Annotated in this window: 54 protein-coding genes (1 of these 54 running past the window's edge); 25 read left to right on the top strand and 29 right to left on the bottom strand. The window is 60.1% G+C overall.

What is annotated here, in order from left to right:
• A protein-coding gene (gene uvrB, locus ACP15V_RS12655; protein ID WP_424944064.1) for an excinuclease ABC subunit UvrB crosses the window boundary here: on the bottom strand, positions 1 to 1547 show its 5' portion. The gene continues 637 nt to the left of window position 1, outside the view; 1547 of the gene's 2184 nt are visible here — the first part of the coding sequence; it begins with the start codon at positions 1545 to 1547; the stop codon falls past the left edge of the window.
• A gap of 648 nt (positions 1548 to 2195) precedes the next feature.
• Between uvrB and ACP15V_RS12650 the strand changes: the two genes are divergently transcribed.
• Entirely contained in the window at positions 2196 to 2507 is a 312-nt protein-coding gene (locus ACP15V_RS12650; RefSeq protein ID WP_424944063.1) for an ETC complex I subunit, read from the top strand.
• Positions 2508 to 2815: 308 nt separating this feature from the next.
• Here the strand turns inward: ACP15V_RS12650 and ACP15V_RS12645 are convergent, their stop codons facing one another.
• Positions 2816 to 3580: an alpha/beta fold hydrolase gene (locus tag ACP15V_RS12645; protein ID WP_424944062.1), complete on the bottom strand. Its 765-nt coding sequence runs from the start codon at positions 3578 to 3580 to the stop codon at positions 2816 to 2818.
• Between the two features lie 100 nt (positions 3581 to 3680).
• Between ACP15V_RS12645 and ACP15V_RS12640 the strand changes: the two genes are divergently transcribed.
• The gene (locus ACP15V_RS12640; protein WP_424944061.1) at positions 3681 to 4043 is read left to right on the top strand and encodes a hypothetical protein; all 363 of its coding nucleotides are present in this window, start codon (positions 3681 to 3683) and stop codon (positions 4041 to 4043) included.
• On the opposite strand, the gene ACP15V_RS12635 is transcribed toward ACP15V_RS12640, so the two are convergent.
• Positions 3982 to 4869 (bottom strand): DUF817 domain-containing protein, encoded by an 888-nt coding sequence (locus ACP15V_RS12635; protein WP_424944060.1) that lies wholly within the window; start codon positions 4867 to 4869, stop codon positions 3982 to 3984. The two genes, ACP15V_RS12640 and ACP15V_RS12635, sit on opposite strands and share 62 nt — an antisense overlap.
• A gap of 126 nt (positions 4870 to 4995) precedes the next feature.
• Between ACP15V_RS12635 and ACP15V_RS12630 the strand changes: the two genes are divergently transcribed.
• Positions 4996 to 5895: a hypothetical protein gene (locus tag ACP15V_RS12630; protein ID WP_424944059.1), complete on the top strand. Its 900-nt coding sequence runs from the start codon at positions 4996 to 4998 to the stop codon at positions 5893 to 5895.
• Positions 5896 to 6271: 376 nt separating this feature from the next.
• On the opposite strand, the gene ACP15V_RS12625 is transcribed toward ACP15V_RS12630, so the two are convergent.
• Positions 6272 to 6754, bottom strand: a complete 483-nt coding sequence (locus ACP15V_RS12625) for a hypothetical protein (RefSeq protein WP_424944058.1) — start codon at positions 6752 to 6754, stop codon at positions 6272 to 6274.
• A gap of 313 nt (positions 6755 to 7067) precedes the next feature.
• Entirely contained in the window at positions 7068 to 8360 is a 1293-nt protein-coding gene (glyA, locus tag ACP15V_RS12620; RefSeq protein ID WP_424944057.1) for a serine hydroxymethyltransferase, read from the bottom strand.
• A gap of 179 nt (positions 8361 to 8539) precedes the next feature.
• On the opposite strand from glyA, the gene ACP15V_RS12615 reads away from it, so the two are divergent.
• Both ACP15V_RS12615 and ACP15V_RS12610 read left to right on the top strand, forming a co-directional pair.
• Positions 8540 to 9301, top strand: coding sequence for an NAD kinase (locus ACP15V_RS12615; RefSeq protein WP_424944056.1), 762 nt, complete (start codon positions 8540 to 8542; stop codon positions 9299 to 9301).
• Positions 9302 to 9517: 216 nt separating this feature from the next.
• Positions 9518 to 10351 carry a DMT family transporter gene (locus ACP15V_RS12610; RefSeq protein ID WP_424944055.1) on the top strand — a complete coding sequence of 278 codons (834 nt, stop codon included), beginning with the start codon at positions 9518 to 9520 and terminating at the stop codon, positions 10349 to 10351.
• A 28-nt stretch (positions 10352 to 10379) separates the two neighbouring features.
• On the opposite strand, the gene ACP15V_RS12605 is transcribed toward ACP15V_RS12610, so the two are convergent.
• From ACP15V_RS12605 to ACP15V_RS12595, 3 genes are all read right to left on the bottom strand, one after another.
• Entirely contained in the window at positions 10380 to 11933 is a 1554-nt protein-coding gene (locus ACP15V_RS12605; RefSeq protein ID WP_424944054.1) for a sigma-54-dependent transcriptional regulator, read from the bottom strand.
• A gap of 139 nt (positions 11934 to 12072) precedes the next feature.
• Positions 12073 to 13965 carry a propionyl-CoA synthetase gene (locus ACP15V_RS12600; RefSeq protein WP_424944053.1) on the bottom strand — a complete coding sequence of 631 codons (1893 nt, stop codon included), beginning with the start codon at positions 13963 to 13965 and terminating at the stop codon, positions 12073 to 12075.
• 313 nt (positions 13966 to 14278) lie between these two features.
• On the bottom strand, positions 14279 to 16552 hold the full coding sequence (locus tag ACP15V_RS12595; RefSeq protein ID WP_424944052.1) for an NADP-dependent malic enzyme: 2274 nt from the start codon (positions 16550 to 16552) through the stop codon (positions 14279 to 14281).
• 249 nt (positions 16553 to 16801) lie between these two features.
• On the opposite strand from ACP15V_RS12595, the gene cdd reads away from it, so the two are divergent.
• From cdd to ACP15V_RS12570, 5 genes are all read left to right on the top strand, one after another.
• Positions 16802 to 17194, top strand: coding sequence for a cytidine deaminase (gene cdd / locus ACP15V_RS12590; RefSeq protein ID WP_424944051.1), 393 nt, complete (start codon positions 16802 to 16804; stop codon positions 17192 to 17194).
• The gene (locus ACP15V_RS12585) at positions 17191 to 18405 is read left to right on the top strand and encodes a phosphopentomutase (protein ID WP_424944050.1); all 1215 of its coding nucleotides are present in this window, start codon (positions 17191 to 17193) and stop codon (positions 18403 to 18405) included. The genes cdd and ACP15V_RS12585 overlap by 4 nt, the downstream gene beginning before the upstream one ends.
• Positions 18402 to 19394 (top strand): adenosine deaminase, encoded by a 993-nt coding sequence (locus ACP15V_RS12580; protein WP_424944049.1) that lies wholly within the window; start codon positions 18402 to 18404, stop codon positions 19392 to 19394. Before ACP15V_RS12585 ends, ACP15V_RS12580 begins: the two co-directional genes overlap by 4 nt.
• Entirely contained in the window at positions 19387 to 20019 is a 633-nt protein-coding gene (upp, locus tag ACP15V_RS12575; protein ID WP_424944048.1) for a uracil phosphoribosyltransferase, read from the top strand. Before ACP15V_RS12580 ends, upp begins: the two co-directional genes overlap by 8 nt.
• A gap of 227 nt (positions 20020 to 20246) precedes the next feature.
• Positions 20247 to 21362: a hypothetical protein gene (locus tag ACP15V_RS12570; protein WP_424944047.1), complete on the top strand. Its 1116-nt coding sequence runs from the start codon at positions 20247 to 20249 to the stop codon at positions 21360 to 21362.
• A 78-nt stretch (positions 21363 to 21440) separates the two neighbouring features.
• On the opposite strand, the gene ACP15V_RS12565 is transcribed toward ACP15V_RS12570, so the two are convergent.
• The 6 genes from ACP15V_RS12565 to ACP15V_RS12540 all read right to left on the bottom strand — a co-directional run bounded on the left by ACP15V_RS12565 (position 21441) and on the right by ACP15V_RS12540 (position 26676).
• Positions 21441 to 22457: a hypothetical protein gene (locus ACP15V_RS12565; RefSeq protein ID WP_424944046.1), complete on the bottom strand. Its 1017-nt coding sequence runs from the start codon at positions 22455 to 22457 to the stop codon at positions 21441 to 21443.
• Between the two features lie 171 nt (positions 22458 to 22628).
• Positions 22629 to 23483: a ferredoxin--NADP reductase gene (locus ACP15V_RS12560; RefSeq protein ID WP_424944045.1), complete on the bottom strand. Its 855-nt coding sequence runs from the start codon at positions 23481 to 23483 to the stop codon at positions 22629 to 22631.
• Positions 23484 to 23555: 72 nt separating this feature from the next.
• Positions 23556 to 23972: a DUF934 domain-containing protein gene (locus tag ACP15V_RS12555; RefSeq protein WP_424944044.1), complete on the bottom strand. Its 417-nt coding sequence runs from the start codon at positions 23970 to 23972 to the stop codon at positions 23556 to 23558.
• Positions 23969 to 24709: a phosphoadenylyl-sulfate reductase gene (locus ACP15V_RS12550; RefSeq protein ID WP_424944043.1), complete on the bottom strand. Its 741-nt coding sequence runs from the start codon at positions 24707 to 24709 to the stop codon at positions 23969 to 23971. The genes ACP15V_RS12555 and ACP15V_RS12550 overlap by 4 nt, the downstream gene beginning before the upstream one ends.
• Positions 24699 to 26363: a nitrite/sulfite reductase gene (locus ACP15V_RS12545; protein WP_424944042.1), complete on the bottom strand. Its 1665-nt coding sequence runs from the start codon at positions 26361 to 26363 to the stop codon at positions 24699 to 24701. Before ACP15V_RS12545 ends, ACP15V_RS12550 begins: the two co-directional genes overlap by 11 nt.
• Positions 26356 to 26676, bottom strand: a complete 321-nt coding sequence (locus tag ACP15V_RS12540; RefSeq protein WP_424944041.1) for a DUF2849 domain-containing protein — start codon at positions 26674 to 26676, stop codon at positions 26356 to 26358. The genes ACP15V_RS12545 and ACP15V_RS12540 overlap by 8 nt, the downstream gene beginning before the upstream one ends.
• A 140-nt stretch (positions 26677 to 26816) precedes the next feature.
• On the opposite strand from ACP15V_RS12540, the gene ACP15V_RS12535 reads away from it, so the two are divergent.
• From ACP15V_RS12535 to ACP15V_RS12525, 3 genes are all read left to right on the top strand, one after another.
• Positions 26817 to 27278: an Lrp/AsnC family transcriptional regulator gene (locus ACP15V_RS12535; protein WP_424944040.1), complete on the top strand. Its 462-nt coding sequence runs from the start codon at positions 26817 to 26819 to the stop codon at positions 27276 to 27278.
• A gap of 358 nt (positions 27279 to 27636) precedes the next feature.
• Complete coding sequence (locus tag ACP15V_RS12530) at positions 27637 to 29325, top strand: sensor histidine kinase (protein ID WP_424944039.1); 1689 nt, start codon at positions 27637 to 27639, stop codon at positions 29323 to 29325.
• Positions 29322 to 30560, top strand: a complete 1239-nt coding sequence (locus ACP15V_RS12525) for a sigma-54-dependent transcriptional regulator (RefSeq protein ID WP_424944038.1) — start codon at positions 29322 to 29324, stop codon at positions 30558 to 30560. The genes ACP15V_RS12530 and ACP15V_RS12525 overlap by 4 nt, the downstream gene beginning before the upstream one ends.
• Positions 30561 to 30569: 9 nt before the next feature.
• Here ACP15V_RS12525 and ACP15V_RS12520 read toward each other — a convergent pair whose 3' ends face one another.
• Positions 30570 to 31139 carry a hypothetical protein gene (locus tag ACP15V_RS12520; RefSeq protein ID WP_424944037.1) on the bottom strand — a complete coding sequence of 190 codons (570 nt, stop codon included), beginning with the start codon at positions 31137 to 31139 and terminating at the stop codon, positions 30570 to 30572.
• A gap of 322 nt (positions 31140 to 31461) precedes the next feature.
• On the opposite strand from ACP15V_RS12520, the gene ACP15V_RS12515 reads away from it, so the two are divergent.
• The 3 genes from ACP15V_RS12515 (at position 31462) to ACP15V_RS12505 (ending at position 34716) form a co-directional block, all read left to right on the top strand.
• On the top strand, positions 31462 to 32463 hold the full coding sequence (locus ACP15V_RS12515; RefSeq protein WP_424944036.1) for a DctP family TRAP transporter solute-binding subunit: 1002 nt from the start codon (positions 31462 to 31464) through the stop codon (positions 32461 to 32463).
• 174 nt (positions 32464 to 32637) lie between these two features.
• Complete coding sequence (locus tag ACP15V_RS12510) at positions 32638 to 33321, top strand: TRAP transporter small permease (protein ID WP_424944035.1); 684 nt, start codon at positions 32638 to 32640, stop codon at positions 33319 to 33321.
• A 3-nt stretch (positions 33322 to 33324) separates the two neighbouring features.
• Positions 33325 to 34716, top strand: a complete 1392-nt coding sequence (locus ACP15V_RS12505; protein WP_424944034.1) for a TRAP transporter large permease — start codon at positions 33325 to 33327, stop codon at positions 34714 to 34716.
• A gap of 281 nt (positions 34717 to 34997) precedes the next feature.
• On the opposite strand, the gene ACP15V_RS12500 is transcribed toward ACP15V_RS12505, so the two are convergent.
• From ACP15V_RS12500 to ACP15V_RS12475, 6 genes are all read right to left on the bottom strand, one after another.
• Positions 34998 to 35186: a YgaP family membrane protein gene (locus ACP15V_RS12500; protein WP_424944033.1), complete on the bottom strand. Its 189-nt coding sequence runs from the start codon at positions 35184 to 35186 to the stop codon at positions 34998 to 35000.
• Between the two features lie 90 nt (positions 35187 to 35276).
• Complete coding sequence (locus ACP15V_RS12495) at positions 35277 to 35951, bottom strand: Crp/Fnr family transcriptional regulator (RefSeq protein ID WP_424944032.1); 675 nt, start codon at positions 35949 to 35951, stop codon at positions 35277 to 35279.
• A gap of 197 nt (positions 35952 to 36148) precedes the next feature.
• Entirely contained in the window at positions 36149 to 37021 is an 873-nt protein-coding gene (gene mmsB / locus ACP15V_RS12490; protein WP_424944031.1) for a 3-hydroxyisobutyrate dehydrogenase, read from the bottom strand.
• An 11-nt stretch (positions 37022 to 37032) separates the two neighbouring features.
• A complete protein-coding gene (locus ACP15V_RS12485; protein WP_424944030.1) occupies positions 37033 to 38061 on the bottom strand; it encodes a 3-hydroxyisobutyryl-CoA hydrolase in 1029 nt (342 codons plus the stop codon).
• The gene (locus ACP15V_RS12480) at positions 38061 to 39212 is read right to left on the bottom strand and encodes an acyl-CoA dehydrogenase family protein (protein WP_424944029.1); all 1152 of its coding nucleotides are present in this window, start codon (positions 39210 to 39212) and stop codon (positions 38061 to 38063) included. The genes ACP15V_RS12485 and ACP15V_RS12480 overlap by 1 nt, the downstream gene beginning before the upstream one ends.
• A gap of 327 nt (positions 39213 to 39539) precedes the next feature.
• Positions 39540 to 40673 (bottom strand): carboxylate-amine ligase, encoded by a 1134-nt coding sequence (locus tag ACP15V_RS12475; protein ID WP_424944028.1) that lies wholly within the window; start codon positions 40671 to 40673, stop codon positions 39540 to 39542.
• Here ACP15V_RS12475 and ACP15V_RS12470 point away from each other — a divergent pair, their 5' ends adjacent.
• A complete protein-coding gene (locus ACP15V_RS12470) occupies positions 40674 to 40880 on the top strand; it encodes a hypothetical protein (RefSeq protein WP_424944027.1) in 207 nt (68 codons plus the stop codon).
• Positions 40881 to 40952: 72 nt separating this feature from the next.
• Entirely contained in the window at positions 40953 to 41390 is a 438-nt protein-coding gene (locus ACP15V_RS12465; protein WP_424944026.1) for a hypothetical protein, read from the top strand.
• A gap of 94 nt (positions 41391 to 41484) precedes the next feature.
• On the opposite strand, the gene ACP15V_RS12460 is transcribed toward ACP15V_RS12465, so the two are convergent.
• Positions 41485 to 41973: a hypothetical protein gene (locus ACP15V_RS12460; RefSeq protein WP_424944025.1), complete on the bottom strand. Its 489-nt coding sequence runs from the start codon at positions 41971 to 41973 to the stop codon at positions 41485 to 41487.
• A 438-nt stretch (positions 41974 to 42411) separates the two neighbouring features.
• Positions 42412 to 43911: a CoA-acylating methylmalonate-semialdehyde dehydrogenase gene (locus ACP15V_RS12455; RefSeq protein WP_424944024.1), complete on the bottom strand. Its 1500-nt coding sequence runs from the start codon at positions 43909 to 43911 to the stop codon at positions 42412 to 42414.
• A 229-nt stretch (positions 43912 to 44140) separates the two neighbouring features.
• Between ACP15V_RS12455 and ACP15V_RS12450 the strand changes: the two genes are divergently transcribed.
• The 4 genes from ACP15V_RS12450 to ACP15V_RS12435 all read left to right on the top strand — a co-directional run bounded on the left by ACP15V_RS12450 (position 44141) and on the right by ACP15V_RS12435 (position 46987).
• Positions 44141 to 45034 carry a LysR family transcriptional regulator gene (locus ACP15V_RS12450; RefSeq protein WP_424944023.1) on the top strand — a complete coding sequence of 298 codons (894 nt, stop codon included), beginning with the start codon at positions 44141 to 44143 and terminating at the stop codon, positions 45032 to 45034.
• 123 nt (positions 45035 to 45157) lie between these two features.
• Positions 45158 to 45592, top strand: a complete 435-nt coding sequence (locus ACP15V_RS12445; RefSeq protein WP_424944022.1) for a CBS domain-containing protein — start codon at positions 45158 to 45160, stop codon at positions 45590 to 45592.
• A 205-nt stretch (positions 45593 to 45797) separates the two neighbouring features.
• Positions 45798 to 46289 carry a pantetheine-phosphate adenylyltransferase gene (gene coaD, locus ACP15V_RS12440; RefSeq protein WP_424944021.1) on the top strand — a complete coding sequence of 164 codons (492 nt, stop codon included), beginning with the start codon at positions 45798 to 45800 and terminating at the stop codon, positions 46287 to 46289.
• A 32-nt stretch (positions 46290 to 46321) separates the two neighbouring features.
• The gene (locus ACP15V_RS12435; protein ID WP_424944020.1) at positions 46322 to 46987 is read left to right on the top strand and encodes a hypothetical protein; all 666 of its coding nucleotides are present in this window, start codon (positions 46322 to 46324) and stop codon (positions 46985 to 46987) included.
• Between the two features lie 56 nt (positions 46988 to 47043).
• Here ACP15V_RS12435 and gap (ACP15V_RS12430) read toward each other — a convergent pair whose 3' ends face one another.
• From gap (ACP15V_RS12430) to gap (ACP15V_RS12415), 4 genes are all read right to left on the bottom strand, one after another.
• Positions 47044 to 48042, bottom strand: a complete 999-nt coding sequence (gene gap, locus ACP15V_RS12430) for a type I glyceraldehyde-3-phosphate dehydrogenase (RefSeq protein ID WP_424944019.1) — start codon at positions 48040 to 48042, stop codon at positions 47044 to 47046.
• Positions 48043 to 48179: 137 nt separating this feature from the next.
• Positions 48180 to 48323, bottom strand: coding sequence for a hypothetical protein (locus ACP15V_RS12425; RefSeq protein WP_424944018.1), 144 nt, complete (start codon positions 48321 to 48323; stop codon positions 48180 to 48182).
• Between the two features lie 99 nt (positions 48324 to 48422).
• On the bottom strand, positions 48423 to 49037 hold the full coding sequence (locus tag ACP15V_RS12420) for a hypothetical protein (protein ID WP_424944017.1): 615 nt from the start codon (positions 49035 to 49037) through the stop codon (positions 48423 to 48425).
• A gap of 106 nt (positions 49038 to 49143) precedes the next feature.
• Positions 49144 to 50142, bottom strand: a complete 999-nt coding sequence (gap, locus tag ACP15V_RS12415) for a type I glyceraldehyde-3-phosphate dehydrogenase (protein ID WP_424944016.1) — start codon at positions 50140 to 50142, stop codon at positions 49144 to 49146.
• Positions 50143 to 50445: 303 nt separating this feature from the next.
• On the opposite strand from gap (ACP15V_RS12415), the gene ACP15V_RS12410 reads away from it, so the two are divergent.
• A complete protein-coding gene (locus ACP15V_RS12410; RefSeq protein WP_424944015.1) occupies positions 50446 to 51408 on the top strand; it encodes a DUF808 domain-containing protein in 963 nt (320 codons plus the stop codon).
• Between the two features lie 325 nt (positions 51409 to 51733).
• Here ACP15V_RS12410 and ACP15V_RS12405 read toward each other — a convergent pair whose 3' ends face one another.
• The gene (locus ACP15V_RS12405) at positions 51734 to 52603 is read right to left on the bottom strand and encodes a DMT family transporter (RefSeq protein WP_424944014.1); all 870 of its coding nucleotides are present in this window, start codon (positions 52601 to 52603) and stop codon (positions 51734 to 51736) included.
• Between the two features lie 267 nt (positions 52604 to 52870).
• Complete coding sequence (tkt, locus tag ACP15V_RS12400; RefSeq protein ID WP_424944013.1) at positions 52871 to 54895, bottom strand: transketolase; 2025 nt, start codon at positions 54893 to 54895, stop codon at positions 52871 to 52873.
• A gap of 344 nt (positions 54896 to 55239) precedes the next feature.
• Here tkt and ACP15V_RS12395 point away from each other — a divergent pair, with 344 nt between their 5' ends.
• Both ACP15V_RS12395 and ACP15V_RS12390 read left to right on the top strand, forming a co-directional pair.
• Entirely contained in the window at positions 55240 to 55746 is a 507-nt protein-coding gene (locus ACP15V_RS12395) for a hypothetical protein (RefSeq protein ID WP_424944012.1), read from the top strand.
• On the top strand, positions 55739 to 56122 hold the full coding sequence (locus ACP15V_RS12390) for a cell division protein ZapA (RefSeq protein WP_424944011.1): 384 nt from the start codon (positions 55739 to 55741) through the stop codon (positions 56120 to 56122). Before ACP15V_RS12395 ends, ACP15V_RS12390 begins: the two co-directional genes overlap by 8 nt.
• The last annotated feature ends 50 nt before the right edge of the window (positions 56123 to 56172 follow it).

The raw sequence follows: 56172 nt of genomic DNA, 5'->3' as shown, positions 1-56172 counted from the left end.
AGGATTTCAATGCGTTCCAGCGTATCGATGTCCGAATGCATATAGCGCACGCGAATGCCCTGTTCATGCAGATACTCGGTCAGATCCTCGGCCATGCGCTTGGTCAGTGTGGTGACCAGCGTGCGCATCCCCTTGGCGGACACTTTGCGCACTTCGTCCAGCAGATCATCGACTTGCATTTCCACCGGGCGGATCTCGACCTGAGGATCCAACAGCCCGGTGGGGCGGATGATCTGTTCGGCAAAGACCCCGCCGGTTTGTTCCATTTCCCAGTTCGAGGGCGTGGCGGAAACAAACACCGATTGGGGCCGCATCGCATCCCATTCCTCAAATTTCAGAGGGCGGTTGTCCATGCAGCTGGGCAGGCGGAAGCCATGTTCAGCCAGGGTGGATTTGCGGCGAAAGTCACCTTTGAACATGCCGCCGATCTGCGGCACTGAGACATGGCTTTCATCGGCAAACACAATCGCATTGTCCGGGATGTATTCAAACAGCGTGGGGGGCGGTTCGCCCGGCGCGCGACCAGTCAGATAGCGCGAATAGTTCTCGATCCCGGAACAGAACCCGGCGGCCTCCAGCATCTCAATATCAAACTTGGTGCGCTGCTCCAGCCGCTGCGCTTCCAAAAGCTTGCCCTCGGCCTCAAACTTCGCCAGCTGCACCGCCAGTTCCTGTTTGATATTGGTGATCGCCTGTTTGAGCGTCGGCGTGGGCGTCACGTAATGCGAGTTCGCATAGACGCGCACCTTTTCCAACGTGTCGGTTTTGGCCCCGGTCAGCGTGTCAAATTCGGTAATGCTTTCAAGCTCTTCACCGAAGAACGACAGGCGCCAGCCGCGGTCTTCGAGGTGCGAGGGCCAGATTTCCAGACTGTCGCCGCGCACCCGGAACGACCCACGGTGAAAGGCGTTGTCATTGCGTTTATATTGCTGCGCCACCAGATCGCGCATCATCATGCGCTGGTCATATTCCTCGCCCACCGTGATGTCTTGCGTCATCGCAGTATAGGTTTCGGGCGACCCGATGCCATAGATGCACGACACGGACGCCACGATGATCACGTCATCACGTTCCAACAGCGCACGGGTGGCCGAATGGCGCATCCGGTCAATCTGTTCGTTGATCTGGCTTTCCTTCTCGATGAAGGTGTCGGACCGGGGCACATAGGCTTCGGGCTGGTAATAGTCATAATAGCTGACGAAATATTCGACCGAGTTTTCCGGAAAGAACCCTTTCATCTCGCCATATAATTGCGCGGCCAGGGTCTTGTTGGGCGCCAGGATGATTGCCGGGCGCTGGGTTTCCTCGATGATCTTGGCCATGGTGAAGGTCTTGCCGGTGCCGGTCGCGCCCAAGAGCACCTGATCGCGTTCCCCCGCTTCGATCCCGCCTTTCAGCTCGGCAATGGCCGTGGGCTGGTCGCCTGCGGGCTGAAAGGGCGAATGCATCACAAACCGCTTGCCGCCTTCCAGCTTCGGCCGCGCCGTTGGGGCCAGGGTCGGGTTGGTCAGCGGGCTATGAGGTGTGTTGACGGGTGCCTGGGACATTTGCGAATCCTCCGCCCCCAAAGATGACCCCTTTTTGTTCTTGTTCAAGGGGGCTGGGGGGGACTGGTGACAAAAAGCGGAGGGCACGCGCCAAAAAAGCGGTGGGTTCACGCAAAAACCGATCAGATGAAAAGGAGAGAGGTCTCCCCCAAAATGGCGAGTTGTTAAAATTCTATGGATCAGGCGATCCTGCAGATGGTTGGACCCTTTTGGACGGACTCTCAACTTTGGGCGTACTCTCAACCAAGAGTGGTTTGTCTAGATTGCGTATTGCGCGGCTGGCTTTTTGCTGGCCGCGCTTAACGCCTTTTTAATCCTTTGAAAACGTAAAGAAATTACTAACGCAAAAAGCGAAAAAAATTGCAAAAAACTCAACTAAAAGTGTTTTTGCCCCTTGCCAAGGGCTCAACTTAGCGCTTAGTCTGATCATGCAAGCAGCAGAACGGTCTGCCGGCGACAACGATACACCCACCCCACCCCTCGCTCCCTCGTTGTTGCCGGCAGCCACTCTTGCCCCCCACCGAAAAGCCAAATCGTGAACAGGTGAAGGGAATTGGTGCGCCGTGTTGCGCCAATCCTTTGCAATTGCGGCTTGAAATGCACGTCCCGTTTGGGGATAAGAAGGCGCACAGTTTCAGGAGGACAGCCATGCGCGCCCGTATCTATCAACCTGCCCGCAACGCCATGTCTTCGGGGCTTGGCAAAACCAAGGTCTGGGTTCTGGAATATGCGCCGGATGCACCGCGTGAGATTGATCCGCTGATGGGCTGGACCGGGTCGGATGACACGCAAAGCCAGGTGAAGCTGAAGTTCGACACCAAAGAAGCCGCGCTGGATTTTGCCAAGGACAACGGTATTGACGCCGTGGTGCACGAGCCGCAGAAACGCGCGCCGAATGTGCGCCCGGGCGGCTATGGCGAGAACTTTGCCACCAATCGTCGCGGGCCGTGGACACACTGATCCCCGGATGCGTTAAGCCCTGCATATGTGACGACATGACAGCGCCTTCCGGTTCGGGAGGCGTTTTTGTTTGAACGTTGGCGTGTCTGGAAAGAGGGGAGCGAGGCTCTGCCTCGCGCTCCGAGGTATTTGGGGCAAGAGGAAAAGAGAAGATCCAGTCCGGGCCTGCGGCATGAGACGCGGGCCGGCTGTCGATTAAAGCGTTTCGGGATACACTTGAGACACATGTTTGCGCCGAAACGCCCATGACATTGATATCTCTTACGGCGTTTCGGTGTTCCCCTGTGTCAGGTTAAAACCGAAACGCTTTAGGACGGCGCAGACAGAAACAGACCGGCGGCGGCCTCAAATTCGCGCGGTTTTTCGGCGTGCAGCCAATGGCCGGCACCGGGGATCTTGGCCTGGCGGGCATTTGGAAACAGCGCCTTGATCAGCGGGCGATGCTCGGGGCGCACGTAATCCGACGCGGCCCCGGCCAAAAACAGGGTGGGGCCGTCAAAGGATCCGGTCACATCGGGGAAGCCCACGATCTTGTCCATCTCGGCCTGCAGCACATCAAGATTGAGCCGCCACGCCTTGCCCGCCACATCGAGCGATTGCAGCAGGAAGGCGCGCACTGACGGGTCGTCGACCGTATCGGACAGCAACTGGTCCGCGTCGGATCGCAGCGCAACCTGTGACAGGTCCAACCCGCGCATCGCCTCGATCAATGGGGTCTGGCTGTGGCCGTACCCCACGGGCGCAATATCCGCGACAATCAACCGGCGCAGCATTTCGGGATGGCTCAGCGCCAGCACCATCGCCGCCTTGCCACCCATCGAATGGCCAATCACATCAGCCTGTCCGCCAATGGCCCCAATCACCTCGGCCAGATCCGCGGCCAGGTCGGCATATTCATGGCTGTCTGACCAGGGGCTGCCCCCGTGGTTGCGCATGTCCACCGTGACCACGCGGCGCGATTTGGCCAGGCGTTTTGCGATCACCCCCCAGTTGCGGCCTGATCCAAACAGGCCATGGGCAATCAGGATGGGCGGGTGGGCGGTGTCATCGCCAAATGTCTGCATATTCAACATAGCCGACAGTTACCGCAGCGGGCTTGTGGGATGAACCCCCAAAGCGTAGGGTGCGCGCGGGTATTCAGGGCCGCTTGTGGCCAGGGAAAGAGATTTGAGCATGGATCTGCACATGCAAACCGCGCGTCTGGCGCAGATGATGGAAGAACGGCTGGACATTCGGGGGGCGGATTTCGCCACCAAGATCCGTCGCGCGGGCCGCCTGTTGCCACGCCATGTGCGCCGCGAGGCTGCGCTTTTGATCTCGGCCCTGCCAATGATGGACCACCCGCATCTGTCGCGCCAGGTCGAGGTGGAGCGTCTGGCCCGTGCGGTCAAGATCGTTGAAGATCATCTGTTGGATGTGGACCCCTGGGACCGGCGCATAGGCATTGTGGTGAACTGGGCCGCCGGGCTGGCCTTCAGCCTGCTTCTGGTCGCGGGTCTGTGTCTGTGGCTTCTGCACTGGCAGGGGTTTCTATAGGGCGCGCGCCGCCCAGGGCCTGCCGATAGACCAGCGTGACCGTGGCGAAGCTCACGTAAAGAAGCAGATACCAGCTGCCCATTTTCGCCAGCGACGCCCAATCGATCGCCTTGGTGCCCGCATAAACCCAAGTGCCCGACCGCGTGCCGACATTTTCCGCGATCCACAGGAAAAAGCTTGAGAAAAACGCGGCGAGCGGCAGGGGCATCCAGTAAAACCGACCGATGCGAAACCAGATCCGGGTGCGGATGAACAAGATCACCGTCAGCCCCATCAGCACCCACCGCATGTCCCAGATCCAGTGATGGGTGAAGAAGTTCAGGTAAATCGCAGCGGCCAGCGCAAAATGCGCCCAAAGCGGCGGGAAGGGCGTGAACCGCATGTCAAAAATTCGAATGACCCGCGCCATATAGCTGCCGACGCTGGCATACATGAAACCGGAGAAGAGCGGCACGCCCATGAATTTGAGTAGCCCCGGTTCCGGGTAGGCCCAGCTGCCCATCTGGATCTTGAAGATCTCCATGATCGTGCCGGTGAGGTGGAAGAGCAGGATCACCCGCGCCTCGGCCCAGCTTTCGAGTTTCAGCCAGAGGAAGCCGGCCTGCAGCACCACGGCGTAAATGACCAAAGCGTCATAACGGGCCAGCGCCCAATCCGGCTGCCAGATCGCCTTGGAAAGCATAATGCCGATCAGCATCAGCCCGCCAAACAGCGCCGCCCAGCCCTGTTTCAAGACAAACATCACAAACTCCGCGACGCCATAAGGCAGGCGCGCGCGCATCCACTGGCCAAGGGAACGTTCCGTGTCGCGGGTGGTGTGGATCATTTGGGCGCTCTCGTGGATCTGGCCTGAATAAGATTGAAGTTTCCCGTTTGTTTTCGTAGGTCTTAGATCAAAAGAAAACCCTTCAGGCGATTTTTTCAGAGAAACCGATTAAAAGAAGACTGAGCGATGATTAGCAGACATCTGGAAAAGCGCGGGCTTTATCTGCACCTTGGCGCACATCGCACCGGCACTGGCAGTTTCCAAGAGTTTCTCAGCATGAATGCCGGGCGATTGGACGATCACGGCGTGAATGTGGCCGTGTCAAACCGGGATGGAAATCTGAACAGTGGCCTAAAACTGCGCCTGCCGGACAAACGTCATTTCCGCAAAAATAACTTGGATCAACACCGGGTCTGGCTGGATGAGCAGATTGAAGACAACAGTCTTGATCGCAGACGGGTGTCCCTGGTGTCGGAAGAAAACCTGCCCGGAACAATCAACACGTTGATGTCGCCTGACATCTACCCGATTGTCGACAAGCGGTTGAAATTCTTTGCCAGCAGGCAGACAAAACCGATCCGCAAGGTGCTGTTTGTGGTGCGAAGCTATGACAGTTTCTTCGAATCCGTTTTCCGCAAGCGGGTCGAGTTTCGGGCCATTGATCCCTTCCATCACTATCGTGATGACATGATGACCATGAACCGGGGATGGGTTGATGTCATTCAGGATATTCGCGACGCCACCAAAGTTGACAACGTGCAAGTGCTGCGTTTCGAGGACCGGCCGGGGTATCTGAAATTGTTGCACACTCTGTTTCCGGCTTTGCCCCATGATGGCTGGCTGGGCCCCCAGGGGCTTCGCAATGTCAGTGCCTCAAACGCCGCCTGCCGCGAGATCCAGCGGGCGTTCCACAATGGCGAAGAACTCTCTCGGGCCCAGATCGAAGACATCAAGGCACGATATGCGGATGACACGGACGCAGAGCCGGTCGCGGCCTTTTCCGATGCAGATCGGGCGGAACTGCAAGACCGCTATGCCGAAGATGTTCAGACAATCCGCAACTTGCCGTTTGTCACCTTTTCATAAGCTTGTTTTCTTAAGCTTGGGGGACGGATCCGGTCCGACCTGCGCCGGCTTAGAACGCCCACCCTGGCAGGCGCGCGCGCATTCATTGGCCGAGGGAATTTTCTGTGTCGCGGGTTGAGGATGAAGGCGTGTTCATCCCTTTGGAGTAGCCCGAAAATAGGGGTGGCAAAAGAGGGTACTCGCGCCACAGGTTCGAGGTGCGGATCAGCGAACCGGGGGGCGAGGTGGCGCGTCCATGCGCGCGCGGGAAGCGCGATCGTCGCGAAAGGTGCGGGCCGGTCATGTTGGGACACAGACCGGCCCGCCGCGTGACATCCCTTGGCTGCGATGACAGCGAAGGGATCACACTTAGGGCTTGGCGCAGAGGTGGCGCGGATCAGTTGCGGCCTTTGCCGCCGCCATTTCCACCACCGTTGCCGCCGCCTTTGCCGCCGCCATTTCCGCCGCCGTTACCGCCGCCGCGCTCGCCGTTGTCCCGGTCGTGGCCTTTGCCCGGGTTGTCTTCGTCAAACCCGTCCGGATCGTTGCCGTGGCCGTTGTCGAGGTCTTCGTATTCCACCTCGCTGCTCGCCCCTTCGACGACGTTGCCGTCATCATCCATAACGTTGCCATCTGCGTCCACGGCGTTGCCGCCATCAATCAACTCGCTGACACTCAGCACGCCATCATCATTGGCGTCATTGCGAAACAAACCATCTGCGCCCCGCTTGCCAAACGTGGCTTCGGCTTCTGCATAGTCAATGACCTTGTCCCCGTTTGCGTCAAGGTCCCCGTTTGCGTCAAGGTCCCCGTTTGCGTCAAGATCGCTGAAGCTGGCCGAGGCCTGTTGGGCGGTGGCGGACCCGGCTGCCAAAACCATCGCAATCGCGCTTGCGGTGAAAAGACCTTTTTACTGCATGTGTCATGCTCCTGTTTTGTTGCATCGAGTGTTTAAAGCCAAACTGCGCCCTGTGTTCCAGCTTTTTCCAGGGTCGGCGGGGCCATGCCGGATCTTGCGGCCGCATCGGCAGAATGCTGCGCGCAGGTGGGCGGGACGCACGACAGCACAGGGTGAGGCCCCCAACCGGGCGGGCACCGCGCAAAATAAAGCCCCACCATCTGGCGGGGCTTTTTTGTGTCTCGCTGACGGAGTTTTGCAAAACTCCGCTCCCTTTTCTTTAAAAGAAAAGGGCTTACAGGTTCGGATAGAGCGGGAAGCGGGCGCAGAGGTCGGCGACCTTGCCGCGCACAGCCTCTTCCACGGCCTCATTCCCGTCCGCACCATTGGCGGCCAGACCGTCGACCACTTCGATGATCAGATCCCCGATCTCGCGGAACTCGGCCTCGCCAAAGCCACGGGTGGTGCCCGCCGGCGTGCCCAGGCGGATGCCCGAGGTCACAGTGGGTTTTTCCGGGTCAAACGGGATGCCGTTTTTGTTGGTGGTGATATGCGCACGGCCAAGGGCCGCGTCCACGATGTCGCCGGTCACGCCTTTCGGGCGCAGATCGACCAGCATCAGGTGGGTGTCGGTGCCGCCCGACACAATGTCGAGGCCGCCTTTGACCAGCTGATCGGCCAGCGCCACGGCGTTTGCGCGCACCTGTTTCTGATAGGCTTTGAATTCGGGCTTCAGCGCCTCGCCAAAGGCCGCGGCCTTACCGGCGATCACATGCATCAGCGGACCGCCCTGAATGCCCGGGAAGATGGCCGAGTTCACTTTCTTGGCGATATCCGCGTCATTGGTCACGATCATCCCACCGCGCGGACCGCGCAGGGTCTTGTGGGTGGTGGTGGTGGCCACATGGGCGTGCGGGAAGGGCGAGGGGTGTTCGCCCGCCGCAATCAGGCCAGCGATATGGGCCATGTCGACCATCAGGTAGGCGCCAACCGAATCTGCAATCTCGCGGAACTTGGCGAAATCAATCTGGCGCGGAATGGCCGAGCCACCGGCAATGATCAGGGCGGGTTTATGTTCACTCGCCAGCGCCTGGATCTGGTCATAATCGATCAGGCTGTCCTCGCGGCGCACACCGTAATGCACGGCGTTGAACCACTTGCCCGACTGGTTCGGACGTGCGCCATGGGTCAGGTGGCCACCGGCCGACAGGTCCATGCCCAAAATGGTGTCGCCCGGCTTGATCAGCGCCTGGAACACACCCTGGTTCGCCTGCGAGCCCGAGTTCGGCTGCACGTTGGCAAATTCACAGCCAAACAGTTCCTTCGCGCGGTCAATCGCCAGGTTCTCGGCCACGTCCACATACTGGCACCCGCCATAATAGCGACGCCCCGGATAGCCTTCGGCGTATTTGTTGGTCAGAACGCTGCCCTGCGCTTCCATCACCGCGGCGGACACGATGTTCTCGGATGCGATCAGTTCGATCTCGTCGCGCTGACGGCCCAGCTCGTTGGTGATCGCGCCCCACAGCTCCGGGTCGCGGGTGGCAAGGGCCTCTGTGAAAAAGCCGGTGTCACGGGTATCAGTCATGCGCGTTCATCCTCCGATGCAAGACTTGGGTGATTAACTTGTGTTGCGTATTTCCTATCGGAAACAAACCGGGGGGCAAGGGGCAGAATGCGACCTAGAACCGGAAAGACGCGCCATGTCTGGCACTTTCGCGAAACTTGTGGTTCTTTCGGAAACGAGGGACAGGAAGGGAAACCCCAATGAGCCAGAGAATCGCTTTCCTCGCCAGCGAGGCCCAGGTCGCGCAGGTCGCACATGAGGAATTGGTGGCCCGCTACGGCCAAACCGCGCCGGACAAGGCGGATGTGATCGTGGCGCTGGGCGGCGACGGGTTCATGTTGCAGACCTTACATGACACCCAGGATCTGGCCGCGCCGGTCTACGGTATGAATTGCGGCACGGTTGGCTTTCTGATGAACGAATATAACCCCGACGGGCTGGTGGATCGGCTGATCGCGGCGGAAGAAGAGGTGATCAACCCGCTGATCATGACCGCGGTGGATGCGGGCGGGCAGACCCACAAGGCGCTGGCGATCAACGAGGTCAGCCTGCTGCGCGCCGGTCCGCAGGCGGCGAAATTGCAGATCAGCGTGGATGGTCGGGTGCGGCTGGATGAACTGGTCTGTGACGGCGCGCTTTTGTGCACCCCCGCAGGCTCCACCGCCTATAACTACTCGGCGCACGGGCCGATCCTGCCGATTGGCTCTGACGTGCTGGCGCTCACCGCGATGGCCGCCTTCCGCCCCCGGCGCTGGCGCGGGGCACTGTTGCCGAAAGGGGCGACCGTGCGGTTCGACGTGTTGCAGGCGGACAAACGCCCGGTGATGGCGGATGCGGACAGTCGTCAGGTGGAAAATGTGATCTCGGTCGAAATCCGGTCCGCGGGTGACATCAAACATCGCATCCTGTTTGACCCCGGTCACGGGTTGGAAGAACGCCTGATCCGCGAACAATTTGTCTGACCCGACCCCCGGGGGCACGCGCCGCGCGTCGCGACCCCCGACGGTTTGGGCGTCAAAAACTTTAAACTTTCGCGTTTTCAAGGCGGAAAACTTACAAGTTTCTGCGCGCAGGGCTTTGAAGACTTACAAGTTTCGCACATTCGCGTGATCCCGCACGGTTCCCGCTTGGCCGGGGCAGGACGACACGACATGAAGGGGAAGGACTCCGGAGATCTCATGCGCCTTTTTGCCCTCACCGCCGTGACCATGTTGGCCTTTGCCGCCAATTCGATCCTGAACCGCGCCGCGATTGCCGAGGCGGCTATGGATCCGGTAATCTTTGCGCTGATCAGGGTGCTGTCAGGTGCCGTGGTGCTTGCCGCACTGGTGGCGTTGCGCGGGGTGTTCAAAGCTCAACCTATTGATATTTATGCGGTATTGGGGTTGGTGGCCTATCTGCTTGGCTTCTCTTTTGCCTATCAGGATATGGATGCCGGGCTGGGGGCGCTGATCCTGTTTGGCGGCGTGCAGATCACCATGTTCGCAGGCGCGCTGCGAGGCGGCGAAGCGCCCGGTTGGCCGCGCTGGGTCGGGGCCGGAATGGCCCTTGCGGGACTTGCTTTCCTGCTCTGGCCCTCTGACGCTATCCACTTGACATTCAATGGTTTTATGCCCATGTCCATCGCGGCGATTGGCTGGGGTGTTTACTCGCTGATCGGCAGGAAGAGTGCCGATCCTCTGGCCGCCACCTGCTGGAATTTCATCTACGCCACGCCCTTCGTGGCGCTGGGGCTGTTGTTCACCGAGACCACCGCACCGCCGTCGGCTGGCGGCCTGTGGCTTGCCATTCTCTCCGGCGCGGTCACATCGGGGCTTGGCTATGCGCTGTGGTATGCGGTTTTGCCCGGGCTCGGTGCCACCCGCGCGGCCCTGGCGCAGCTGTCTGTCCCGGTGATTGCCATTGGGCTTGGAGTGGTGTTGTTGGGCGAGGTTCTTGCCCTGCAATCGCTGTTATCGGCGGGTCTGGTTTTGGTCGGGATCACCGTGGGGGTCTTTTCGAAAGAGCGTTAATGCGTTGATGTTAATGGTATTATTGCGTTTAAGATTGCCAGTTTTCACGCTTGCGATAGATGGTTGACGGCGATACGCCCAAGGTGCGGGCGGCTTTGGGAACCGATCCATCATGGGCGCGGATTGCCTCTTCGATCACCATCTGTTCAATCTCTGCCAGGCTTTTCCCGCCAAAACTATCAACGCGCTGAAGCCCGGTCGTTGCGGGGGCAGAGCCCTGACACTCCGCCGATCCCAACCCCTCGGGCAGCATATCGCGGGTCACCTTGTTGCCATCATGTTGCAACACCGCATTCCAGATCACGTTCTTCAGTTCATGCACATTTCCAGGCCAGCTATGCGCGCGCAAAATCGCCAGTGCGTCGGGGGTGAAGCCAGTGAACCCGGCCCCCTCGGCCTTGACATAAAGGGACAGGAAATAGTCGGCGAGGATGGTGACATCCTCTCCTCTATCCTTGAGGGGAGGGAGGTGGATCGTCGCCACATGTAGTTGATAATAAAGCTCTTTCAGCAACTCGCCGCTGTTGATCAGGGCCATGGGGTCATGTGAACTGGCGCTGATGATGCGGATGTCGGTATTTCGGGGTTGAGGTGCGCCCAGCGGGCGGATTTGCCCCGAGCGCAGAAAGCGGACCAGCTGGCGTTGGACTTTCGGGTCGAGATTGGCAATCTCATCGAGATACAATGTTCCCCCGTCAGCGCGCTGCGCGGCCCCGGATTTTCCGCGTGAAGAGCTGGCCGAGCCACCCTTGTCATGACCAAATATCTCGCTGGCCACCGTATCGGGGTGCAGGGCGGCGCAGTCGACCACTACAAAGCGGTCTGCGGGGCGACCTGACAGGTCGTGAACGGCGCGGGCGCACCGTTCTTTTCCTGTGCCGACCTCTCCCTGCAAGAACACCGGCGCTGTGGAATTTGCAACACTTTCAAGCCGTTGCATGGCCGATCGGAAGCTGGGGTGATCGCCAAGCAACGTGACCTCGGTCATGTCCGATTGGGGCTTTGCTGTTGGTGTAGGCGCGGGCGAAGACGGTTGTTCGTCGCTTGCAATTGGGCTCTTGGTCATGTTGCTGGCAGGTGGCAACTGCGCCGGAAACGGCATCGGTTCGGTCTGCGTCGATTGCACAAATTGCGCACGCGCACCGGACCGGGTTGGCCGGTGGGCGAGGCTGTCGCGAATAACCTGTGCCAGGCGCGTGTGGTTGAAGGGCTGAAACAGGCAATCAAACGCGCCTTGATGCATGGCGTCGGCGGCATCGTTGATCTGATCATTTTTGGCGGTCACGATGACATTTGGTGCCGATGGCACGGCCTTGCATTGGGCCAGAAAAGAAAGAGTGTCATTTCCATTTAGTTGCAAGGGCATAAAGATCAGATCAGGGGCGGAACGGTTCAGTTGGTCCAGCGCGTCGTCCAGGCATGTGGCGTAAACCGGCACGCAGCGGGCCTCGTGAAATACCAACGCTGGCAAATCGTTTTCCTGGTCCGGATCCTGCAAAACAAGGGCCACAAAATCCCCCTCTGCGGCGGTCGGTTCCGCGGGGGTCAACTTGTCCTGATTTACTAAATCTTTACGGGTCACGTAGGGTCCGTCATTCGGTGATGTGGCAGCGCCGGGCGCACGAAAAAGTTGAGTATAATTTTATACTTGTCCAACCTGTTGAAAAAAACACCCCCAAATAGAATTTGGAGGTGTTTTTAGTTAGAATTGTAAAGAAAGCCTATGCTTTCGTATATCCAATCTCCGCCAGTGCGTCGGTGATCTCGTCTAGGATGGCCGGGTCATCGATGGTTGCGGGCATCTTGTAATTCTTGCCATCGGCAATCGACACCATGGTCGCGCGCAGGATCTTGCCCGAACGCGTCTTGGGCAGGCGGTCCACCACGATGCACAGTTTGAACGCGGCCACCGGACCAATCTTTTCGCGCACCAGTTTCACGCATTCGGCGCTGACCTCGGCATGGTCGCGATTGGCCCCTGCGTTCAGGCAGATCATGCCCAGCGGCAGTTGGCCTTTCAGCTGGTCGGTCACGCCGATCACGGCGCACTCGGCCACGTCGGGGTGGCTGGCCAGGACCTCTTCCATCGCGCCGGTCGACAGGCGGTGACCGGCCACGTTGATCACGTCATCGGTGCGCGCCATGATGTAGACGTAACCGTCTTCATCCTTGTAACCCGCGTCACCCGTTTCGTAATAGCCGGGGAAGGTGGTGAGATAGCTGGATTTGTACCGCTCTTCCGCGTTCCAAAGGGTGGGCAGGGTGCCCGGGGGCAGGGGCAGTTTGATCGCAATGGCGCCCAGCTCGCCGGCCGGCATCTCGTGCCCGCCCTCGTCCAGGATCTGCACATCAAAGCCCGGCATCGGCACGGACGGCGAGCCAAGTTTGACCGGCAGTTCTTCGATCCCCAAGGGGTTTGCGGCAATCGCATAGCCGGTTTCGGTCTGCCACCAGTGGTCAATCACCGGCACCTGCAGCTGTTCTTGGGCCCAGACAATGGTGTCAGGGTCGGCGCGTTCACCGGCCAGGTACACCTGTTTCAGGCAGGAAAGGTCGTATTTCTTGACAAAATCGCCTTTGGGGTCTTCGCGTTTCACGGCGCGGAAAGCGGTCGGCGCGGTGAAGAAGGACTTTACGTTATGCTCGGAAATCACCCGCCAGAAGGTGCCCGCATCGGGCGTGCCCACCGGTTTGCCTTCGAAAACGATGGTGGTGTTGCCATGCACCAGCGGCCCGTAGGTGATGTAGGAATGGCCCACAACCCAGCCCACGTCGGACGCGGCCCAGAACACGTCGCCGGGATCCACGTTGTAAAGGTTTTTCATGGTCCAGTTCAGCGCCACCAGATGCCCGCCGGTGTGACGGATCACGCCTTTCGGCTGGCCAGTGGTGCCGGAGGTATACAGGATATAGGCGGGGTGGTTGCCTTCAACCGGCACACAATCGGCAGGCGCGGCTGCGGCTTCTTCCGTGGCCCAATCGAAATCGCGACCGTGGATCAGGTCCGCCGGGTGCTCTTCGCGTTGCAGGATCAGGGTGAAGTCCGGCTTGTGGTCTGCCAGGTCGATGGCCCCGTCCAGCAACGGCTTGTAGGCCACCACGCGGTTCGGTTCCAACCCGCAGGAGGCGGCGATGATCGCCTTTGGGGTCGCATCGTCAATCCGCACCGCCAGCTCGTTTGACGCAAAACCGCCAAACACCACCGAATGCACCGCGCCAATGCGGGTCACGGCCAGCATGGCAATCAGCGCTTCGGCCACCATCGGCATATAGATGATCACACGATCGCCTTTGGTCACGCCCTTGGCCACCAGAGCACCGGCGACCTTGGCCACACGGTCCTTCAGCTCGGCATAGGTCAGCTTCGACTGGCGGCCAGTGATCGGGCTGTCATAGATGATCGCCACCTGATCGGCGCGGCCATTGTCCACGTGACGGTCCACCGCGTTCCAGCAGGTGTTGACCATCCCGTCCGCGAACCATTCGTAAATCGGTGCGTTCTCGTCGTTCAGAGCTTTCGATGGCGCCTTGTCCCAGTCGATCGCCTGGGCGGCCTCCATCCAGAAGGCTTCCGGGTTGGCCTGCCAGGCGGCGTAAACGTCTTTATATGCCATGATGCATATCCTCCTAAATCCCTGAGGAAGGAGTTAGTCCGCCCCGTGCCGTCAGGGCAAGCGCCGATGGGCCAGACGCGTCCAATTTTCGCATGGGCTTTGCAGATTGGCGGAAAATGGCCTGCAAATTTTGCAAACCCACTGAAAATATGCGCTCGGTTTGAAAAAATCACCTGTTTTGCAAAATTGCAAAGTCAATCGTGCAAAACTTTGCGGATCAGATTCGGATAAGTTCTGACCGGATTGCGCGCAAAAGAAAAGGGGGCATCCGCCCCCTTTGCCAGCCCGTGACGTGGCGTTTCAGCTGTGTTGATCAGCCGTATTCGGCGACCGGCGTGCCCGCGATGGCCGACATGTTCAACAGGCCCCGCGCGGTGATCGAAGGGGTCACGATATGGGCGCGGTTGCCCATGCCCATCAGGATCGGACCAACCTCCAACCCACCGCCCTTGACCTTCAGCGTGTTGCGCACGGCACTTGCCGCATCCGCGTTGGTGAACACCAGCACATTCGCGGGGCCGTCAAACCGGGCCTCGGGGAAGATGTGCGCGCGCACGTCGGCGTCCAGCGCCGCGTCCACATGCATCTCGCCCTCATAGGCAAAGTCACGCGGGGCACTGTCCAGGATATTGAGGGCAGCCCGCGCCCGTGTTCCGCTGTCGCAGCCATGATTGCCAAACTGCGAATACGAACAAAGCGAGATCTTCGGTTCGACCCCAAAACGGCGCACATGGCGGGCTGCCCCAATCACCGTTTCAGCAAGCTGTTCTGGCGTGGGTTGCGTGTGCACATGGGTGTCCGCAATGAACAGGGGGCCGTCCTGCAAGATCATCAGGCTGAGCGCGCCAACCGGGTGCAACCCGTCGCGGCCAAGGATCTGGTTGATGTAATTGAGGTGCCATTGATACTGGCCGAAGGTGCCGCAGATCAGGCTGTGGGCCTCTTCGCGGTGCACCATGATCGCGCCGATCGCGGTGGTGTTGGTGCGCAGGATCGCCTTGGCAAGGTCGGGGGTGACGCCCTGACGGGCCATGATCTTGTGATAGCTGCCCCAATAGTCACGATAGCGGTCATCCCGTTCCGGGTTCACAATCGCAAAATCACGCCCCGGTTGGATCGCCAGGCCCGCCCGTTCCGCGCGCCGGGCAATCACGTCGGGCCGGCCGATCAGCACCGGCACATCGGTGGTTTCCTCGATCATCGCCTGGGCGGCGCGCAGCACGCGTTCATCCTCGCCCTCGGCAAACACGATCTTGCGGTTCGCTTTACTTGCGGCCTCGAAGACCGGACGCATAATCAAGGCCGAGCGGAACACACTCTCATCAAGCTTGGCCTTGTAGCCTTCCAGGTCTTCGACGGGCCGCGTCGCCACACCGCTTTCCATGGCCGCTTTGGCCACCGCGCTGGCGACAACCCCCATCAGACGGGGATCAAAAGGTTTCGGGATCAGGTAATCGGCGCCAAAGGACAGCTGTTCGCCCTTATAAGCGGCGGCCGCTTCGGCGGATGTGGTGGCGCGGGCCAATTCTGCAATGCCCTCGATACAGCCCAGCTGCATCGCGTCATTGATCTCGGTCGCGCCCACATCCAGCGCACCGCGGAAGATGAACGGGAAACACAGCACATTGTTGACCTGATTGGGAAAATCGCTGCGCCCGGTGGCGATGATCGCATCCGGCGCCACTTTGCGCACCTCGTCCGGCATGATTTCCGGCGTGGGGTTGGCCAGCGCAAAAACGATGGGTTTGTCCGCCATCCTGGAGACCATTTCGGGCTTCAGCACGCCAGGGCCAGACAGACCAAGGAACAGATCCGCGCCTTCGATGACCTCGCTCAGCGTGGCCGGGGTGCTGCCCTGCGCATACTCCGCCTTTTGTGGCGTCATATCCTTTTCGCGGCCCTCGTAAACCAGCCCCTCGATATCGCACAGCCAGACATTTTCGCGTTTGACGCCCAGCTTCAAGAGCATGTTCAGACAGGCGATCCCAGCCGCGCCCCCGCCGGTCGAGACCACTTTGATTTCGGAGAATTTCTTCCCCACCACCTGCAAAGCGTTGGTGGCCGCAGCGCCCACCACAATGGCGGTGCCGTGCTGGTCGTCGTGAAAGACCGGAATGTTCATCCGCTCGCGGCAAATTTGTTCAACGATAAAACAATCGGGGGCCTTGATGTCTTCGAGGTTGATCGCACCAAAGCTGGGTTCCATCGCGCAGATGATATCGGCGAGCTTTTCCGGGTCGCTTTCATTCAACTCGATATCAAAGCAATCGATATTGGCGAACTTCTTGAAAAGAACCGCCTTGCCTTCCATCACGGGTTTCGAGGCAAGCGCGCCGATATTGCCCAGCCCCAACACCGCAGACCCGTTGGTCACCACCGCCACAAGGTTGCCGCGCGCCGTGTAACGGCTTGCCGCTGTTGGATCTTTTGCAATCTCGGTGCTGGCCTCAGCCACACCGGGAGAATAGGCCAGGGCCAGGTCACGCCCGTTGGCCATGGGTTTGGTGGCCTGAATTTCGAGCTTTCCGGGTTTCGGGAACTCATGATAATCCAACGCACGCTTGCGCGAATAATTGTTGTCGCTCATCGAGTCCTCCGTCCTATTTCGTCGATCCAGGTGGATTGTTTAACTTTAAACCATCCGCCAAATTTGCCTGCACTATAAGGAGAAGTGCCCGGCAATCAAGTCGCAATTCCTATCTAATCTGTCGCATTGTCAGGGCGAAATCGCAAGGTGGCGAAAACCGGCCGTCAATGTTTGCGCAAACGTGCTTTGCGCTTGCATCTGGTTTCCCTGCGCGGCAAGTTTGTTCAATTGATCAAAACGGAGGGACTCATGCCGTTGCTTGAGGCTGCCACAGAGGTGCGGGAAAACGCCCATGCGCCGTATTCAAATTTCAAGGTCGGTGCCGCGCTGCGCACCAAATCCGGCACCATCTTTTCCGGCTGCAACGTGGAAAACGTGGCCTATCCCGAAGGCACCTGCGCCGAGGCGGGCGCGATAGCCGCGATGTGTGCGGCGGGCGAGCGCGAGATTGCCGAGGTTCTGGTGATCGCCGACGCGCCGCTGCCGGTCACGCCCTGCGGCGGGTGTCGTCAGAAACTGGCGGAGTTCTCAGACGGCGACGTGCAGATCACCATGACCACCACCGACGGCAAGGCGATGACCATGACCATGGCCGAGCTGTTGCCCGGGGCTTTCACCAACGAACATATGGAAAACTCATGACCCGCGCATTTCTGGTGGTGATGGATTCCGTGGGCTGCGGTGGCGCGCCCGATGCGGATCAGTTCTTCAACGAAAAAACCGTGCCCGACACCGGGTCAAACACGCTGGCCCATATCGCGCAGCACTGCGCCGACGGGTTGGCCGAAGAGGGGCGCTCCGGCCCGTTGAAAATGCCCAACCTCGATGCGCTGGGCCTGTCGGCGGCGGTCAAGATTGCCTCGGGCGACGACATGCCCGGGCTGGGCGGGACGCCGACCGGGCTTTGGGGCGCGGCTCAGGAAATCTCGTCCGGCAAGGACACCCCATCGGGCCATTGGGAAATCGCCGGTGTGCCGGTGCCGTGGGACTGGGGCTATTTCCCCGACACGGTCCCGACCTTCCCCGCCGACCTGACGGCCGAGATCTGTCGCCTCGCGGGCGTGGACGCGGTGTTGGGCGACCGGCACGCCTCGGGCACCGCCATTCTGGATGCGTTGGGCGAAGAACACATGCGCACGGGGCAGCCGATCGTTTACACTTCGGTCGACAGCGTGGTGCAGATCGCCGCCCATGAAGAGACATTTGGGCTTGAGCGACTGGTGACGCTTTGTGAAGACATCGCGCCGATGGTGCACAAGATGAATGTGGGGCGGGTGATTGCGCGCCCCTTCGTCGGTACGGGCGCGGGCGCGTTTACCCGCACCACCAACCGGCGCGATTTTGCGATCACGCCGCCCAGCCCGACCCTGTGTGACTGGGTGGGGGCCGCGGGCGGCACAACCCACGCCATTGGCAAGATCGGCGATATCTTTGCCCATCGCGGCATCGACACGCTGAAAAAAGGTGCGGACCGCGATCTGATGGAGCATCTGGTCGAGAGCTTTGATACGGCCGAGGACGGCGATCTGGTCTTTGCCAATTTTGTCGAGTTTGACGCGCTTTTCGGCCATCGCCGCAATGTGTCTGGCTATGCCAGCGCGCTGGAATGGTTCGACAGTCAAGTGCCGCGCCTGCTTGACAAACTGCGCGAGGGCGACCTGATCATCTTTACCGCTGACCACGGCAATGACCCGACCTGGATTGGCACCGATCACACCCGCGAACGGGTGCCGGTGATTGGGGCCGGGCTTGGTGCCAAAGACATCGGCATCCGTGGTTTTTCTGACATTGGTGCCTCCATCGCCGCCCATCTGGGGCTGGCGGAACGCGGCGCCGGAGAGAGTTTCCTATGAGCTTCCAAACCCTTCCCAAAGTTGAACTGCACATGCACCACGAAGGCGCGGCCCCGCCCGCCTTTATCCGTGGGCTGGCGAAAGAGAAGAATGTCGATATCTCGGGCATTTTCACCCCGGATGGCGGCTATGCCTATCGCGATTTCTGGCATTTTCTTGAGGTCTACGAGGCCGCGACCTCGGTTCTGCAAAGCCCCGAGGATTTTCGCCGCCTGACGCTCGCCATTCTTGAGGAAAGCGCCAAAGAGGGTGTGGTCTACGCGGAAAGCTTCATCTCGCCTGATTTCTGTGGCGGGCGGGATGTGGCCGCGTTCAAGGAGTATCTGGCCGCGATCAAGGATGCGGCGGATCAGGCCGAACGTGATTTCGGCATCACCCTGCGCGGCATTGTCACCTGCATCCGTCACTTCGGCGGAGAAGTTGCGGTTGAAACCGCCAAATGCGCCCAGGAAACCGCAGGCGACTGGATTGTCGGCTTTGGCATGGGCGGGGACGAGAAAGCGGGCAGCCAGTCCGATTTCAAATACGCCTATGACATGGCGCGCGAGGCCGGTCTGCACCTGACCACCCATGCGGGTGAATGGAACGGGCCCGAGGAAATCCGCGAGGCGCTCGATGCGCTGAAAGTCACCCGGATTGGTCACGGCGTGCGCGCGATCGAAGACCGGGCGCTGGTCGACCGGCTGGCAGAGGACGAGATCACGCTGGAGGTCTGCCCCGGGTCGAACGTCTTCCTTGGTGTTTTTGACCGTCTGGAAAATCACCCCATTGCCAAGCTGCGCGAGAGGGGGGTAAAGGTCACAGTATCCACCGATGATCCGCCCTTCTTCCGCACCACGATGTCACAGGAATACGAGGATCTGAACCGGGTCTTCGGCTGGGATGAAAGCGATTTTGCTGACCTCAATCGCGTGGCTTTGGATGGCGCCTTCTGTGACGCAGAGACCAAGGCGCGCATCGCCAAGCTGCTGGAGCCAAAAGATGTATGACCACCTGACCGTCGTTGATCACCCGTTGGTGCAACACAAGCTGACCTTGATGCGCGAAGAGGGCACGCCGACCAGCGTCTTTCGCCAGCTTCTGCGCGAGATCAGCCAGCTTCTGGCCTATGAGATCACCCGCGAATTGCCGATGACGTCTAAAACCATCACCACGCCGATGCAAGAGATGGACGCGCCGACGCTTGCGGGGCGCAAGCTGGCGCTGGTGTCGATCCTGCGCGCGGGCAATGGTCTGTTGGATGGGGTGTTGGAGCTGATCCCCTCGGCCCGGGTGGGGTTTGTTGGGCTTTACCGCGACGAAGAAACGCTGGAGCCGGTGGAGTATTACTTCAAGGTGCCGGACCACATGGATGAACGTCTGGTGATTGCGGTGGATCCGATGCTGGCCACCGGCAACAGCTCGGTCGCGGCGATTGACATGCTGAAAAAAGCGGGCGCCAAGGACATCCGGTTCCTCTGCCTGCTGGCCGCGCCCGAAGGCGTGGCGCGGATGAAAGAGGCGCACCCGGATGTGCCGATCATCACTGCGTCGCTTGACGAAAAGCTGAATGAAAAAGGCTATATCGTGCCCGGTTTGGGCGATGCGGGCGACCGGATGTTCGGCACCAAGTAACCCGGGCCGCCCCGCGCCCATCGGCAAAAAGGCGCTGCCCCGGATCCGGGGCACGCCACAGCGGAAAGCCCTTTGCTTTGGGGGCTTTAATCTACCCCCCTCAAAAGACACACAGAATTTCATATAAATTATCCACAGCGCCTGTGGTGGTCTGTGGATTATCCCTTTACTTGCGTGGGGGTATCCTTCATTCTGGACCACAATATTTTGTGTGGGGGCACAAGAGCATGTTTAAAAAAACCGTGGCCATAATGGCCCTTCTCGCAGGACTATCCGCAACAGGTGCAGAGGCGCTGAGCCTGAAACAGGCCGGGCGACCTGCCGAAAATCCGCCTGCGGGCTACAAAGGGGATACCTATGTGGACAGCCGCGGATGTATTTACATTCGCGCCGGATTTTCAGGCAAAACCACCTGGGTGCCGCGTGTGACGCGCAAGCGCCAGGTGGTCTGCGGGGCACGGCCCAGCGGCGCCGCCAGCCCTTCGGTCGTGGCGAAAGTGCCGCAAGTTGCACCGCAGCCCGCGCCGGTTGCAACCGTGCAGCCGCGCAGTGTTTCGCCTCGCGTGACCGTCGCCCAACCCGCCCCCGTGCGCGGACAACCTCGCTCCACCCGCGTGACCGTGGCGCCGACCCTTGCGCGCCCCGCGCAACCCGGCCCCGCCCTGCCGCCGCGCATCGCCTTTGGCAATGCCGATCAGCTGAACCCGGCCCTGCCGCCGCGCAGCGCCCCGCCGCCCGCGTGGTCCGAGCGGTACACAAGCGTGGCCCCGGTTGCCAATCCGGGTCCCGCGCCCGTGGCGCGGATTGTGCCCGACAGCGGAAAAGTGTCACGCACCGTGCGTGTCAGCTGCCCGGTCAGTGGTAAGGTACGTCCGGTGATGATGAATGGCACGCAGGTTCCGATCCGTTGCAGCGCCGGGCAAAGCACGCCGGTGTCTTATGTGGTGGATCATGGCAATGGCCAGCGCACCCGCGTTGTGACCATACCGCACCCGTCCAAAGCCGCGGCACCACAGGGGCAGAAACTGTCGGATGCCACCGGCCTGCCGGGGCAAACCGTATCCGTGCCGCAAGGCAATGGCAGCCCCGCGCGCAGCTATCGCGTGGTGCGCGGGCGGGATCTGGATAAATCCACCCTGCCGGCCGCAACCGTGATTGCACCGCAAACCTATGTGGCGCTGAACATGCCGGTGCAGGTGCCCAAAGGCTATCGTCCGGCCTGGACCGATGGGCGTCTGAACCCGATGCGCGGCGTGCGCACCATTGGTGGCGACCGGCAAACCGCCCAAATCTGGTCCGAGGGCACGCCACGCCGGCTCTTGGGTGTACAGTTGCCGGACTGACCCCGGTCAAGCAGTTGATGTCAGGATGATGCAATGCACCTCGCGGGTTCGCGGGGTGTTTTTGTGTGCGCAGAGGGGCTATTCGCCGCAAATCCCCTGCAACTGCACCCAATCGCCGTCTGACAAAAGCGGTGTGGCCGCCGCCAGCGGCACCGGGTCCGCTTCGATCAGGGTCAGGGTGCGTTCCCCGGTCAGATCCAGCGCATAGGCATAGGGGGTCGATCGCAGCCCGGCCTCGGCAAAGCGCGGCAAAAGCGCCTCGGCGGTCAGTGGCGCGGGGGGCGAGGTTAACAGCCATTCGGCATAGCTGTCGATCACCTCATTGGGCAGGGCACCCGTGGTCAAAAGCTGTGCGGTCGCCACCAGCCCGGATTGGGTGAGCAGGGCCAGCATCGGGTCAATTTGTTTGCGGCGCTCGTCTTCGGCCAGGATAAACCCGGCCACCACATCCGGTTCCTCGTAATCTTCGATCAGGGCGCGATTGATCAGGGTGATATTGCCGGGCAGGTGGGTGGCGGCCTGCACGCCGCCCGACAGCACAATCAGACGCGGGGCGTTGGCGCCCAAGACGCGCCGCCCCAATGCTTCCAGTGATGACCGCGCCAGCACGCCGTCACATTGCTTGCCGGCAATGCGCCCGATACGATTGAGGATCCTCTGACCAATGGCATCGCGGGTCGAGGTGCCCACCACGGTGGCGGTATAGCTGCGCAGCGCATCCGGCAGCCAAAAGATCCCGCCCAGAACCAGAGCGGACAAGACCGCGCCGCCGATCAGGTGACGCAGGCGGCCGGGTGTGCGGCGGCGTTTTTCCACCGTTTTACGCACCCGCTCGATGCCCTGGATCATGGTGTCATCATCCATTTCCAGCTCTTCGAACACTTCGTCTGACGGCGCAAACCGCGCCGGGCGTTCGCCGGGGTTGATCCGCCGCACGGCGGCCAGCGACCAATGGGTCAGCGCCGTGTCGGACATGTCGGAAATGGTCAGGGATGCCTCGCCCAGCGAGACAATAACATTCACCCGCTGCGCCCCGGGCGAGGCACACCACACACCCGGCGCTTCCAGCCGGTCGTATTTCGTGAGGGCCGTCATAATGGGACGGGGCTGCTCTTGGTTGTTATCATTGCAAAAAGAATAGCCCCGCTTGTGGGGTTTGTCGATTGGGGAGTGGCGAAATACGAAGAAGCCGCGTTGCAATGAAAGTCGCAAAGAAAAAGGGACGGCGCGAGGCCGTCCCTTGGTCTGATTGGTGATGCCTTAGGCTCAGTCTAAAAACGCCTTCTCAACCACGTATTCGGCGGGCTTGGAGTTCGCCCCTTCGGTCAGCCCGTATTCCTCAAGCATTTCCTTGAGTTCCAGGTTGAAGGCCAGGTTGCCGCAGATCATCGCGCGGTCGTTTTTCGGGCAGATCGGCTCCACGCCCAGATCCTTGAACGCCTCGCCCGAGCGCATCAGGTCGGTGATGCGGCCCATCTTGGGGCTCTCTTCACGGGTGGTGGTCGGGTAGTATTTGATCTTCTTCCAGAAGCCTTCGCCGATCACCTCGTTCAGAAGTTCATCGTCTTTCAGCGCCTCGATCAGGTCGCGCCCATAGGTCAGTTCCCCCACTTCGCGGCAGGTATGGGTGATGATCACCTCGTCGTAATCCTCATAGGTCTGCGGTTCACGCAGAAGCGAGGCAAAGGGCGCAAAGCCGGTGCCGGTGGCAAAGAACCAGATCCGCTTGCCGGGAATGAGCGCATCATGCACCAGGGTGCCCACGGGTTTCGGGCGCAAGATCACCTCGTCGCCGGGCTGAATGTGTTGCAGTTTCGAGGTCAGCGGGCCGTCCTGCACTTTGATCGAGTAAAACTCCATCTCCTCATCCCAGCTGGGCGAGGCAATCGAATAGGCGCGCAGAAGCGGCTTTTGCTTGCCGGTTTTCGGGTCCGGGTCGCCCATCAAGCCAATCATTACGAACTCGCCAGACCGGAAGCGAAGCGACGCCGGACGCGTGCAGCGGAAGCTGAACAGGCGGTCGGTATAATGTTTCACCTCGGTCACGGTCTGCGCATCAGGCAGGGTGGGCACGGCTTTTACTTTGGTTGGGGCATCCATTACGGCGGTCACTTCATTCATGAGCTTTACCGGGGCAGCGCGCCCCGGCCTTTCATGTTGCTATATATGGTCTGTAGGGGAAGGGGTCTAGGCTTACGCAGTGCCCATCAGGCGCGACCTATAGTCATAGGCCCGCCAATCGGCGCGATAGACCCAGTCCTCTTCCGGCTGGCGCTGGGCCAGCTCGTCCGAGATTTCCACCTCGTCAAAGCCGGACCGACGGGCCATGGCGTATTGGTCTGAAATCACGTGGCCCTTGGCGCGCAGACGCCCCTGAAAGCCAAGGTCGCGCAAGCGACGGGCCAGGGTAAAGCCGCGACCATCTGCAAAAGACGGGAAATCAATGCGGATCGCGTCGACATTCAACATCAGTTTGCCCAGATCCGCCGGATCGGTGTCGGATGTCAGATCCAGCCCCCGCGTGTCATTGGCGGCGCGTTCGTCCACGCTGGCAAAGCCATGCGCCCAATCGTCCGGGGCGAACCCCGTATCACGTACAATTACAGTCATTGGCTTGCTCCAACTCTGACCATCTTGCCATCCACAAAGTGGATGCCGCATTCCGTTTTTTCCGCCCCGCGCCAGCGACCTGCCCGCGGGTCTTCGCCGGGTTTCACCGGGGATGTGCACGGAGCACAGCCGATCGACGGGAAGCCGCGCCCAACCAGCGGATGGCGGGGCAGGCGGTTGTTGATCATATATTCCTGCACGTCGTCCGGCGCCCAATGGGCCAGCGGGTTCACCTTGATCCGACCATCTTCGATCTCGAAAAACTGCAGGTCCACGCGTTTGCCACCCTGAAACCGTTTGCGCCCGGTGATCCAGCCGTCAAACGGTGCAATTGCATTGGCCAGCGGTTCGACCTTACGCAGCGCGCAGCAGGCATCGGTATCGGCCAGATGCAGGATATTGTCCGGGTCACGTTTGAACACCTGATCGGCATCCGGGTGGATCACCCGCACATCGGTCAGGCCCAGCTTTTCGCTGACCTCCACCTGATACTCCAGCGTCTCCTGAAACAGCATCTGCGTGTCCAGAAAGATCACCGGGGTCGAACGGTCGGCCAGCGCCACCATGTGCAAAAGCACAACGCTTTCCGCACCAAAGCTCGACACCATGGCCAGCGGGCCGATTTCCGGCGCAGCCAGCGCATCGCGCACCACCTGGGTGGCCGAATGATGTTTATAGCGTGCGTTCAGATCCGCGACACGTTCTTCCAGCGGGGCGAGGGGGGCTTCAAGCGGCATGGCTTTTGTCCTCCGGATAAAGCGCCGCCTTGAACGGCGCGTCGCCCAGACGGCGGAAGGCCTCAAGGAAGGTCTCGTCCGGGCTTTCGCGCAGGTCGAGATAGGCCAAGAGGATACGCTCAATCGCCGGCACAATCTGGTCATAGGAAAACCCCGGCCCGGCGCGTTTGCCGATCACCGTGTCGGCCCCACCATCGCCACCAAGGGTGATCTGGTAGTTTTCAACACCCGCGCGATCCAGACCCAGAATGCCGATATGGCCCAGGTGGTGATGCCCGCAGGCATTGATGCAGCCCGAGATCTTCAGCTTGATCGGCCCGATGTCATGTTCCAGCTTCAGCGCGTCAAAGCGTTCCGCGATGTTTTGCGCGACCGGAATGGCGCGGGCCGTGGCCAGCGCGCAGTAATCCATGCCGGGGCAGGCGATGATATCGGACACCAGACCGGCGTTGGCGGTGGCCAGACCATGGGCGCGCAGGGTGGCGTAGATCTTCGGCAGGTCCGATTTGTGGATATGCGGCAGGATCACGTTCTGCTCGTGGCTGATGCGAATGTCACCATAGCCGAAATCCTGTGCCAGATCGGCAATCACCCGCATCTGTTCTGCGGTCGCATCGCCCGGTGTCTCGCCGTGGGCCTTGAGCGAAATGGTCACAATCGCATGATCCGCATCACGGTGTGCCGACAGGTTGGTGTCGGCAAAGCTGCGGAAGCCCGGATCGGTCGCATAAGCCGCGTCATAGGCACCGGTGTCTGCTGATTTCAGCGACGGGGCCGGGAAGCCTGCTTTGATGCGGGCGAAATGGTCCTGGTCCACACCGGAAAACAGCGGGCGGATCTGCGCAAACCGCGCGTCGACCAGTTCGCGGATCTTGTCGATCCCGTTTTCCATTGTGGTGATCTTGATGCGCGCCTTATACTTGTTGTCGCGGCGGCCCAGCGTGTTGTAGACGCTGACGATCGCCTCAAGATAGGGCAGCAGGTCTTCGCGCGGCAGGAAATCATTGAGCACCTGGCCGATGACCGGGGTGCGGCCAAGGCCACCGCCAACAATGATTTCATAGCCGACCTCGCCGTCCCGTTCGACAATGCGGATGCCCACATCATGCGCCTTGGTCACAGCGCGATCTTCCTTGGACCCGGTCACCGCCAGCTTGAACTTGCGCGGCAGGAACTGAAACTCCGGGTGATCGGTGGACCATTGGCGGATGAGCTCGGCCGTGGGACGCGGATCTTCGATCTCATCCGCCGCCGCACCCGCGAAATGATCCGCGGTCACGTTACGAATGGTGTTGCCCGAGGTCTGGATCGCGTGCATGCGCACGTCCGCCAGCGCCTCCAGCATGTCGGGAATGTCGGTCAGGTGCGGCCAGTTGTATTGGATGTTCTGGCGGGTGGTGAAATGGCCATAGCCCTTGTCGAACCGCTCGGCCAGATAGGCCAGCTGGCGCATCTGGTCCGGGTTCAGCGTGCCATAGGGGATGGCGACCCGCAGCATATAGGCATGAAGCTGCAGATAGACGCCGTTCATCAGGCGCAGCGGCTTGAACTCATCCTCGGTCAGCGCGCCCGAGACCCGGCGTTCCACCTGTTTGCGGAACTGGGCGGTGCGGTTGCGGACAAAAGCGTCGTCGAAATCAGCGTAATCATACATTGGCGTGCACCTCGTGCTGGCGTTCCTGTTTGCCGTGAAGCCGGTTCGACGGGCCTTTTGCCCGGAACGCTTCGCGGAAATGGGTGGGTTCCGGGCCGTTTGCGCCCAGCTTCGCGTCAGCCAAATAGGGGCCAACGGCGATATGCGGTTGGGTTTCCGCCTCAAAAAGACGCGCGTTTGCGGCCTCTTCGGTGTCCAGGAAAGCGGCCATACACATCTCGCGCACCCAGCTTCCGTCCTCGGCAAGATAAATCACATCCCCGGTCACAAGATCATTTGCGGTCACGATTTTGGGTGTAAACGGGCGCGGCATGGCCAGTCCTTTCCTATTGCATTCCGGGGTTATATAGGACATTTTCCCTGTAATTGGCACTCACCGGCGGTAGATAAGGAAAATTGTTCCCCTTTAGGCGCCGCTTGGAACGCCTGACCTGAAATGAAGGAAAAACCGGAATGTCCGTTCGGCTCGATGAGATCGACAAGAAAATCCTGCGCGAGCTGCAACGCGATGCAGGCCAGTCGCTTGACGTCATTGCCCGCAAAGTGGGCTCGTCCAAAACCCCCGTCTGGAATCGCATCCGCAAGCTGCGCGAAGCGGGCGTGATCGGCCAGAACACCATGGTGATGGATGCCGACAGCCTGGGGTTCGAAGCCTGCTTCTTTGTGCTCATCCGCACATCCGAGCATGAGGCCGATTGGCAGGGCAAGTTCCTGAAAGCCTTGAAGGAACGCCCCGAAGTGATGGAGGCGCACCGGCTGGCAGGCGAGATTGATTACATCCTCAAGGTCCGCGTCGAAAACGCCCGCGCTTATGACGAGTTTTATCAGGCGCTGATTTCCGAGGTGAAGATCTTCAACGTGACCGCGCTGTTGTCGATGGAAGAGATCAAGTTCTCAACCGAGTTGCCGATCTGAGGGGGAAGGGGCGCTGCCCCTCGCGAGACAAGCTCGCTCACCCCGAGGTATTTCTGGCAAGAAAAAGGCGCAAGGATTTGTTAACCATGATCTGACAAGAAGAGTGGACGGGACCGGCAGAGGTGCCGATGACCGCGCAGGGACAAGGCAAATCGCTTTGAGAAGAGGAGCCGCGCGCCCCTCTTTTTTTTGCCAAAAATACCTTCGCCGAAGGCAAGAATACCACCGAGCGCAGCGAGGCCACGCCACCCAGCCGGGCCGGCGCGCCAGCGACGAACCGGGTAGGCGGAACACCATGTGCAGATAACCGGTGGTCAAGGCGCGCGCGCGTTCTTATGCTCCGCCCATGGTCAAGTCCTTGCGTTCCATATGGGTTTTGGGGTTCCTCATCGCCGTCACGCTGTTTAGCGCCGGGGTGTGGACCCTGTCCTGGCAATCCGCGTTGAAAGCGCTGGAAGAGCGTGGGCGCACCGACCTGACCCTTGCCTCTGACCGTCTGACCCGCCACCTGCTGCGTTATCGCGAGTTGGCAGTGATCCTGTCCGGCCACCCGGAACTGGTGGCGCGATTGAAGGGGCAGGGCGGTGCGCGCGACGCCACCGCGCTTCTGCAATCCATGGCGGACAAGACCGGAGCCCGGGCGGTCAGCCTGGTGGACCGAAACGGGCTGGTTCTGGCCTCCACCGACCTGTCGCCCCTGCCGCACAACCCTTTGGTTCCCCCGCTGCGCCGGGCCTTGAACGGCGCGCTTGGGACGGCGAACGCCACACAGGTGGCCGACAATGGTCTGACCCGCCGCCTGTTCACTTTTGCCGCCCCCGTTCACACGGGCCCCGGCCCGGCGCAGGGCGCGGTGGTGACCGAGGTCGACATCTGGCTCTTTGAACAAAACTGGCCCACCAGTGCCGCCGCCGTCTATTTCGTCAACGCCCGCGGGCAGGTCTTTGTCACCAACCGGTCCGAACTGATGCTGACCGACCGTTTTGGCGATGAGGGCTTTCCCATCCACACCCGGCAAAACTGGTTTGGCCATGAGGTCTGGACCCTTGAGGGCGGGCCGTATCTACCGCGCCAGGCGGTGCACCTGTCAGCCAAACTGCCGGTGATCGATATGACCGCCGAAATCCTGCTCGACACTGCCCCGGCCACACGCACGGCCACCTTGCAGGCGATTGCGGCTGCGGCGGTCTGTCTGGTGTTCGGGGCGGTGCTTTTGGTACTGGCTGAACGGCGCCGGGCACTGTCGGACCGGCTGACGGTCGAGGCCGCGGCCAACGCGCGGCTGGAAGCACGGGTGGCGGAACGCACCCGCGCTCTGAAGGACGCCAATGACGAGCTGCGTCAGGCGCAGGCCGATCTGGTGCAGGCGGGAAAACTCTCCGCTTTGGGGCAGATGTCAGCGGGCATCAGCCACGAGCTGAACCAGCCCCTCATGGCCATTCGCAGCTTTGCCGACAACGGCACGGAATTTCTGAACCGCGGCGCGCCGGCGCAGGCGGGGGCGAACCTAGGCCGCATCTCGGAACTTGCGGGCCGGATGGACCGGATCATCAAAAACCTGCGCGCCTTTGCCCGCAATGAAAGCGAACCCCTGGGCAAGGTCGATATCGCGCATGTGATTGACACGGCTGTGGAATTGACCGGGGCCCGGCTGCGCGCGGATGGCGTGGATCTTGACTGGGCCCGTCCCGACACCCCGATCTATGTGCGCGGCGGAGAGGTGCGTATGGGGCAGGTTTTCGTGAACCTGATCAACAACGCCGCTGACGCCATGGCCGGGCAATCGCACAAGCAGATCACCCTACGCCTTGCCCAATCCGACCGCATCACTGTCAGCGTTGCCGACACCGGGCCGGGCATCGCCGACACCGATAAGATCTTTGAACCCTTCTATTCCACCAAACAGGTGGGCGAAGAGGGGATGGGCCTCGGCCTGTCGATCTCTTATGGTCTGGTGCAAAGTTTCGGCGGCGACATTCGTGGCCGCAACAGTGTGCACGGCGCGGTGTTTACCGTGGAACTCGACCGGTGGGAGGAGAGCGCATGACCACGCAGGTGTTATTGGTGGATGATGATGCGATGGTGCGCGAGGCGCTGGGCCAGACGCTGGATCTGGCAGGCTATGACGCAGTGCTGGCGGGCAGCTATATTGAGGCAAAAGACCACGTGGCGCGCGATTTCCCGGGCGTGGTGGTCAGCGATATTCGGATGCCGGGCAAAGATGGGTTTCAGCTTCTGGATTGGGTGCAGGGAGTGGATCCGGACCTGCCGGTGATCTTGCTCACCGGTGAAGGCGACATCCCGATGGCGGTGCGCGGCATGACCGCGGGCGCCTTTGATTTTCTGGAAAAACCCTGTGATACCAATGTGTTCCTCTCGGTGGTGGAGCGCGCTCTGTCGACCCGCGCGCTGGTTCTGGAGAACCGCGCGCTGAAACAATCGCTGGAACAGGGCGACGCGGCCTCGCGGCTGTTGTTTGGGGAAAGCGTGCAGGCCGAAGAGCTGCGGTCGCGGGTGCGGGCTGTGGCGGGGATGCAGGCTGAGGTGCTGATTTGCGGCGAACCGGGATCGGGCACTGCGAAGGTGGGCGAGGTGGTGCATCTTTTGTCGGCAGGGGCCATGCGCCCCCTGGTGAAACGCCCGGCGGCGGGGCTGACGCCAGAGGGGTTGGCCGAGGCCTATGAACGGGCCGAGGGCGGCACGCTCTTTCTGGATGAAATCGCAGCCCTCGACCCCACAACACAGTTTGCGCTGTTGGATTTGTTGGAGAAACACGGCGAGACCCGCGTGGTGGTCGGCACCTATCGCGATCTGGCCGCAGAGGTGGCCGAGGGACGTTTTAATCCCGATCTGTTCTACAAGCTTGACGTCTTGCGCGTGCGCATCCCGGCCATTCGCGAACGCAAGGACGATATCCCGGTGCTGTTTCGTCATTATGTGTCGATCGCCAGCGAACAGGCCGCGCTGACCCCGCCGGAAATCAGCCAGGAGGTGATCTCGCAACTCATGGCGCAGGATTGGCCGGGTAATGCGCGGGCGCTGATGAACACGGCGATGCGTTTTGCCATGGGGCTGGGGTTGGGCGACGTGGAGGACGGCGAGGGCGAACGCCCGGGCCTTGCGCAACAGCTCGCCCAAGTGGAACGCACCCTGCTGATCGAAGCGCTGCGGCGACACCGCGGCGGCGCCACGGCGGCGGCCAAAGACCTGAAACTCCCGCGTAAGACGTTTTACGATAAGCTCACACGGCATGGGATCCGGGCGGAGGATTATCGGGGGTGAGTGCCTTGACTAGTTGGGTGTTACCAGCTTCTCCAGAGCAATGGTTTGGGTTATTCGAAACCCTTCGTTGAAGTTGAAGCGAGGTTTGATCGGTTTTGGGCGGCTAAAGAAGCGCCTTTTCGCCTTGTCGACATCGACCTTTGTCTCTGCTGATCTCACGCAAAGTTCCAGATAATAGCAACCCGGAGGGCCGAGATCGGCCAGTTTTCCAAACTTACCCAAATCACTCGACAGACCGTTTGGCATTTCGTGCAGCTGACGCTCGAAGTGCGGCAACTGTGGGCCGTTGTGCAGGTTCAACTGGCAGACTTCCCCCGCTTGCAATTGAGACGGGAGCGGCGTGGCGGGGATCAATGCTTCGCCGTCAACATTATTGCCCCCTTTGCCTGGGTGCCCAAGATAGTTGGAGTAAGACAGGATGTACGAAGCCCTGAAGTCCAGTTTTTCATCGGTGGTGTTTTCAAGAATGGCTTCCAGCCGGAAATCCGGATCTGCCAAATTGCCAGAGCAGACAAGCTGGATGGTAATCTGCGAAGGTTTCAATGAGAAAGGGGCTGGGCCGCGACTGAATTGGGACATTGGAAAATCCATACTGATAATATGGCCAATCAAAATGCCGTGCAGGCAAAAGTCAACATATGAAGGGTATTGAGGTGACTCGCGAAATTGTGCGGAAAATCGCACATGGTGGAAATGCCCTGTGTGAAATTTCGCTCACTTGGCCTGCAATTATAACTTCCGGGTTTCCTGCTGTCTCTGTAAGTATCTGAAAAAGAAATTAAAAAATTCTCTTGGTTTAATCTCAATCTCTCCCCTTGGCAGGCCCCGCCGCCCCATGCCCCAATGGCGTCAACATCCGTTTCAAGGATGTAGGAAGCAATTCTGTCTGGGAGGACATCTTATGAAATTCCTTACTCTGGCCGCATCGGCCATCGCTCTGACCGTTTCCATGGGCACCGCGCAGGCGGCCTGTGATGACGGTGAGATCGTGATCAAGTTCAGCCATGTGACCAATGCCGACAAGCACCCCAAGGGGATCGCCGCGTCGCTGCTGGAGCAACGCGTGAACGACGAGATGAACGGCAAAGCCTGTATGGAGGTGTTCCCGAACTCGACGCTTTATAACGACAACCAGGTGCTGGAAGCGATGCTGCAGGGTGACGTGCAGATGGCCGCGCCCAGCCTGTCGAAGTTCGAAGCCTTCACCAAGAAATTCCGCATCTTTGACCTGCCCTTCATGTTCAAAAACATGGACGCGGTGGACGCGTTCCAACAGTCGGACACCGGTCAGGCGATGAAAGAAACCATGACCCGTCGTGGTCTGCTGGGGCTGGCGTTCTGGCACAATGGCCTGAAACAGTTCTCGGCCAACAAGCCGCTGGAAATGCCCTCTGACGCGGCTGGTCTGAAATTCCGCGTGCAAACCTCGGACGTGCTGGTGGCGCAGATGGAAGCAATTGGCGCAAGCCCGCAGCCGATGGCGTTTTCCGAGGTCTACGGCGCGCTGCAAACCGGCGTTGTGGACGGTCAGGAAAACACCTGGTCGAACATCTACGGCAAGAAGTTCTTTGAGGTTCAGGACGGCGTAACCGAAACCAACCACGGCATCATCGACTATCTGGTTGTGACCAATGTGGACTGGTGGGAAGGCCTGCCGGGCGACGTGCGGGACCAGCTGGCGCAGATCATGAAAGAAGTGACCGAGCAGCGCAACGGCGAAGCCTTTGCCGTGAACGAAGCCGCAAAACAGTCGATCATCGACGCCGGTGGCGTGGTGCGCCAACTGACCGCCGAACAGCGCGAAGCCTGGGTTGCTGCCATGAAACCGGTCTGGGCCCAGTTTGAAGGCGACGTGGGCGCCGAGAACATCGCAGAAGCACAAAAAATCAACGAGATGCACTAAGATCGTAACTGCGTAACGAGTGTTTGGGTACACTTGATTTCCTCCGGGGCCTGCCGGTCCGTGGGCCCCGGAATTTCCCAAATTTCCTGACAAAACTTCGGGCGAAATGCGTGCGTGTATTTCGATCTTGCCCCCGGTCTGCCCGGCGGCGAGAGGGGACGAGAAGGGGGCGATATGAGCCATTCATCCACACAAAAACACGGGTTCGAGGAAACGGCAATTGCCGTGCTGCTGGGCCTGATGACCATGATCACGTTCGTCAACGTGGTGCTGCGCTATGTGTTCAACAGCACCATCATCTGGGGGCTGGAGGTCGTACTGATCCTCTTTGCCTGGCTGGTGCTGTTTGGCGTGAGCTACGGGGTCAAGATCACCGCGCATCTGGGCGTGGACGCGCTGACCAACATTATGACACCGGGGTTGCGCAAGACCGTGGCGCTGGTGGCGGGCGCGATCTGCATCGCCTATGCGTTCCTGCTGCTCAAGGGCGCGTGGGATTACTGGGCGCCTTACGCGGCCCTTGATCGCACCTCGGGTCGCTGGTTCCCCACGGGGTTCGAGAAGACCCGCGATCAGGCCTGGTACATCACCGATCAGGTGCCGATGCCGGAATTTCTGCGCTTTCTGGAGGGCATGATCAACCAGGGCGAAACCTATGACAAACTGCCCCGCGTGATCCCCTATGCGATCCTGCCGGTGGGCATGGCGCTGCTGCTGTTTCGCTTTGTCCAGGCGTTCATCCGCATCTGGACCGGCCGTCAGGACAGCCTGATTGTCAGCCACGAGGTCGAGGATGAGATCGACCAAATCCAACATGATGATGACGGCGACGATACCGCCGCAAAACCGGAGAGCTGATCCATGGACGTCGTCTTTCTTTTTCTGATGGTCATCGGGTTTTTGATGATCGGCGTGCCGATTGCGGTGGCGCTGGGCATGAGCTCGATCCTGTTCCTTCTGCTCTTCTCCGACACCTCGCTCGCGTCGGTTGCGCAGAGCTTTTATCAGGCGGAAGCAGGGCATTATACGCTGCTTGCGATCCCCTTCTTCATCCTCGCCTCAAGCTTCATGTCGACCGGCGGTGTGGCGCAACGGATCATCCGCTTTTCCATCGCCTGTGTGGGGCATATGCGGGGTGGTCTGGCGATTGCGGGCGTCTTTGCCTGTATGCTTTTTGCCGCCCTCTCGGGCTCATCCCCCGCCACCGTTGTCGCCATCGGGACGATCGTGATCGCCGCGATGCGTCAGGTGGGCTACACCAAGGATTTCGCCGCAGGTGTGATCTGTAACGCGGGCACGCTGGGCATCCTCATTCCGCCCTCGATTGTGATGGTGGTTTACGCCTCGGCGGTGGAAGTCTCGGTTGGCCGCATGTTCCTGGCCGGTGTCATTCCCGGCATCATGGCCGGTGTCATGCTGATGATCGCCATCTACGTGATCGCCACCATCAAGAACATGCCGAAGGGCGAGTTCGCGGGCATCAAGGAAGTGCTCGAAAGCTTTGGCGATGCAGTCTGGGGTCTTTTGCTGATCGTGATCATCATGGTGGGCATCTACGGCATTCCCGGCATCACCGGCGCGCTTTTCACCCCGACAGAAGCCGCCGCCGTGGCCTCCGTCTACGCCTTCATTGTCGCCACTTTCATCTATCGCGACATGGGGCCGCTGGCGGACAAGGGGAATGGCAAGAAAACCGTCTTTCAACGCCCGCAGGCGCTGATCACCGCGTTTTTCCACGAGGACACCCGCAAGACGCTGTTTGATGCGGGCAAGCTGACCATCACCTTGATGTTCATCATCGCCAACGCGCTGATCCTGAAACACGTGCTGACCGACGAGCAGATCCCGCAGCAAATCGCCGGTGCGATGCTGTCGGCGGGCTTTGGCAAGATCATGTTCCTGATCATCGTGAATGTGATCTTGCTCATTGGCGGGCAGTTCATGGAACCCTCGGGCCTGATCGTGATTGTGGCGCCGCTGGTCTTCCCGATTGCCATCGAACTGGGCGTCGATCCGATCCATCTGGGCATCATCATGGTGGTGAACATGGAAATCGGCATGATCACCCCGCCGGTGGGTCTGAACCTCTTTGTGACCTCAGGCGTGGCCGGGATGCCGATGATGAAAGTGGTGAAAGCGGCGGCCCCGTTCCTCGCCGTGCTCTTCGTCTTCCTGATCCTGGTGACGTATGTTCCGTTCCTGTCGACCTGGTTGCCGACCACGCTGATGGGACCAGAGATCATCACCAAGTAGCAAAATACGGGCGAGGGGCGCTGCCCCTCGAACCCCGGGATACTTATGACAAGAAAAAGAGGGCGCGGGTTTTCGGACCTGCGCCTTTTTGCTGCCTTGGGAGAAGGGGGCAGGGGGCGCGATGAAAAGGGGCGCAAAAAAAGGGACCGCGCAAATGCGACGGCCCCTGGCACTTGCTACGCAACCTGAACATTTATCTGCGCCGAACACACCCGGCGCAAACGGTACACTCAACACCTGAATGCAGTGTTACAGTGTAAAGGTTGCGAAAGCCTTTATGCTTACTGCTTCATCTTGCAGGTCTTGATGCCGAGGATCGCATAGGGCGGGCACCAGCCGATGATGGCCGTGGCCAGCGGCACAATGCCAATCCAGGCCCAGATCGGGCCACCCATCAGCGCCCAGACGATCAGGGCTGCGCCGATTGCGATGCGGATGATGCGGTCAATGCCACCGATATTTTTGGTCATGAGAGTGTCTCCTGTTCTATCTGGCAACAGGATAGGCCGGGGCGCGGGCTATGGCATGTGACCCTGTCACATTCGGGATAGATTTTCTGATCAAAGTGCGGGGCCGCGGCGGATCTCTTCCAATTTGGCGGCATCGCGGATGGTGACCACGCCGCGTTCCTGCGCCACCACGCCTGCCTGCGCCAGTTTGTCGAGCCGGCGCGACACCACCTCGCGGGCGGTGCCGATGGCGGTGGCAATCTCGGCCTGGGTCATCTTCAGACAACGATCCGGCCCGGTTTTATCAGGGGTGGCGCGATCCAGGATCAGGGCGGCGAGCCGCGCCTCAACCGACATGAAACTGACGTTCTCGACCAGTTGCATCATCGCCTGCATCCGCTCGGCAAAGGCGCCAAACACAAGGCGGCGAAACTTCGAAGAACTGTCCAAAAGCGCAAAAAACACGTCGCGCGGAATGACCACCAGACGGCAGGGCGTTTCCGCCAGCGCCTCGCCGGTATAGGCGTCGCCGCCCAAAAGCCCCAAGGTGGATTGAACACAGCTTTCCCCCGGGGCCACGCGATAGAGAAGAATATCCCGCCCATTGGGACCAATCAGGTTCACATCCACCTGACCAGACAGCATGACAACATAACCCTTCACCGCCTCGCCGGGCTGAAAGAGCGTGGCGCCCTTGGGAACCTCCAAAGGCGCCAAAGTATCCAGAAGCGCGCGGGCCGGGGCGTCCAACCCGGCCATGTCTGCGCTGTCCTGCGTCCAGCTCATGCGAACCTCCCACAGCTCGTACCGCCTTCTATCACGTTGCATCCGCAACGACATGGCGCAGATGGTCACACCCTGGCAAATACTTGTGCCAAACAAAAAAGGGCGCGACCAAACCGCCGCGCCCCTTTTTCTTGCTTGAAATACCTCGGGGGTTCGAAGGGGGCAGCGCCCCCTCGTTCTGGGGTTCAATCGCGGGTTCAGTCACGCCCACGCTTTTCAAACCGCGGCAGCATGGCTGAAAAATCCATGCCCAGCCCGTCTTCGTCTTCGACAAAGGTGGTATAAAGCTCGGTTGCGCGCTGGCCCATCGGCGTGTCGGCATCTGCGGCCTCGGCCGCCTGCTGGCTGAGGCGCAGATCCTTCAACATCAGTTCGGCGGCGAACCCCGGCTTGTAATCATTGTCTGCGGGCGATTGCGGGCCCACACCGGGGGCCGGGCAATAGGCATTCATGGTCCAGCTATAGCCGCTAGAGGTGCTGACCACGTCGAACATCTTTTGCCGGTCCAGCCCCAATTTGTCCGCCAAAGCAAAGGCTTCGCAGGTGCCAACCATGGTGATACCCAGGATCATGTTGTTGCAGATCTTGGCCGCCTGACCCGCGCCGCTGTCGCCGCAATGCACGGCCTTTTGCCCCATGATGTCAAAAAGCGGCTCTGCCTTGGCAAAGGCGGCCTCGGACCCGCCCGCCATAAAGGTGAGTGTGCCGCCAGACGCCCCGCCAACACCGCCGGAGACCGGCGCATCCACCGCCAAAAGCCCCGCATCCACGGCCTGTTTGGCCACCGCGCGGGCGCTTTCCACATCGACGGTGGAACAATCGACAAACCCCGCGCCTTCGCGCATCGCCGGGATGATTTCATTGGCCACGGCGCGCAGGATCGCCCCGTTGGGCAGCATGGTCACCACCACGTCCGCGTCTTTTGCCGCCTCTGCGCCCGACGCCGCCTTGCTGACGCCTTCGATCTCGACCGGGGCCATGTCAAAGCCCACAACCTCGTGACCCGCCTTGGCCAGGTTTGCGGCCATCGGGCCGCCCATGTTGCCCAGTCCGATAAATCCGATTTTCATGGTGTTCTCCCTCAGAATGTCAGTTCGTTGGCCCCCAACGGGGCAAGCATGTCGTCTAAGGCCTCAGCCGGAATATCATCCAGCCCGTGTTTCCAGTTCGGGCTGCGATCCTTGTCAATCACCGCCGCGCGGATGCCCTCGATCAGGTCCGATTGTGTCAACGCGCGATAGACAAACCGGTATTCCAGCGCAAGCGACGCGCGCAGCGTGTCCGCCTCGGCCAGGCGGTGGATCATCTCGACCGTGCAGGCCATCGACAGGGGCGAGTTGCGCGACAGAAGCTCCAGCGTGTTGCGCGCAAACTGGCTGTCCTCGGCCCGAAGCGAGGCGAGGATGCCGGTCAGGCCCTGCGCACCGAAATGCGCGTCGATCATCGGTTGCATCGCCGACAGGTTGCCCGGGATCGCGGGGATCGCGGCATCATTGATATGGCTGGGGTCGCCCGTGCGCATCAGGTCGTCTTTCAGCGCGGGCCAATCCGCCTGGCGGATCACGTAATCGGCAAAGCCCGCGTGAATGGCATCGCCCGGGGCCATCCGCGCGCCGGTCATGCCGATATATTCGCCCAGATGGCCGGGCGCCTTGGCCAGGATCAGCGACCCGCCCACATCGGGCACCAGGCCAATGCCACATTCCGGCATCGCCATGCGCGAGGACCGCGCCATGATCCGGTGCGACCCGTGACAGCCAACCCCCACGCCGCCGCCCATGGTAAAGCCCTGCATGAAGCTGACAATCGGCTTGGGGTATTCAAACAGCCGCGCATTCATCCGGTATTCGTCACGCCAGAAGGTCTGCGCGCGGGTCGGGTCCCCCGATTTGCCGATCTCGTAAATCTCGCGAATGTCGCCGCCCGCGCAAAACGCCCGGTCGCCTTCCGCGTCGATGATGATCAGCTTGACCGCGTCATCATCCACCCAGTCGATCAGGGCGGCGTCAATCGCCAGGCACATGTCGTAAGACAGCGCGTTCAGGGCATCGGGCCGGGTCAGCGTGATCCGCCCGGCCTGGCCTTCTGTCCGAATGGAAATATCCGCCATCAACCGCGATCCCGTTCCGCCAGCAACTGGCGCGATACGATCAGGCGCATGATTTCATTGGTGCCTTCCAAAATCTGGTGCACCCGCAGATCGCGCACGATCTTTTCAATCCCGTAATCCGCCAGATAGCCATAGCCACCATGCAGCTGCAGACACCCATTGGCCACGTCAAAGGCCGCATCCGTGACCATCAGCTTGGCCATGGCGCAAAACTTCGACGCGTCATGCGCGCCATTATCGAGCTTCCACGCTGCCTGTCGCAGGAAGGTGCGCGCCGCCTGCAGGCGGGTTTCATATTCGGCCAGCCGGAATTGCAGGGCCTGAAACTGGTCGATCGTGCGGCCAAACGCCTTGCGCTCGCCCATATATTGCAAGGTCAGATCCAGCGCCTTCTGCGCCCCGCCCAGGGCACCGGCCGAGATGTTCAAACGCCCGCCATCCAGACCGGCCATCGCATAGGTAAACCCTTTGCCCTCTTCGCCCAACAGGTTGTCATGCGGCACGGCGCAATCGTCAAACTGCACCTGGCTGGTCGGTTGCGCCTTCCACCCCATCTTGCGCTCATTCGCGCCAAAGCTCAGACCCGGCGTGCCGTTTTCCACCACCACGGTGGAGATGCCCTTCGGCCCATCTTCGCCGGTCCGGCACATGGTCACGTAGACATCGGAATAATTGCCGCCCGAAATGAACGCCTTGTTGCCGTTCAGAACATAGCCATCAGCGGTCTTTTCCGCGCGCGTCTTCAGGGCGGCGGCGTCCGATCCCGACCCGGGTTCGGTCAGGCAGTAGGAAAACACTTTCTCCATCGAACAGAGATCCGGCAGCCATTTCTGCTTGTCTTCCTCTTTGCCAAACTTGTCGATCATGCCGCCGCACATATTGTGGATCGACAGAAACGACCCCACCGACGGGCAGGACATGGCCAGCGCTTCAAAGACCAGGGTGGCATCCAGACGCGACAGGCCCGACCCGCCGTATTCTTCCGACACGTAAACCCCGCCCAGACCCAGCTCTGCCAGGCCTTTCCAGATCTCGCGTGGGATCGTGCCATTGGCCTCCCATTCCTCGGCATGGGGCGCGATGTTTTCTTCGCCAAACCCCTTTGCCATATCGAAAATAAGGGTCTGTTCCTCGCTCAACGCAAAATCCATGGCGGTCTCCTCCCGTTCGCAAAACGCCTGTTGTCACAATTGCTACCGCGCAATCCTTACAGGAGTTTTTCAGCCCCCGCCAAGACCATGGAAAAATCATGCCCTGTCAGGGGGCTGACCAAGGCCGGCGGGCCGTGGCAGGTCTTATTTTCTGGTCACAAATATCCTCGCCGAAGGCAAGAAAATCGCCGAGCGAAGCCCCCCGCGTGGTGCCACGCGCATTGGAAGATGTTGCCGAGCGAAGCGAGGCCACCCCCAAGCCTGAGGGCCAACAGGTCCAAAAGGCGCGGGAGCATATCCCGTCGCTCAGCCCCGCCCCGGCGCGGGTCAAAGGTCTGCGTGATATTCGGCAATCAAATGGCGCACCACATCCTTCAACGCTTCATCCACCGGTTTCTCGGCCTCGATCGCATCCAGATACACCGCGCGCTGGCGGTCGGCGGCGATGCCCTCTTGCAAGATCGTGCGCGCCCGCTCGACCTCGTCCGAGGATCCCAGCGCCTCGGCATCCTCTTCGATCAGTGCCAGCATCTCCTCGACCAGCTGCGCAAGGGGCAAAATCTCGCCAGATCCGAAATCAATCAACCCGCCGGACACGCCATAGCGCTGCGCCCGCCAGCGGTTTTCCGACAGAAGGAAATTGTCATAGATGCGCCAGCGCTGATTTTTCTGCTTCAGCCGCCACAACATCCGCACCAAGGCCTGTGTCAGAGCCGCCAGCGCCAGCGTGTTTTCCAACCTGGGCTGCACGTCACAGATCCGCGACTCGATGGTTGGAAACCGTGACGAGGGGCGCAGATCCCACCAGATTTTCGAACTGTCCTCAATCACCCCGATCTCGACCAGCGCGTCGACCGAGCGTTCATATTCCGACCACCCGGACAGGCGCGGCGGAAGCCCGGTGCGGGGCAGGTTGTCAAAGACGGTTAGCCGGTAACTGGCCAGCCCGGTATCCTCGCCCTGCCAAAACGGAGACGAGGCCGAGAGCGCCAGAAGATGCGGCAGGAAATAGGTCAGTTGGTTCATCAGGTCGATGCGCGTGTCGCCGTCCTCGATCCCCACATGCACATGCATCCCGCAGATCAGCATCCGCCGCACCACGCCCGCCAGATCGCGCCGAAGCTCGTTATAGCGGTCCTTGTCCACATGGTGCTGGTCTTTCCAGCTGGCAAAGGGGTGGCAGGAGGCAGCAATCGGCGCAAGGTTATGGGCGGCGGCCTGTTTGGCCACCACACTGCGCAATCGTTTCAAATCCTCCCGCGCGGCGCCCACATCGGCACAAACTTTGGTGCCAATCTCGATCTGGCATTGCAGATATTCGGGGCTGACCTGACCTTCCAACTCTGACAGGCAGGCCTGCATCATCTCGTCCGGGGCGCGGGCCAGCTCGAAACTGTCGCGATCCACCAGAAGGTATTCTTCTTCCACGCCAATGGTAAATGCGGGTGCTTTGCGTGCCATATGCCCCTCTCCCTTGCCGGTTTCCAGATTATTGTCGCGGCTTTTCACAGCTTTGCAGGAATTCCGCGCCCCGTCCAGACGCCAGCCCAGAACCCGATTTCTGGGGGAATGCGGGGCAAAACCGGTGCCGCCCACGGGCTGATCAGCGAAAATGCGCCGGGGCGGGGCAAGGTGCTGTGTTTTGGTTTAAAAAAAGAACTATACTAATGTTTAGGTCTCTTTCGTTGTTTCCGGGGCCTTGACCGATCTTTGACAGTTTCATCATCTTCCGGGGGAAGTATGCCTCAATCCGCCAGCTATTATCCGGATTTGTGCCTTGTCCACCTTCGTGTCTGGGGGCCTGTGCGGCTCGCGTTCTTGGCGGCGCGCATGGCGGAATGGATGTATGAGTTCAACGTGCCAGAGGGGTATCATTGCCTGACCGATCTGCGCCAGTTGTCGGCGCTGGATCAGGCCAGGTCCGGGATGCAGGAACTGGTGACGATGCAGGCACGCGTGTATCAGGATGTTGCCGCGCCGGACCGCTCCGCAATTCTGGCAAACACCCCCATGGGCATCCTGGCCGCGCGCCTGTTCGAGCAGCATGCAGAAGGGGTTTTGCAGGAAAAACTGCGCGTTGTTCGCGACGAGAAAGCCGCGCTCAGGTTTCTAGGGTTTGCCGCTGGTGGCCTTGATGTGCTGTTGCAGGGGCACCCAAATGCCCGTCATTTGGAATGATGCGGGGGCAGAAGGCAAAACGGCCTGCCAAGGCGTTTGACGCGAAATAGGTGCGCAGAACGCGCGCCTGTTGCGCAAAGGCGGGGGGGCCGGTTCAACTCGCCAGGGCCTCTTGTTTCGGACCCCCCGCACCCCTTGGGGGATGGTCGTCCGTCAGGGCGCGTTTCAACCTCTCCAGACTGTGTTCGCGTCGGCCGATATGGGCGATGGCTTCGCTTTGGTCCCGGGTGACCAGGATGTCGGGGGACAGGCGATCTTGTGCCATCTGTTCGAACATGCGGCAGGTGCCAAAGGCCAGATCCCCCGGTGCCCAGAACGCAAGTCGCCGCGGTGCGCGTCGGGTGCGAAACAGGGATTCCTTGGCGCTGATCAGGGCGGAAATGCGGGCATAGCTGCCGTCGATATTGCCCGTTTCGGACAGATCAACCAGCGCGTCATAGTCCCGCGCCTGTAGCTGGGCGAGAACCTCTTGCGGGGCAAGGCGAAGGTCGGGAAGAGGGGGATGCAGTTTTGAAACGTCCAGATCACCTTTCAGCGTTAATAAAATGACGGAACTGGCGGGAAAGAACTCGCTTTGGGTCATTGTGGCGTCCTGCGCAATCACTACTCATGGTGGTGTGTAGCCTAAAGGTCAGGTGACGCCATTGTCGACTATAAACTTGAAATAAATGAAAAAAATGAAAGCCCGTGTTGGTTATATATTGGTCTGAAATTCGTATTTCATTTGCATACATCCAAAGGTTGAGTTCTGCGGGGACATGCGGTGGCGTGTGGGGGCAAGGGACTTTCCCACAAATGAAAACGCCCCGCAGCCAGGCCGCGGGGCGTTTGTGGTGTCTTCTCCGGATCCACGCATCGCAATGATGTGGATCCGGCGACGCTTCGTGTCGGGGTGTCCCTGAACTTAGCGCGAGAACTTAGCGCAAGTCGCGTTCATGCGCTGTCACGCGACCCACTCTCACGTCTTGATGTCGCATGTCCGAGCAGGGCAAAACCGTGCCCCACTTCTGCGCGACATGCCTTAGTCCATGGCCTTGAAGTTGAACTCGCCGCCTTCCTTGATGCCCGAGGGCCAGCGCGAGGTCACGGTTTTGGTGCGGGTGTAGAACTTGAACGCATCCGGACCGTGCTGGTTCAGATCGCCAAAGCCCGATTTTTTCCAGCCGCCAAAGGTGTGATAGGCCAGCGGCACCGGGATCGGAACGTTGATGCCGACCATGCCGATGTTGATCCGGTTGGCAAAGTCACGGGCGGTGTCGCCGTCGCGGGTGAAGATCGCGGTGCCGTTGCCGTATTCGTGGTCCATGGCATAGCCGATCGCTTCTTCATAATTCTCGGCGCGCACCATCGACAGAACCGGGCCGAAGATCTCGGTCTTGTAGATGTCCATGTCCTTGGTCACCCGGTCAAAGAGGTGCGGGCCAACAAAGAACCCGTCCTCATAGCCCTGCAGGCTGAAGTCGCGGTTGTCGACCACCAGATCGGCACCCTGATCGACCCCGGTCTGGATCAGGCGCAGGATGTTTTCCTTGGCCGCCCCGGTCACAACCGGGCCGTAGTCCACGTCGTCGCCAGCCGTGTAAGGGGCCACTTTCAGTTTCTCAATGCGCGGCACCAGCGCGTCGCGCAGCTTGTCGGCGGTTTCCTCGCCCACGGGAACGGCAACCGAGATCGCCATGCAGCGTTCGCCCGCCGCGCCAAAACCGGCACCGACCAACGCGTCGGCGGCCTGTTCCATATCGGCGTCCGGCATCACGATCATGTGGTTCTTGGCGCCCCCGAAACACTGCGCACGTTTTCCGTTGGCGGTGGCGCGCGAGTAGATGTAATGGGCAATCGGGGTCGAGCCGACAAAGGCCACGGCCTGAACGGTTTCATTGTCGAGGATCGCGTCGACGCTTTCCTTGTCGCCGTTCACCACCTGCAGCACACCATCGGGCAGACCGGCCTCTTTGCAAAGCGCGGCCAGCATCAGCGGCACCGAAGGGTCACGTTCCGACGGCTTCAGGATCATCGCGTTGCCCGCAGCCAGCGCCGGACCCATGCCCCACAGCGGGATCATGGCGGGGAAGTTGAAGGGGGTGATCGAGGCCACAACACCCAGCGGCTGACGCATCGAATACATGTCGATGCCGGGACCGGCGCTGTCGGTGAACTCGCCCTTCAGCATCTGCGGCGCACCAATGCAATACTCGATCACTTCCAGGCCACGCTGCACGTCGCCTTTGGCGTCCGGGATGGTCTTGCCGTGTTCCGCCGACAGGGCTTCGGCCAGCTTGTCCATATCGCGGTTGATCAGGCCCACCAGCGCCATCATCACGCGGGCGCGTTTCTGCGGGTTGGTGGCGCCCCAGGCTTTTTGCGCCTCGGCGGCCTTGGCGACAGCGTCGTCCAGTTCCGCCTTGGTGGCCAGGGCCACCTGCGCCTGCACTTCGCCGGTGGCGGGGTTATAGACGTCAGCCGCACGGCCCGAGGTGCCGTCGACCAGTTGACCATTGATCCAGTGACCAAGTTTTTTCATGATGGGTCTCCCAAAAGTTTGGGGGCAGAGTAGGCTTGCATTTCTGCCGAGAAAAGAGGGGATTTCTCAAAAGGGTTTTGCAAAAATGCAATATGACTGCTAGCAGGGGCGGGGCGCTTTCGTGTGCACTCAAGCGCGCTGTCGGTGGCTCATCTGCGATGAACCTGGGCCTCCGGCGGGGATATTTGGAGACCAAAGATGGTCGGGATCTGCGGGGGAGGGGGTTTTGATGGATTGGGATGATCTCAAGGTGTTCCTGGCGGTGGCGCGGGCGGAAAGCCTGTCGCGGGCGGGAAAGGCGTTGCGGCGGGATGCGGCGACGGTCGGGCGGCGGGTGGCGAAACTGGAAGGCGATCTGGGGCAGGTATTGTTCACCAAATCGCCTCAGGGCTATGCGCTGACCGAGGCGGGGTTGCGCCTGTTGTCCCATGCGGAGCGGGCCGAACAGGCGGTGTTGTCCGGGGCCGAAGAGGTGAAGGGCCAGTCCGGGCAATTGTCAGGGCAGGTGCGCATTGGCGCCACCGATGGCTGTGCGAGCTTTATCCTGCCGCAGGTTTGCGCGCAGATCCAGCGCCAGCATCCGGAGCTGGAATTGCAGATTGTCGCGCTGCCCCGGGTGATCAACCTGTCGAAACGCGAGGCGGATATGGCGATCACAGTGAGCCCGCCACAGGCCGGGCGGGTTACGGTGCAGCGGGTGACCGATTACCATCTGCATCTGGCGGCGAGCGAAGATTATCTGCGCGAGGCCCCGCCGCTGTTTCGGCTGGAGGATCTGCGCGATCATCCGATTGTGGGTTATATTCAGGATATGATTTTTTACCCGGAGCTGGATTTTCTGACCAAGCTGGGCATCGACAAGGTGCAATTGGCGTCGAACCTGGTGGCGGTGCAATTGGGCATGGTGCGCCAGGGCGGTGGTGTGGGCGTGACCCATGATTTCATCCTGCCATTTGCGCCCGAACTGAAACGTGTGCTGGTCAAGGAGCTGTCGATCACCCGATCCTTTTACCTTGTCCGCCACGAAGGGGATGCGCGCGTGGAGCGGTTTTCGCGAGTAGCCGAGGAGCTGGCGCAGGGGATCCGGGCCGAGGTTGCGCGGCTGGAAGCGGCGGTAGGATAGGGTTGAAAGTGAAAAAGGCTGTTAAGTACCCGGCGGGGTTGCGGAATGTGCTTGACATATTGTTGCGTGCGGGGTGACGCTGGGGACATAAAATTCAGCAGTTCAGCACTCCAGGAGGGACGCATGCTCGTCAGCCAAATTCTCAAAGACAAACCCATTCACGGCGTTGCCACGGTCAAACCGGGCGCATCGGTCACCGAGGCGGTGCAGATGCTGTCAGAGAAGAAAATCGGCGCGGTGATTGTGTCGGAAGACGGGGTGCGCCCGGCCGGGATCGTGTCGGAACGCGATATCGTCAGCGCATTGGGCGCGTCGGGAACCGGTTGTCTGACCGACAAGGTCGACACGATCATGACCTCGAAACTGATCAGCTGTTCGCCGGAAGATCGCGCGATCCAGGTGCTGCAAACCATGACCGAAGGCCGGTTTCGTCACATGCCGGTGATGGATGGCGACGAAATGGTTGGCCTGGTGTCGATCGGTGACGTGGTCAAGGCGCGGCTGGACGAGTTGGGTCAACAGGCCGAGGCGCTGACCAATATGATCATGGGCTACTGACCCCCAATCCGGTCAATCAGTGCCGTTACGTAGAACTACGTTGCGGCATCAAAACACTTGAAAACCCTCGCGCAATAGAGTTGCGTGCGCCCCATCAAGCGGTTTCAGTTCACCTGGATCGTTTATTCGCTGCCTTTCGCTTTGCTCAAACGCGAAAAACTCAGCATGTGTTTGAGGAAACTGGAGCCGCTTAGGAGGCACAAAAATGCGCGTTGGTCTTTATCCCGGAACCTTTGACCCGATCACCCTTGGGCACACCGATATCATCCGCCGTGCCTGTGCGCTGGTGGATCGGCTGGTGATTGGCGTGGCGATCAACACCGGCAAGGGGCCGATGTTTTCGCTGGAAGAACGCGTGGCGATGGTGGAAGAGGAATGCGCCAAGCTGACCCTTGAGACCGGGACCGAAATTGTCGCCCATCCGTTTGAAAACCTGTTGATCCATTGCGCCCATGATGTCGGCGCCCAGATCATCGTGCGCGGGTTGCGGGCGGTTACCGATTTTGAATATGAATATCAGATGGTTGGCATGAACCGCGCGATGGACAGCTCGGTCGAAACCGTGTTCCTGATGGCCGAGGCAAAATACCAGGCGATTGCGTCGAAACTGGTGAAAGAGATTGCCAAGCTGGACGGCGACGTATCGAAATTTGTCACCCCTGAGGTGAAGGCGAAGCTTCTGGCGAAGATTGGCTGAGGGCCGGACGGATTGATTGACCTCTTTGTTGTGTGAGTGAAAGGTTTGGGATGGCTAAAGTACCCGATCGGGGGAACTCGTCCAGCTTTGAAGCGCAATTGCGGACGCGACTTGCCGATTTGGATGTTGATCTGCCGGAAGATCTGTGGGCGCTGGTTTCATGGCTGGAAGAGCACGGGCAACATTTTTCCTATACCCGCACGCACGAACCGTTTCTTTCCACCAGTATGGTCAAAACGCATGACGCCTTGTGGTCGAGTATCGGTTTCGAGATGCCACAGGACTTCATCCGCCACTGGATTGGCAAGCCGGGTTTTGAACGCGAGATCATTCCCTTGGTGCGCTGCGGTGGGGACGGGAGTTATTTTGCCCTTTGGATGCAGGGCAATGACTCCGTTCGATATATCTTTCTTGGGTCCGAAGGCGAAGCATTTGTTGTTGCTGAAGATACGCGCAATTTCATCGCATTGCTTGCGATGGGATATTGTAGTGTCGAAGGCCGGTTTTCCTTGGAGCTTCAGCCGCATGTGGAATGGGATGCCATGTTCGACACGGATTGGCCCAAACCGGATCAACTGTCACAATGGGTGGAAGACAGGTTTGATTTGACGCTGCCAGCGAAAGGCTCGGATCTATTGCCGACTTATGCAAAGGGTGATCCCTTTGAGGCATTCCTTGAGAAGGCCTGTGACTTTTAGGAGTTGGGATAGGCCCCGTGGGGCCTTCCGTTCTTCCTGTCTGCAAGGTTCCCCCCTTACAAATATTTCCCCATCTGAACCGCCGTATCCAGCATCCGGCAGCTAAAGCCCCATTCATTGTCATACCAGGCCAGCACGCGCACCATATTGCCGTCCAGCACCTTGGTCTGATCCACGGCAAAGGTGGACGAGTGTGGGTCGTGGTTGAAATCGATCGAGACCAGCGGTTTGTCGGTCACGCCAAGAATGCCCTTGAGCGGCCCATTGGCGGCCTCCCAAATCGCGGCGTTGATCTCGTCAGCAGTGGTTGCGCGCGAGGCTTCAAAGGTCAGGTCCACGGCAGAGACATTTGGGGTCGGCACGCGGATCGCAACCCCATCCAGCTTGCCCGCCAGTTCCGGCAGCACCAGACCCACGGCACGGGCGGCGCCTGTGGTGGTGGGGATCATGCTCATCGCCGCGGCACGGGCGCGATAGGGATCGGAATGCAGGGTGTCCAGCGTCGGCTGATCACCGGTGTAGGAATGGATGGTGGTCATGAACCCTTTGGTGATGCCCACCGTATCGTTCAGCACCTTGGCCACCGGGGCCAGGCAGTTGGTGGTGCAGGACGCGTTTGACACGTGAATGTCCTCGCCGCTCAGCGTGTCATGGTTCACGCCGTACACGATCGTCTTGTCCGCCCCTTTCGAGGGGGCCGAGACCAGAACCCGGCTGGATCCATTGCCCAGATGCACCTTTGCCTTGTCGCCTTTGAAAATCCCGGTGCATTCCAGCACGATGTCCACATCCCCCCAGGGCAGGTCATCGGGATTGCGAATGGCAGTGGTGGCGATTTTGCCGCGGCCCGCGTCGATCCAGTCTTCGCCATGGGTGACCGAACTGTTCAGGCGGCCATGCACGCTGTCAAACTCCAACAGATGCGCGTTCATCTCCACCGGGCCAAGATCGTTGATCGCCACAACTTCGATATCATCCCGTCCCTGTTCAATCATCGCACGCAGCACAAGGCGGCCGATGCGCCCAAATCCGTTGATTGCCACTTTCACAGTCATATCGGGCTCCTTCCGAGCGTAAACGGGTAATGTTGGCGCTAACATGACTATTTTTGCGGAAAGGTCAAGGGAAACCCGTCATGGTGCTGCAACCGGTTGCAAAGGGTGGGCGAGGGGGGATGGTCAGAAAGGGGGGATCAGCGCCAAAAGGCAATCCATTCGGTCAATTCCATGAATTTCTTTGCCAGAAACAACAGGTTCACACCGTCAAACATCCAGACATCAAATCCAGCACCGGCAAGGATCACAATGCCGAGGAAAAGGGCGATCTGGTTGGTCAAGGGCGGCTCCTGTTTGTTGTGCCTACTATCGTCGGAGTGATGGAGCAGGGCAAGAGGGGACAGGATGTAATCCGAGACGATGGAAGCGGCGTTTCCAAATCACACCGCATCAAACCGAGATTTCGCCTGCTGACAAAATGCGATGTCTGAAATGCCCTGCAAATGCACTTCATCCCCGAAATATAGATACATGTTGAGATTGGCAAACATGACTACCTCATCGTCGGACAGGTCTTCTGGCTCTCGTCCGATGAGGCCAAGGAAATGCTCCATAACCTCATACGCAATCAATTCGCGAGGGCCGTAAGGGCCATATTCAGCCTCCTCAGGAAGCACTTCGCCACGCCCGACGGCGATCAGCCACCCAAGCGATTCCCGTTCAAATAGCTCTGGGTTCTTTTCGTCGAGAAACCCAAACCGTGTCCGAGGTCGCGGGGCTGTCACCTCTGAAAATAGGCGGTTCATCTCGGCTGATGTTGGTTCAGGCTTGTTGGGGAGCGTCGTGGTAGATGGGGCAACCGTCACCTTTTTTATCATGGTTGCTAGGTACAGCGCGCCAATGATTGCAGCGTAAAGAACCGCAAGAAATGGGAAGGCCGAAGAGAGAAGCAGGATGGCCAATACGTGAAAAGCCCAATTCATTTCGGAAAACGCCTTTGATAACCAATTGGTGAGTATTGAATATTCCACCTGGCTAAACGGAAAGATTGGCAAGAATGAGGCCGCTCCGGAAAGTCGTCAAAACCAGTTTCACAAAAGAAAACCCCCGACAAGCTGCGCCTGCCGGGGGTCTGAAATCTCATTTGATCAGGGGGTCGGCTCAGATCGACCCCATTTTCACGGCCAGATCAGCCATGCGGGTCGAGAAGCCCCATTCATTGTCGTACCAGCCCAGCACGCGCACCAGGCGGCTGCCGGTGACTTTGGTCTGGTCGGCGGCAAAGATCGCGCTTTCTTCCGAGTGGTTGAAGTCAACCGACACCAATTGCTCGTCGTTATAGCCCAACACGCCTTTCATGGCGCCCTCTGCGGCCTCTTTCATCACTGCGTTCACCTGGTCCACGGTCACGTCGCGTTCGGCCACAAAGGTCAGATCCACGGCGGACACGTTCGGGGTCGGCACGCGCACGGCAGAGCCATCTAGCTTGCCCTTCAGCGCAGGCAGCACTTCGCCCAACGCCTTGGCGGCCCCGGTTGAGGTCGGGATCATCGACATGGCGGCGGCGCGGGCGCGATACAGGTCCTTGTGGCGACGGTCCAGCGTCGGCTGGTCGCCGGTATAGGCATGGATTGTGGTCATGATGCCGCTATCGATGCCGAAGGCCTCGTTCAGCACCTTGGCCATCGGGGCCAGGCAGTTGGTGGTGCAGGATCCGTTGGAGATCATCACGTCGCCCGCTTCCAGCGTGTCGTCATTCACACCGTAAACGATGGTCTTTTGCACGTTCTTGGCAGGCGCCGAGATCAGAACCTTCGCAGCACCCTGTTCAATGTGCTTTTTCGCCTTCTCACCGTCGTTGAAATTGCCGGTGCATTCCAACACAACGTCAACACCCGACCAATCCAGCTCGTCCATATTATAGGTCGACATCATCTGCATCGGGCCCTGGCCCACATCCATGGTGCCGTCGCCCAGCACAACATCATTGGGGAAACGCCCATGCACGCTGTCATATTTGATCAGGTGGCGCGCGGTTTCCAGCGGCCCGGTGGCGTTCACCTTCACAACCTGAATATCCTCGCGCCCCGATGCGGCGATCTGGGCCAGGGTGCAGCGGCCGATCCGGCCAAATCCGTTGATACCGACTTTGACGGTCATGAGTTACCTCTTGGTCTTGCATGTTGCTCAATCAGGCCGCTCCCCGCGACCGGATGATCATTTGCGCCGGGTATAGACGGGGGCGCGAAGGGGGCCAATGCGCAATTCGCCATGGACGCCAGTTTGTTAGCGAAAACATCACATGTTAGCGCAAAATCTGCCGCTGATCCCGCCCGGCCTCTCGTTGCGAAATGGAACGTGGGCGCAAACATTCCGCTCTTGTGCGACATGCCTCCCCTTGCCCCCATCCACGCCACCCAATAGGATTCGCCGAAACGCGAGCAGATGAGTGGGACAGGTTCGATGAGTGGTTTGATTGCGCTTCTGGATGATGTGGCGGGCATTGCAAAGGTCGCCGCCGCCTCGGTGGATGATGTGGCCGCACAGGCCGCCAAGGCCGGGGTCAAGGCAGCGGGGGCGGTGATTGATGATGCCGCCGTGACGCCGAAATATGTGCAGGGCTTTGCACCCGCGCGGGAACTGCCGATCATTGGCCGCATCGCCTGGGGATCAATCAAGAACAAGCTGCTGATCCTGTTGCCCGCGGCCCTTCTTCTCTCCACCTTCGCGCCCTGGCTGGTCGCACCTTTGCTGATGCTGGGCGGGGCCTATCTGTGTTTCGAAGGGGCGGAAAAGGTCTGGCACGTGCTGTTCCCGCATGAACACACCTGGGATCACGCAGACCATGACGAAGGCGACCCGACCCATCTGGAAGAAACCAAGATCGCCGGTGCGATCAAGACCGATTTCATCCTCTCGGCCGAGATCATGACCATCATCCTCTCGGCGCTGCCCGACGGGTCGATCTATGCCAAGGCGGGTGGGCTGGCGATTGCCGGGATCGGCATCACGGTCGCGGTCTATGGCTCGGTGGCGCTGATCGTGAAAATGGACGATGTGGGGCTGTTCCTGGCCAAAAACGGCCGTCTGGACCTCACCCGCCGATTTGGGCTTGGGCTGGTGAAATTCATGCCCATCTTCATGAAATTGCTGACCATTATCGGCACCGCCGCGATGATCTGGGTCGGCGGATCCATCATCATCCACGGCGCGCATGAACTGGGCCTGCATGAGCCTTACAACACCATCCACCACATCGCCGAGGCCGCGGCGCATTCCGTCACCCAGGCGCAGGGTTTCGTGAAATGGGCCGTGACCGCGGCGCTTGACGGGGTGGTGGGGCTGATCCTCGGCATCCTGATCATCCCGCTGGCGACCCGCGTCATTGCGCCGATCTGGCAGGCCGTGTTCAAAGGCCGCGCCTAAGACCCACAGACCCCCGCATACAGATGTGGCTGGATCAATTGCTGACCCAGCCACCCCTGTCAGACTTGCGTCTTACCCGTCGGCAATGGGAGGAGGTATCGCGTCCGGGCTTTTTTGGTCCCATGCGGTAGGAGGAAGGGAGGCATGAGACCGTCTTGTAAATTCAGAATGCCGCAGCGCAGCGCAACTTCAAGGGAAAAATGCTGCATGGGCGAAATGACTCGCAACATATTACTATTATGCGAAAAATTCGACTCGACCGCCTGAGAATTAGCCAATCTGAGAACGGGTGGATCCCTTTGCCCAGATTTTGGGCAGCGTCGCGTCAGCGCGAATTTCTGCGTCGTTGCAACAAAACCACTCCGCTGGCCACGATCACCACCGACCCCAACAGGGTCATCATGTCTGGCCGCTCTCCAAACACCATGACGCCCAACACAAGCGCAAACAACAGCCGCGAATAGCGAAACGGTGTGACCACCGACACCTCTCCGGTCCGCATGGCGCGGGTCAATGCGCCATAGGCCAGCACCCCAACCCCGGCGGCCAGGGCAATGTAGGCAAGGCTTGTCGCTGTGGGCGCGGCCATGCCGCCAAAGGCCATCAGGACAAGCCCCGCCGCGGTCAAGACCGCGAACCCGGCGACCCCCAGCTGCGCCGACGACATCGCGGGTGGGCTGGCCCGTGTCGCCAGATCGCGGCCCGCAAAGCCCAACATGCCCAGCACTGCAAATACTGACAGCGGGTCAAACGCCTCCAGCCCGGGGCGCAGGATCATCAGAACACCGACAAACCCCGCGCAGATCGCCAGCCACCGGCGCAGCCCGACCCGTTCGCCAAACACGATGACCGCGCCCAGGGCGACGACCAGCGGCGTGGCTTGCAGGATCGCCGAGGCGCTTGAGAGGGGGGTGAGCGCAATCGCCAAAGCATAAAACAACCGCCCGCCGATCTCGAACAAAGACCGCCAGATCAGCACCGGAGAGGTCAGAGAGGGATGAAAAATCCGTTCCCCCTGCGCGCGGGCCATTATCGAAAAAACCACCCATCCGGCGGCGCCGAACATCGCCACCGCCTGTCCGATTGGAATGTCGCGGGCCGCGGCCTTCAGCGCCATATCTTCCAGCGCAAAAGCGCCCATGGCAAAGACCATGAACAACGCGCCGCGATGATTGTCTGAAAGGTGAGAGAGCATGGGACATCCGAAAGTCAAACTGGGATCAAATAAGGGCAGACTGGCGGATCCGGGCGGGCAGGGAAAGCGAAAAAGCCCGGATTTTCGCGAGTCAAAACTTTAAACTTTCGAACATTGGCGCTGCAAAACTTTAAAGTTTTAGGAGTCCTTCCTGCGAAAGTTTAAACTTTCCAATGAAAAACGCCCCGACCAATTGGCGGGGCGTTTTGTATTTCGGGCCAAAAATCTTCGAATATTTTTGATCGGAATTTTGCAAAATTCCGGTGTTCAGCCGAGCAGGGCCTTTGCCTTTTCGACCACGTTCTCGGTGGTGATGCCAAACTTCTCAAACAGCACATTCGCCGGGGCCGAGGCCCCAAAACCTTCCATGCCAACAAAGGCTTGCTTGGCTTCACGGCCACGCTCGCCCAGAAGCCAACGGTCCCAGCCGCCATCGCGCACGGCGGCCTCGATGCCCACACGAACGGGGCCTGCGGGCAGGACCTTGCGGCGATAGGCTTCGTCTTGTTCGGCAAAAAGCTCCATACAGGGCATGGACACCACGCGGGTGCCGATGCCTTGGGCTTCCAGTTCCGCGCGCGCTTCCATCGCCAGCGACACTTCGGATCCGGTGGCGATCAGGATCACCTGTCGCTTGCCTGCTTCCGCGTCTGCCAGCACGTAAGCCCCTTGCGCTGCAAGGTTTTTCTGCTTGTACTCGGTGCGCAGCGTGGGCAGGTTCTGGCGCGTCAGCACCATGGTGGTGGGGGTGGTTTTTGCGCTCAGCGCAACCTCCCACGCCTCTGCGGTTTCAGCGGTATCTGCGGGGCGGAACGTGTAGCTGTTGGGCGTTGCGCGGCAGATCGACAGGTGTTCGACCGGCTGGTGGGTCGGGCCATCTTCGCCCACACCAATACTGTCGTGGGTCATGACAAACACGGTCGGAATACCCATCAGCGAGGCCAGACGCATTGACGGGCGCGCATAGTCGGTGAAGCAGAAGAACGTGCCGCCATAGGGGCGGATGCCGCCATGCAGCGCCATGCCGTTCATCGCGGCGGCCATGCCGTGTTCACGGATGCCCCAATAGACGTAACGGCCCTTGCGGTTGTCGGTGTCAAACACGCCCAGATCGCCGGTCTTGGTGTTGTTTGACCCGGTCAGATCCGCCGAGCCCCCCACGGTTTCCGGCATCACCGGGTTGATCACGGCCAGCGCCATTTCCGATGACTTCCGGGTGGCAACCTTGGGCTGCTCTTCGGCGACCTGCTTTTTCAGCTGGCGCACAACGGCAGACAATTTCTTTGGAACATCAAGATCATAGGCGCGTTTGAACTCGGCCTGTTTGCGCTCGGAAATCTCGGTGAAGCGGGTTTCCCAGGCTTCGCGATCGGCCACGCCGCGCGCGCCGATGGCTTCCCAGGCGGCTTTCACATTGGCCGGTACTGCAAAGGGTTCCAGCGGGCAGCCATAGGCTTCTTTTGCGGCGATCAGCTGCTCCTGATCGGTCAGTGCGCCGTGACCTTTCGAGGTGTCCTGCGCGGCGTGACCCAGGGCGATATGGGTCTTGCAGGCGATCATCGAGGGCTTCTTGGTGGTCTTGGCTTTGGTGATGGCGGCGTCGATCTGCTCCGGATCATGGCCGTCGATTTCAATCACATGCCAGCCCGATGCCTTGAAGCGCTGCACCTGATCGGTGCGATCAGACAGCGACACTTTGCCGTCGATGGTGATGTCATTGTTGTCCCACAGGACAATCAGTTTGCCCAGCTCATGACGGCCGGCAATACCGATGGCTTCCTGGCTCACGCCTTCCATCAGGCAGCCGTCGCCCGCGATCACGTAAGTATAGTGGTCGACGATCTTTTTCCCGAACCGGGCGCGTTGGATTTCCTCGGCCATGGCAAAGCCCACGGCGTTGGAAATGCCCTGACCCAGCGGGCCGGTGGTGGTTTCCACGCCCGACACATGGCCAAATTCCGGGTGGCCCGCGGTGATGGCGCCCCACTGGCGGAAATTCTGGATCTGCTCCATCGTCACATCTTCATATCCGGTGAGGTGAAGCAGAGAATAGATCAGCATCGAACCGTGGCCCGCCGACAGGATGAACCGATCCCGGTCGGCCCAACGCGGTTGGCTTGCGTCGAATTTCAGGTGTTTTTCGAACAGAACCGTGGCCACGTCAGCCATGCCCATCGGCATGCCGGAGTGCCCCGAATTGGCGGCGGCCACAGCGTCAAGCGTCAGCGAGCGGATGGCAGCGGCCTTGTTCCAGTGGTCGGGATGGGAGTTGCGAAGGGTAGCGATGTCCAAGGCCCAGATCCTTTGGCTAAGTGAAGTCGCGTCGGGTTTAACAGCCATTTTGCGCGGGTCAAGCAAAGCTCGTGTTTTGGCGGATTGCGCGGGCGGCAATGGTAACGCAACCACGGTTTCGTGCGGGTTTTGGGACAAAACCGGGGGTTTCCATCACTTTGAACCAGAAACGCCGCCCTCATCGCTGCCAAACCACGCCGGATCAGGCGTTTTACAAATTCTCTGCATCAGGTAAAACGAGTTAGGCTTTAGGATGGATGAAACCCCGGCCCGGGACGATTCGCGTCAAACAGGTGCGAACACGGGACCCGACACGGGGGCATATGATTTGAACAGGGCAGAGTATGAGCGATATTTCCGAACTGGAGACCCGCATCACCACGGCGCTGGAACGCATTGGCACCGGGCTGAATGCGCTGGCCCCCGCCAAACCGGACAACAGCGATGAGGTGGCGGCCCTGCAGGCCGCGCTGGAAGAAGAACGCACCGCCAATGCGCAATTGGAAGAGCGTGTGAAGGCGATCAAGGAAAAGCAGGACAGCACGGTTCAGACCCTGTCTGACGAGGTTGAACGGCTTGCGGATCTGCTGGACGAAGAAGAGGCGACCCTGGCCAAGCTGCGCCAGGTCAATGCAGAGCTGCGCGCCAATAATGATGCGCTGCGCGAAGCGGTCAGCCAAGGTGTGGCGGAACCCCATCTGATCAATAAGTCGATGATGGCAGAGCTGGAAGGTCTGCGCGCCGCGCAAACCGCGGACCGTGCCGAATTGGATGCGGTTCTGGCGGAACTGAACGGGGTGATCGCGGCCACGCAAGCTGCGTCGCAGGAACAGGAGACAGTAGATGCCTGACGTGGTGATCAAAATTGGCGGGCGCGATTTCGACGTGGCCTGCCAGGAGGGCGAAGAGCATTTCCTGAAATCTGCCGCGGCCATGCTGGATGCGGAAGCATCTGTTCTGGTGGGGCAGATCAGTCACCTGACGGAAAGCCGGATGTTGCTGATGTCTGGCCTGATGCTGGCCGATAAGACCGCTGGGATGGACGACAAACTGAAGGCGGCCGAGAAACAGATGGCAGAGCTGCGTGCGGAAATTGATGCATTGAAAAACGCCGAACCGCAGAAGGTTGAAGTGCCGGTGGTGCCGTCCAGTGTGACCGACACGCTGGCCGAGATCGCGGCGCGGGCCGAAGCGATCGCTGCGGCGGTGGAAGAGAAGCAAGCCTGATGCAACGCCTTGCCCACCGATCACGTGGAACATTAGGGGTGTGCTTGGCG

The sequence above is a fragment of the Aliiroseovarius crassostreae genome, from assembly GCF_049803815.1.
Taxonomy (GTDB): domain Bacteria; phylum Pseudomonadota; class Alphaproteobacteria; order Rhodobacterales; family Rhodobacteraceae; genus Aliiroseovarius; species Aliiroseovarius crassostreae_A.
The sequence above is the reverse complement of the archived record's forward strand: the minus strand, read 5'-3'. Positions and strand labels throughout refer to the sequence as shown.

Coding starts and splice junctions, on each gene's coding strand:
- ACP15V_RS12650 (WP_424944063.1), top strand. CDS start 2,196: ATGCGCGCCCGTATCTATCAACCTGCCCGCAACGCCATGTCTTCGGGG.
- ACP15V_RS12645 (WP_424944062.1), bottom strand. CDS start 3,580: ATGTTGAATATGCAGACATTTGGCGATGACACCGCCCACCCGCCCATC.
- ACP15V_RS12640 (WP_424944061.1), top strand. CDS start 3,681: ATGGATCTGCACATGCAAACCGCGCGTCTGGCGCAGATGATGGAAGAA.
- ACP15V_RS12635 (WP_424944060.1), bottom strand. CDS start 4,869: ATGATCCACACCACCCGCGACACGGAACGTTCCCTTGGCCAGTGGATG.
- ACP15V_RS12630 (WP_424944059.1), top strand. CDS start 4,996: ATGATTAGCAGACATCTGGAAAAGCGCGGGCTTTATCTGCACCTTGGC.
- ACP15V_RS12625 (WP_424944058.1), bottom strand. CDS start 6,754: ATGGTTTTGGCAGCCGGGTCCGCCACCGCCCAACAGGCCTCGGCCAGC.
- glyA (WP_424944057.1), bottom strand. CDS start 8,360: ATGACTGATACCCGTGACACCGGCTTTTTCACAGAGGCCCTTGCCACC.
- ACP15V_RS12615 (WP_424944056.1), top strand. CDS start 8,540: ATGAGCCAGAGAATCGCTTTCCTCGCCAGCGAGGCCCAGGTCGCGCAG.
- ACP15V_RS12610 (WP_424944055.1), top strand. CDS start 9,518: ATGCGCCTTTTTGCCCTCACCGCCGTGACCATGTTGGCCTTTGCCGCC.
- ACP15V_RS12600 (WP_424944053.1), bottom strand. CDS start 13,965: ATGGCATATAAAGACGTTTACGCCGCCTGGCAGGCCAACCCGGAAGCC.
- ACP15V_RS12595 (WP_424944052.1), bottom strand. CDS start 16,552: ATGAGCGACAACAATTATTCGCGCAAGCGTGCGTTGGATTATCATGAG.
- cdd (WP_424944051.1), top strand. CDS start 16,802: ATGCCGTTGCTTGAGGCTGCCACAGAGGTGCGGGAAAACGCCCATGCG.
- ACP15V_RS12585 (WP_424944050.1), top strand. CDS start 17,191: ATGACCCGCGCATTTCTGGTGGTGATGGATTCCGTGGGCTGCGGTGGC.
- ACP15V_RS12580 (WP_424944049.1), top strand. CDS start 18,402: ATGAGCTTCCAAACCCTTCCCAAAGTTGAACTGCACATGCACCACGAA.
- upp (WP_424944048.1), top strand. CDS start 19,387: ATGTATGACCACCTGACCGTCGTTGATCACCCGTTGGTGCAACACAAG.
- ACP15V_RS12570 (WP_424944047.1), top strand. CDS start 20,247: ATGTTTAAAAAAACCGTGGCCATAATGGCCCTTCTCGCAGGACTATCC.
- ACP15V_RS12565 (WP_424944046.1), bottom strand. CDS start 22,457: ATGACGGCCCTCACGAAATACGACCGGCTGGAAGCGCCGGGTGTGTGG.
- ACP15V_RS12560 (WP_424944045.1), bottom strand. CDS start 23,483: ATGAATGAAGTGACCGCCGTAATGGATGCCCCAACCAAAGTAAAAGCC.
- ACP15V_RS12555 (WP_424944044.1), bottom strand. CDS start 23,972: ATGACTGTAATTGTACGTGATACGGGGTTCGCCCCGGACGATTGGGCG.
- ACP15V_RS12550 (WP_424944043.1), bottom strand. CDS start 24,709: ATGCCGCTTGAAGCCCCCCTCGCCCCGCTGGAAGAACGTGTCGCGGAT.
- ACP15V_RS12545 (WP_424944042.1), bottom strand. CDS start 26,363: ATGTATGATTACGCTGATTTCGACGACGCTTTTGTCCGCAACCGCACC.
- ACP15V_RS12540 (WP_424944041.1), bottom strand. CDS start 26,676: ATGCCGCGCCCGTTTACACCCAAAATCGTGACCGCAAATGATCTTGTG.
- ACP15V_RS12535 (WP_424944040.1), top strand. CDS start 26,817: ATGTCCGTTCGGCTCGATGAGATCGACAAGAAAATCCTGCGCGAGCTG.
- ACP15V_RS12525 (WP_424944038.1), top strand. CDS start 29,322: ATGACCACGCAGGTGTTATTGGTGGATGATGATGCGATGGTGCGCGAG.
- ACP15V_RS12520 (WP_424944037.1), bottom strand. CDS start 31,139: ATGTCCCAATTCAGTCGCGGCCCAGCCCCTTTCTCATTGAAACCTTCG.
- ACP15V_RS12515 (WP_424944036.1), top strand. CDS start 31,462: ATGAAATTCCTTACTCTGGCCGCATCGGCCATCGCTCTGACCGTTTCC.
- ACP15V_RS12510 (WP_424944035.1), top strand. CDS start 32,638: ATGAGCCATTCATCCACACAAAAACACGGGTTCGAGGAAACGGCAATT.
- ACP15V_RS12505 (WP_424944034.1), top strand. CDS start 33,325: ATGGACGTCGTCTTTCTTTTTCTGATGGTCATCGGGTTTTTGATGATC.
- ACP15V_RS12500 (WP_424944033.1), bottom strand. CDS start 35,186: ATGACCAAAAATATCGGTGGCATTGACCGCATCATCCGCATCGCAATC.
- ACP15V_RS12495 (WP_424944032.1), bottom strand. CDS start 35,951: ATGAGCTGGACGCAGGACAGCGCAGACATGGCCGGGTTGGACGCCCCG.
- mmsB (WP_424944031.1), bottom strand. CDS start 37,021: ATGAAAATCGGATTTATCGGACTGGGCAACATGGGCGGCCCGATGGCC.
- ACP15V_RS12485 (WP_424944030.1), bottom strand. CDS start 38,061: ATGGCGGATATTTCCATTCGGACAGAAGGCCAGGCCGGGCGGATCACG.
- ACP15V_RS12480 (WP_424944029.1), bottom strand. CDS start 39,212: ATGGATTTTGCGTTGAGCGAGGAACAGACCCTTATTTTCGATATGGCA.
- ACP15V_RS12475 (WP_424944028.1), bottom strand. CDS start 40,673: ATGGCACGCAAAGCACCCGCATTTACCATTGGCGTGGAAGAAGAATAC.
- ACP15V_RS12470 (WP_424944027.1), top strand. CDS start 40,674: ATGCCCCTCTCCCTTGCCGGTTTCCAGATTATTGTCGCGGCTTTTCAC.
- ACP15V_RS12465 (WP_424944026.1), top strand. CDS start 40,953: ATGCCTCAATCCGCCAGCTATTATCCGGATTTGTGCCTTGTCCACCTT.
- ACP15V_RS12460 (WP_424944025.1), bottom strand. CDS start 41,973: ATGACCCAAAGCGAGTTCTTTCCCGCCAGTTCCGTCATTTTATTAACG.
- ACP15V_RS12455 (WP_424944024.1), bottom strand. CDS start 43,911: ATGAAAAAACTTGGTCACTGGATCAATGGTCAACTGGTCGACGGCACC.
- ACP15V_RS12450 (WP_424944023.1), top strand. CDS start 44,141: ATGGATTGGGATGATCTCAAGGTGTTCCTGGCGGTGGCGCGGGCGGAA.
- ACP15V_RS12445 (WP_424944022.1), top strand. CDS start 45,158: ATGCTCGTCAGCCAAATTCTCAAAGACAAACCCATTCACGGCGTTGCC.
- coaD (WP_424944021.1), top strand. CDS start 45,798: ATGCGCGTTGGTCTTTATCCCGGAACCTTTGACCCGATCACCCTTGGG.
- gap (WP_424944019.1), bottom strand. CDS start 48,042: ATGACTGTGAAAGTGGCAATCAACGGATTTGGGCGCATCGGCCGCCTT.
- gap (WP_424944016.1), bottom strand. CDS start 50,142: ATGACCGTCAAAGTCGGTATCAACGGATTTGGCCGGATCGGCCGCTGC.
- ACP15V_RS12410 (WP_424944015.1), top strand. CDS start 50,446: ATGAGTGGTTTGATTGCGCTTCTGGATGATGTGGCGGGCATTGCAAAG.
- ACP15V_RS12405 (WP_424944014.1), bottom strand. CDS start 52,603: ATGCTCTCTCACCTTTCAGACAATCATCGCGGCGCGTTGTTCATGGTC.
- ACP15V_RS12395 (WP_424944012.1), top strand. CDS start 55,240: ATGAGCGATATTTCCGAACTGGAGACCCGCATCACCACGGCGCTGGAA.
- ACP15V_RS12390 (WP_424944011.1), top strand. CDS start 55,739: ATGCCTGACGTGGTGATCAAAATTGGCGGGCGCGATTTCGACGTGGCC.